The following is a 56,197-nucleotide window of genomic DNA, read 5'->3' as shown; positions in this document are numbered from 1 at the left end:
GATCTCGACGCCGCGGCGCGCGCACTGTGTCCGTGGCTGGCGCGACGACTCGACGCCGAGGGGGTATGCATGGACAACCTCCGATACCCCCTGGGCGCCGGCGTCTCCAACGAGACGATCCTCTTCGACGCGCACACCGCCGGACGCTCGTACGCACTCGTCCTGAGGGTGGCGCCCGCGCCCGAGCACCAGATGTTCTTCGAACCCCGCTTCAGGCTCCAGTACGACATGCTGCTCGCTCTGCGCCGCCTCGGCACGGTGCGGGTCCCCGAGGCGCTCTGGTACGAGGACGATCCCGCGCTGCTCGGGCAGCCGTTCTACGTCATGCGCCGGATGCGCGGCCGAGTTCCGGTCAGCATGCCGGTGTACAACGAGACGGGCTGGCTGACCGAGGCGACACCCGCAGAGCGCCGGACTCTGTGGGAGGGCGCGGTGCGGCAGCTGGCCGCCGTCCACGGCGCACCTACCGAGGACTTCGCCTTCCTCCACGGCCCCGACCAGGGTGCGCCAGGCGACGAGCAACAGCTCACGTACTGGCGGCAGTTCGCTGACTGGGCTCTGGAGGACACCATCCCTGACACCGTGCACGAACTCTTCGACTGGGTGAGTGCCACGCGGCCGAAGACATCAACTCCCGGCCTGTCATGGGGAGATGCCCGCATCGGCAACATGATGTTCGGCGACGACTTCGGGATCGTCGGGGTCATGGACTGGGAGCAGGCCTCGCTCGCCGGGCCGATGGCCGACCTCGGCTGGTGGCTGCTCTTCGACGACATCCACAGCGCCGAACAAGGCATCCCCCGCCTCGACGGACTCGGAACCCGACAGGAAACCCTCGACCTCTGGATGGAGTTGACGGGCCGCCCGGTGGAGCACCTGTACTGGCACGAGGTGTTCGCCGGCCTCAAGGCGGGCCTGCTCGCGCTGCACACACGCCGGTCGATGAAGCTGCCGGCGGCGGGGCGGCCCAATCCGTTCATCGCCCGCTCCCGCCGCCTGCTGGGTTGGCCCGCGGGCCGCCCGGAAGACTCCGTGGGGCCCTCATGAACCTTCCCGGCGGCCCCGCGCCCCATGACGAAGCGGTGGCACTCTCACCCGCCTGGCTCACGGCCGTGCTGCGGCAGCGGTACCCCGGTGCCGTGGTCACCGCGACAGAGGTGACCGAGCGGATCGAGACGGTGGCCACCAAGGTGCGCTTCGACGTCACGTACAAGAACGGGGCCGTGCCCAAAGGAGCCCCGCCGGCGCTGTGCGTGAAGGCCTACTTCAACCCGGCCACCAGGCAGCGCGGCGCCTCGCGCGCCGAGGTCGACTTCTACCGACTGCTCGCCGGATCGCTGCCCGTGCGCACGCCGCCGTGCGTGCACGCCGAGGTGGACGAGGAGACCGGGCATCCGCTGCTCCTGATGCACGACTTGGTGGCGACCGGCACCCGGTTCGGTGACCCCCTGATGGGCTTCGGCCGTGACCAGGCCGCGGGCACGCTCGACCAGTTGGCGGCGCTGCACGCCGCGACCTGGGACGGGACGAAGCCCCAGGACGGCCGGGCATCGAACGGCGGCCTCGCCGCCGCCTTCCCGCCCCGGCTCGCCCGCCTCACCGGCTACATGGCCCCCGGGCGGCTGCAGGCCCAGCTCGTCGACGGCCGGACCCCGAGCATCCCGGCCGGCGTGCGTCGCGCCGACCGGCTGCTCGCCGCAGTGAACGCGCTCGCCGAGCTGTCCGCCGCGCACCCGCGCTGCCTCGTCCACGGCGACGTACACACCGGGAACGTCTACGCCACGGCCGACGGTTCGCCCGGCCTTATCGACTGGCAGGTGGTGCAGTACGGAGTGTGGGCGCTCGACGTCGGATACCACCTCGCCGCCGTCCTCGACCCCGACGAACGCGTCCGCAGTGAACGGCAATTGCTCGACCACTACCTCGACCGGCTCGCCGCGCACGGCGGCACACCACCCGGACGGGACGAGGCCTGGTGGGCGTACCGGGCGCATCTGCCCTACGGCTTCTTCCTGTGGGGCATCACGCGGGCCGTCGATCGACCGATCACCGAACGGCACGCGGGGCGGCTCGCCCAGGCGGTCGCGTGGCACGACAGCTTCGGGCTGCTCGGCGTCTGACGCCGCGCCCCGTCCCCGAACGTCCCCTCGGCTTCTGTGGAGGAGTACGGCAATGGAAAACGGAACGGGCATCGCCCAACTGATCAGAAAACAGGCGGCGTCCTGCACGGGCGCCGAGGTACTGCGCCATGTCGCCGCGGACGGCAGCGAATCCTCGTACACCTGGCGGGAGTTGGACCGCCGCTCCGACCAGCTGGCCGGGGCGCTCGCCGCACGCGGCCTCGGCGAGGGCGACCGCCTGTCTCTGGCCCTGCGCAACTCACCGGAGTTGATCCTCGGTGTGTTCGCCGCGTGGAAGCTGGGGGCCGTGCCGGTCCCCGTGCGCTGGGATCTGCCCGGGTGGGAGCTGGCCCGGTTGCGCGAGGTCGTGCGGGCGCCCGTGCACCTGGGCGCCGAGGACCTGCCGTGGATCGACGCGACGGTGACCGCTCACGTGCCCATCCTGCCGTACGACATCATGTCCCCGTACGCACACGGGATTTGCAGCAGCGGCTCCACCGGAACGCCGAAGGTCATCCTCACCGCGCGGCCCGCCGTCCACGCCGCGGCGTTCAGCACACCGCTCATGCAGTCCTGGACGCCTGTGCCGCGCCCGCAGACGATCCTCGTGCTCGCGCCGATGTATCACGCCAACGGATTCACCACGCTGTTCGGCCTGTTCGACGGGGACCGGCTCGTGGTCATGGAGAAGTTCGACGCGGCACGTGTCATCGAGGCGATCGAGCACCACCGGGTGACGACCTTCACGGCCACACCCACCATGCTGCAACGCATCGCGGACCTGCCGGGCCTCGACGACCGTGACCTCACCAGCCTTGATTGGATCCTCCAAGGCGCCGCCCCCATGCCTCCGGCGCTGGTGCGCCGCTGGGCCGGCCTGATCGGCGCCGAGCGCATCGTCATGGCGTACGGCATGACCGAGGGCCTCGGCATCACCGCGCTGCGCGCCGACGAGTGGATGGCACACCCGGGCAGCGTCGGCCGCCCGCTGCGCGCCACCGAGCTGCGCATCCTCGACGCCGACGGCAAGGAGCTGCCCGTCGGCGAGACCGGCGACATCTATCTGCGCTCCCCCAGGTACCACGGCTACGAGTACCTGGGCGACGCCCCGGCTCTGAAGACGACACCGGACGGCTTCCAGACGGCCGGGGACGTCGGATACCTGGACGCGGACGGCTACCTCTACCTCCTGGACCGCCGCGTCGACATCATCATCAGCGGCGGCGCGAACGTCTTCCCCGCCGAGGTCGAGGCGGCTCTGATCGACCACCCGGCCATCGCCGATGTCGTCGTCATCGGCCTGCGCGACCCCGAGTGGGGTCGCCGGGTGCACGCGCTGATCGAGCCCGCCGACCCGGCCGCTCCGCCCTCCCACGACGAGGTCGTCGCGTACGCGCGCGGGCGCCTGGCCGCGTACAAGCTGCCCAAGACGACCGAGTTCGTGGAGGTCATGCCGCGCAGCGCGGCGACCAAGGTGAACCGCGGCGCGCTGGTGGCGGCACGCGGCGGCTGATCAGCAGGCACGCATCCTCGTCAACTCCCCTCCTCCGAAAGGCAGGACAGCCCGTGAGGCCCCAGAGGACCATCACCGCCCTGACGGTGGTCGCCGCGCTGTTCGCGGCCGGTTGTTCCACCCGTGGCGACAGTTCCGGCCGCGGCGGCTCCGAACCCGACGAGAAGGCCGCGGCCCAAGCATCCGCCGCTCCCGCGTCGGGTGACTTCGGTGACCTGAAAGGCGTGTGCGGCTCCGGAAACCCCAGTGGCTCCCCGGCTCAGGGTGTCACCGCGAAGGAGATCCACGTGGGAGTCATGTCGGACGTCGGCTTCACCAAGAACACCGAATTCGCCGACGCCGCCGAGGCGTTCACGTCCTGGTGCAACGCGGCCGGAGGCATCAACGGCCGCAAGCTCGTCCCGACGGTCCGTGACACCAAGATGCTGGAGGTGCGCCAGCGGGTCGACGAGGCGTGCCGCACCGACTTCGCGCTGGTCGGCGGGAGCGCGGCACTCGACGGGCTCGGAGTAAAAGACCGTCTGAAGTGCCTGCTGCCGGACTTCCCCGCGCAGACGGTGCAGCGCCAGAACGAGGGCGCGGAGCTCCAGCTGTCGATGCAGGCGGGCGGCCCCTCGTACTTCCGCTACGCGGGCTTCTACGACTGGCTGATCAAGAAGGCGTACCCGGACTCGGCGGACGCCGTCGGCATCATTTCCGGCGACTCCCCCGTCACCCGCGTCTCCCTGGAACAGCGCGTGGAGTTCTTCACAGCACGCGGCGCGAAGCCGTCGTACACGGACCTGTATCCGGCCTCCGGAGTCACGAACTGGACGCCCTACGCACAAGCGATCAAGGAGAAGAAGGTCAAGGGCCTCGTCTTCATGGGCGACTTCACGTCGCTCGCGAAACTGGAGCAGGAACTGACCGCAATGAACTACAAGCTCGACTGGATCGACGCCAACAGCAACGCCTACGGCACGGCGTTCACGAAGCTCGCGGGCCCGCAGGTGCTCGCGGCGCAGAACAACCTCGCCGACGTCAGCGGCATCCACCCCATGGAGAAGGCCTCGTCGAACCCGGCGACCAAGCAGGCGCTGGACCTGTTCGAGAAGTACGCGCCCGGGAAACAGGTGACCCTGCCCGCGATCAAGGCGATCTCCGCCTGGCTCCTGTTCGCGAAATCGGCGACGAGCTGCGACAACGACCTCACCCGCACGTGCCTCCACGACGCGGCCCGCAAAGAGACCTCGTGGACCGGCGGCGGCCTCCAGGCGCCGGTGAACCTCGCCGTCCAGGACGCCCCGGTGAAGTGCATGAACATCGAGAAGGCGACCGCCGGCGGCTGGGAGCCTGCCGACTTCTCCCCGAACAAAGGCGCCTACCGCTGCGACATCTCCTCGTACAAGACCAAGGGGGACTACGGGAGGCCGATGACACTGAAGGACGTCGGGAAGAGCATGAAGGACCTCAAGTAGAGGACCTCGAACAGGCGGGGGTCAGTCGCGCACCCCCGCCACCACATCCCGCAGCGCCTCGCCCAATGGCAGCTCCACCCGCACACCCCAGCGGTCGCCGCGGGTGGGCTGGTTGTTGACGATCAGGACCGGGGTTCCGGCGTCCGCGGCCTGGCGCACGAAGCGCAGGCCGGACATGACCGTCAGCGAGGAGCCCAGGACCAGCAGCGAGGTGGCCCCGGCGACGAGCTCCCGGCAGGCGGCGACCCGCTCCGGAGGAACGTTCTCGCCGAAGAAGACGACGTCCGGCTTGAGCACCCCGACACCGCAGGCCGCGCACGGCACCACCCGAAAGCCGCGCACGGCCTCTTCGGGGAGCTCCACGTCGCCGTCCGGATTGACCCGAGCGGACCGGTGCCGTTCAGCATCGGCCTCGAAGTGCGGGTTGGCCTCGCGCAGGCGCCGGTCGACTTCCGCGCGGGTGGTGAAGGCGCGGCAGTTGAGGCACACCACGCGGCTCAGGCTGCCGTGCAGTTCGATGACGTCCGGGGCGCCGGCGGTCTGCTGCAGGCCGTCGACGTTCTGCGTGATCACGCCGGTGACCAGGCCCGCCTCGGCCAGCTCAGCCACGGCGAGGTGACCGCCGTTGGGCCGCGCCCGGATCATGGCCCGCCAGCCCAGCTGACTGCGCGCCCAGTACCGCTGCCGGGCCTGCTCGCTGCCGGTGAACTCCTGGTACGTCATGGGGGTGTGCTGCCGCAACGATCCGTGCTCCCCGCGGTAGTCCGGGATGCCCGACTCGGTGGAGAGCCCGGCCCCGCTCAGCACGACGACCCCACCCGCCCGCACGGCCTCGACGACGGGCGCCAGGTCGGTCGTGGCGGGCGGTAGGTCGCCGGACGGTTCCCAGGTCAGAGTCGGTCGGGTACGCATGCGAGCCAGCTTACGTACGCGTCCGCCCGGATGCGGCCCGATCCCGGAGCGTCTCGCGGGGGACACGGCGCGGGGCGCGCCGCCCGGCCCCGCTATCGCCGTGCAATTGCCTTGAGCCAGTCCTCGACGGCGACGACGTACGCCCACTGCGGGAACAGCTTTTCGGTGAGGACGCGATGCACCTCGGCATCCGTGTCGAGGCAGGCGTCAGGCAGCACGGTGAGGCCGAGGTCTAGGTCGACGGCACGGCAGAGCGTGGACAGCACGACGCCGCTGGTGGCGATCCCGGTGAGGACCAGGCTGTCGATGCCGCGGGCCCGGAGCACCAGGTCGAAGTCGCTGCCCGAGAACGCGCTTCCGCGCCGCTTGGTGACCACGACGTCGCCGTGCCGGGGCGCCACGTCGGGGTGGATCTCGGTGCCGGGGGCGCCCTCGGTAAACAGGCCGGCCTCTACGGCGTTCGTGATCGGCTTGTTGCGGGCGCTGACCTCCGGGTCGCCCGGCCGGAGCCCGATGACCACGTAGATCACGGGGATGCCCGCGGCACGGGCGCCGTCGATCGCTCTGCGCAGCCGTCGAAGGTAGCCGGAACCGTCGTCGGCGATCGACACGATGTCGCGTTGGACGTCCATCACCAGAAGTGCGCTCTTCGCCATGCTTGCCGCCCCCTCGCTCCTGCCCGGCCGGGAAATTCGCCCGGAAGCTCGGACAAGTCTCCCTACGTATCGCGGGGAAAGGGAGCCTTCGTGAGTTCTTCGGAGACCCGCCAGACCCGCTGCGCCTCCTCCGTTCCGCGCAGGCGCGAGTAGAGCTTCTGTTCCGCGGGCGGGCCGCCCATGTGTCCGAGTCCGCGCGGCCCGTAGAACCGGCCGCGCTCGGCGCCCGGGGAGGTGGCGGCGTAGAGGGCGGGGAGCTGCGCCGTGTGCACCGTCCCGACGATGATGCCGCGGGCGGACAGCGTCCGGATCAGGCGTACGCCCCTGGTGTCCTTGGCGCGGCCGACCTCGGGGCGCGCGGCGAGCAGGTTCGTCGGGGCGATGCCGGGGTGGGAGAGGTTGCTGGTGATGCCCCAGCCGTGGGCCTGGCTGCGTCGGTCGAGTTCGAGGCCGAAGAGGCCGAACGCGATCTTCGACTGACTGTAGGCCTTCATGCCGTCGTAGGAGCGTTCCCAGTTCAGGTCGTCCCAGTTGATGGCGCCCTGGTTCGCCGCGACACTGACCTGCGACGTCACCCGTGCCCGGCCAGCGCTGAGCAGCGGTAGCAGGTGGGCCACCAGGGCGAAGTGGCCGAGGTGGTTGGTGCCGAACTGCAGCTCGAAACCATCGGCGGTGGTCTGCCGGTCGGGCGGGGTCATGACGCCGGCGTTGTTGATGAGCAGGTGGATCGGCCGGTCCTCCGCTCGCAAGGTGTCACCGAGGGCCGCGACGGAGTCGAGCGAGGACAGGTCGAGTGCGCGCAGCGACACGTCCGCGTGCGGGGCCTTCTCGCGGATCGTGGCGAGCGCGGCCTCGCCCTTGCGCGGATTGCGCACGGGCAGGAGCACTTCGGCCCCGGCCGCGGCGAGCCTCGTGGCGAGGCCGAGCCCGATGCCGTCGCTCGCTCCGGTGACGACAGCGCGCTTGCCGGACAGGTCGGGGACGTTGATGTCGATGGTTTTGCGTGACATGCCCAGAGCTTCGACCGCCGCCGTGGCCACGGCAACCGGCGAAGGGGGGATCGACAATCCGTGGTTACCGCGGCGCGCGGACGGTAGGCGGACGGTAGAAAGGGACGTCAGCAGAGGCGCGTACGGCGACGGAGGCACGGGTGATCGATCGGACCGGCCTCGCGGAGTTCCTCCGGCGCCGCCGCGAGTCGCTGCAGCCCGAGGACGTCGGCCTCCCGCGTGGGCGACGGCGCAGGACGACCGGCCTGCGGCGGGAGGAAGTGGCCGCACTGTGCCACATGTCGACCGACTACTACGCGCGGCTGGAGCGCGAACGCGGGCCCCACCCGTCCGAGCAGATGATCGCCTCCATCGCGCAAGGGCTCCACCTCTCCCTCGACGAGCGCGACCATCTGTTCCGGCTCGCCGGACACACCCCGCCCCCGCGCGGAGCGGACAACACACACGTCGGCCCCGGCCTGCTGCGCATCCTCGACCGCCTCCACGACACCCCCGCGGAGATCGTCACCGAGCTCGGCGAGACACTGCGCCAGACCCCGCTCGGCATCGCGCTCACCGGCGACCAGACCGTCCACACCGGCCCGGCCCGCAGCATCGGCTACCGCTGGTTCACCGACCCCGCCACGCGCCGCCTCTACGCCCCCGAGGACCACGCCTTCCTCACCCGCATGTTCGTCTCGGGCCTGCGGGGCGTGGCGACGCTCCGGGGGCCCGGTTCCCGCGCTGCCCACTACGTCGACCTGCTGCTCGCGCGGAGCGAGGAGTTCCGTCGGGTGTGGGACGACCACGAGGTCGGCATCCGCCCCCACGAGGTCAAGCACTTCGTCCACCCGGAGGTCGGCGCGCTGGAACTGACGTGCCAGACGCTCGTCGACCCTGGCCAGTCCCATCTGCTCCTCGTCTACACGGCCGTCCCCGGCAGCGAGAGCCACGAGAAGCTGCAACTGCTGTCCGTCATAGGGGCGCAGGCGCTGCACTGAGACGGCGGCCGCGCCTCAGCTGCCGGTCGACGCGCCGGCCGTGACGCGGGCGACGAAGTCCGCGAGTTGGGTCCGCATCCACTCGCGCTCCACGTGCTCCTGTCCGGCCAGGTGCTCGACGAGGTCGGCCCGCGTGGCGGCCAGCAGGGCGTGGGCGGTGAAGTCACCGGCCCCGGTCAGCCCCGGAATCTCCTCCAGCACGGCTTGGAGCAGGCCGTGCCACCGCTCGTAGTGCACTGCCCGGTACGGGCTGCCGCTTCCGCTTCCCTCCAGGGCCAGCGCGAGGCGCCGGTTGTCCAGCTTGAAGCACAGCACGGCGTCGAGCAGGGCAAGGGCCCGCTCCTGCGGCGGGGTGTCGGGGCCGAGGGGCGACGGGCCGGATTCGACGGCCTCGGTGACCGGTTCGAGCCGCGCCTCGTACAGCGCGCGGAGCAGCCCGGACCGGTCGCCGTAGGCCCGGAAGAGCGTGCCCTTGCCGACGCCGGCCTCCGCCGCGATGTCGGCCATGGTGACGTCCTCGGGACTCGTACCACGGGCGAACAGCGCGTCGGCGGCCGCGAGAACGGCCTCCCGGTTACGGGCGGCATCCTTGCGTGGCTTGCGCTCGGGCATGCGCGTCTCCCTCTCATTGCAAAACGGACCCACGGTCCGCTACGTTAAAAACGGACCCCCGGTCCGTATTCTACGAGCTTACGAGATGGAGACACCCATGTCCGCACCGACCGCTCCGGCGGAGCTCTTCCGCCACAGTCTGAAACTGCTCCTGGACAAGAACATCGCCGACTGGGTCGGCCTGTGGGCCGAGGGCGGCGTGATGGAGTTCCCCTTCGCTCCCCCGGGCTGGCCGCGGCGACTGGACGGTAGGGAGGCCGTCGCGTCGTACATGCGCCACTATCCCGACCACATCGACCTGCACGAGTTCCCCGAACTGCGCATCCTCCAGACCACCGACCCGCGGACGATCGTGGTCGAGATGCGCGGCGTCGGACGCCTGGTGGAGACGGACGTCCCCTTCGACATGACCTACATCGCCGTCGTCACGGTCGAGGACGGACACATCACGTCCTACCGCGACTACTGGAACCCTCTCGCCGTCCAACAAGACGGCGCCGACTTCGCCGGGAGCGCCCGATGACCACCACCACCGCCACCACACTGGTCATCGGCGCCACCGGCACGACCGGCAGCCGCGTCGCCGCACACCTCACAACTGCCGGCCACCGCACCAAAACCGCCAGCCGTCGCGCGACCCCGGTCCCCGGCACGGAACCGGTCGCCTTCGACTGGTACCGGCCCACCACCCACGACGCCGCCCTCGACGGAGTCGACCGTGTCTACCTCGTACCGCCCGTGGGCGAGACCGACCCGGCGGCGGTCATGCTGCCGTTCCTCCATCGGGCCCGCGCCGCCGGAGTCCACCGCGCGGTGCTGCTGAGCTCCTCGGCCATCCCCGAGGGCGGACCGGCGGTGGGCGCGGTCCACCAGGAACTGCCCAAGCTCTTCGAGCACTGGGCGGTGCTGCGACCCTCCTGGTTCATGCAGAACTTCACCGGCACGCACGCCCACGCCGTGAGCATCCGCGAGGAGGGCGTCATCCGGACCGCGACCGGGAGCGGCCGGGTCGGCTTCGTCGACGCCGAGGACATCGCGGCCGTCGCCGTCCGCGCCCTGACCGACGACGCCGCGCCCGACACCGATCTCGTACTCACCGGCCCCGAGTCCCTTGCCTACGGCGACATCGCCGCCCTCTTCACCGAGGTCACCGGCCACCCTGTGACCCACCGTCAACTCTCCTACGAGCAGCAGCGCGACCGCCTCGCGACGGAGATCCCGGAAGAGTTCGCCGCGATGCTGGCCGCCATGGACCGAGCCATCGCCGAAGGAGCGGAGGACCGCACCACCGACACCGTCCAGCGCATCACCGGACGTCCCCCGCGCAGCTTCCGCGCGCTTCTGGAACACGAGACCCGAGACATCAACTGACCCGCCACAACCCCGTGCCCGACACACCACCTCTGGCGGATGATCAGCACATGCGTCCGCTGAAACACGGCTACACCAACCGCACGCTGGCCGACGGCACGGTCGTGAAGAAGTCCTACGCCGGCCCCGACGCCGAACTCAGACTGCGTCGAGAACGCACACTTCTCCCCCACCTCAAGGGCCAGTTGCCCGTGCCTCCCGTACTCGGCACGACCGCGACGACCCTGAAACTCGGATTCCTGGCCGGTGTCCCGGGCCAGGAACTGCTGGACGCCGGGCACGCCGCAGAGGTCATGGCGAGCTGCGGGAGGCTCCTGCGCCGTATCCAGGACCTCACGCCGCCCGTAACGGACTTGGGCACCCGCAGAACGGGCGAGGTCCTCGTACACGGCGACTTCGGCCCCAACAACCTGCTCCTCGACCCCGCCACCTACGAGGTCACAGCCGTCGTCGACTGGGAGTTCGCCCACTTCGGGACTCCGGTGGAGGACCTGGCCTGGTGCGAGTGGATCGTACGGACCCACCACCCCGCGCACCGTGCCGCACTCGACCACTTCTTCCGCTCCTACGGCGGTGAGGTGCCGCCCTGGCCGGTGCGCAGGGCGGCCATGCTGGCCAGGTGCGAGGAGCTCCGCCGGTTCTGCGAGCGGTGGAAGGCGGACGGACCGGGTGCGCGGCAGTGGCGGGAGCGGGCTGCCGTGACGGCCGGGTGGCAGGAGTGATCCGGGGCCCGGCCCCTCAGTGCAAGTAGCCGAGCGCCGACGACACCTGGTCCGCGTACTCGATGGCCCTGCCCGCGAGTTCACGTTCCCGGGTGCCAAGGTCGAGGGCCGACAGGGAGCCGGAGACCGACAGCGCGGCCACGATGTCGCCGGAGCGGTCGCGGACCGGGACAGCGAGGCAGGCGCGCCCGAGTGCCAGCTCCTCGACCTCGGTCGCATAGCCACGGCCGCGCACCTCGTCGAGGTCCTTGAGGAGGTCCTTGAGGCTCGTGAAGGTGTGCGGGGTGTACGAGGGGTATTCGGGCCCGATCAGCGCCTCGACCTCGTCGCCCTTCAACCCGGACAGGAGCACCTTGCCCATGGCGGTGGCGTGCAGAGGTGCGAGTCGGCCGGTGAGCGTGAAGGAGCGCTGGGTGCGGGGGCCTTCGAAGTGGCAGAGGTAGAACATCTGGTCGCCTTGGCGCTCCGCGACGTTCGCGCCGAGGCCCGTCTCGTGCGCGAAGTTCTGCGCGACCTGGCGCGAGGCGCGGAACACCGGGGACTGGTTGAGGGCGATGCCGGCGAGGCCGACGAGGCGGGGGCCGAGCCGGTGCAGACCGGTGCGTTCGTCGCGGGCCAGGTAGCCGAGCGATTCGAGCGCGCCGACCAGGCGGGAGACCGTCGACTGGCCGAGTCCCGAGAGTTCGACGAGTTCCGCGATCCGGCGCTCGGGCTGCTCCTCGGTGAAGTAGGTGAGCAGCGAGAGGGCGCGTTCCACGCTCTGGGTCCCGACCCCAGCGGCACGAGATGTAGCATCCATATCGTGGATGCTACATCCTCACGCGTTGATCGACCCCCGGAATCCCAGGGGTGATCCGGTCTAGCGGGCGGCGGACGCTGCCGGCACGAAGGCGCCCCGGCGCGGCCACGCGATGTCCTCGAGGACTTCATCGAGCGCCCGGCGCGTGACCGCGTCCAGGGGCGCCGCGGGCAACCGGACCCGCGCGGACGCGATCACCCCGCGGCGCACCAGGACCTCCTTGTGGACCGCCCAGGCCTGGCCCGCGCGCACACCGAGGTGGACGAGCGGCCGAATGTTCGCGAACAGGGCCCGCGCCCGGCTCCGGTCACCCTGGCCCAGGGCGTCGAGGACGTCGCGCAACACGTCGGGGAACTCGCAGGCCGGCATGGTGCCGACCGCGCCGTTCGCGTGCTCGTCGAGGAGGAACTGGGCGTTCTGGCCGCCCAGTACGGCGAAGTCGGACCCGGTCGCGGCCGTGACGGCGGCCACCTTGGCCGGAGGGGAGGGCACTTCCACCTTCACCGACGTGATGTGCGGCTCGGCCGCCAGGGAGACGAGCTGCTCGACGCTCATCGACACCCCGGTCACCCCCGGCGCGTCCTGGATCATGACGGAGGCGTCGGTCGCGGCGGCAACCTCGGCGAAGAATTCGAGAACCTGCGGCGGCGAGGGCTTGGTCAGGAACGGGGGCAGGACCATGAGGTGGTCGGCGCCGCCGTCGACCGCCCGCAGCGCGAGCTCGCGCGAGGTGACGGTGCTCGTTCCGTTGACGCCGGCGACCAGCGGCAGTTCCGGTCCGGCCACGGCGCGGACCTCACGCAGGATCGTGGCGCGTTCGGCCTCCGTGAGGGCGAAGCCCTCGCTGGCCATGCCGAAGACGGCGAGAGCGTCGACGCCGCAGGCGAGTTCGAACTCGACGAGCGAGCGCAGCGAGGGCACGTCCAGCTCGCCGCCATCAGTAAAGGGGGTGGCGAGGATCGGCATCAGGCCTCGGGGCAGTGCGGGCATGGTTCAGCTCTCCTTGGCGAGTTCGGCGATCTTCTCGGCATCCACTTCGACGCCGAGTCCCGGCCCGGTGGGCAGCACGTAGCCGTCGGGGCGGGCGTCGATGGGGGTGCGCAGAATGCTCTGCGCGACGGACAGGGAGTCGGCCTGGAACTCGAAGAACGGCGAGTTCTCGACGGCCGCACTCAGCTGGATCCCGGCCGCCAGGGCCACGCCCAGGCCGACCGAGTGGTGGCAGGCCACCGGAAGGTGCGCCGCCGCGGCGACCTCGGCGATGGACTGGGCCTCGGTGATGCCGGTGCGGGCGACGTCGGGCTGGGCCAGGCGCAAGGCGCGGCGGCCGATCCAGTCGGCGAACTCGTAGCGGTTGCGCATCGCCTCGCCGACGGCGACCGGCGTGGTGATGCGGCCGGCCAGTTCCCGGTGCCCCTCGACGTCCTCGGGGGCCAGCGGCGCCTCGAGGAACAGCGCGCCGCGCCGGTCCAGCTCGTGGCCGAGGGTGAGTGCCTCGCCGATGGAGTACGCCCAGTGGGCGTCCACCGCGAGCCGCACGCCGGGGGCCGCCGCGGCCACGGCGTCATAGGTGGCCAGGTCCGTCTCGATGCCCTTGCCGAGCGCCAGCTTGATCATGGTGGTGCCCTGCTTCGCATACGAGGCGGCGAGCGCGGCGCGCTCCTCGTCGGTCGGCTCGGGCAGGCCGGAGACGTAGGCGGGAACGCGGTCGCGGTGGGCGCCGCCGAGCAGTTCGGCCACCGAAAGGCCGGTCAGCCTGCCGTGCAGGTCCCACAGGGCGATGTCGACGGCGGCCATGGCGTCGGCCTGGTGGCCGCTCAGGTGCCCGCGCTCCCGCATCAGCTCGCGCATCCGGTGCCACAGCGGGCGGACCCGCGTGGGGTCCTGCCCGATGAGCTGATCGGCCAGCAGCCGGTCCACGACGGCGGCCGGAATCTCCGGGCCGACCGGCGCGAGCGCCTCGCCCCAGCCCGTGCAGCCCTCGTCGGTACGGACCTCCACCAAGAGGGTCTCGTAGCGTCCCGAGTACAGGCTCCGCCAGGGTGCGCGTACGACGTAACCGCGCTCCGGCGTGAGGTCCTGCCCGTCCTCCAGGCGTCCCAGGTAGGCCCGTGGTCCCTCCAGCTTCAGTACGTGGGTGAGCACCTCGGTGATACGGGCCATGCCGCTTCCCTCCATCGTCCTGCTTAGGCAATCCACATTCTGCATAGCCCTTGTAAATAGAGCAAGCATGGTTAACATCGTGGCCACGAACGCTCAACGCTGAGGCAATGTGCCCGGCTCCCGCGTTATCCACCCCGCGTTGTCCGACTCATCCGTATGCGAGGTCCCCATGCCCGAGCAGACCGCCGCGCCCTCCGCCCCCGACACCGACCCCGCCGACGCGACGCCGTCGAAGCGGGTCCTCGTCGCGGGCAGCATCGGCAACTTCGTCGAGTGGTTCGACATCGGCATCTACGGCACGCTCTCGTCCGTCATCGCCGGGAACTTCTTCGCGCACGGCGACCAGACGGCGGCACTCCTGTCGACGTTCGCCATCTTCGCCGTCGGCTTCGCCATCAGACCGATCGGCGCGCTCTACTTCGGCCCGCTGGCCGACCGCGTCGGGCGCAACCGCGTTCTCGCCGTCACCGTGCTCATCACCTCGGTGTCGACGTTCGCCATCGGCGTGCTGCCCACGTACGCAAGCATCGGCGCCGCAGCTCCCCTTTTGCTCGTACTCGCCCGCCTGGTGCAGGGGTTCGCCGCGGGCGGCGAGACGTCCAGCGCGGTGAGCCTGCTGTTCGAGTACGCGCCGCGCAATCGCCGGGGCTACTACACCAGTTACGGCGCCGCCCTCGGCTTCGTCGCCTTTGTGTGCGGAGCCGGTGTGGCGCTCGTCCTCTCTCTCACGTTCGGCGCCGACCAGATGTCGTCGTATGCCTGGCGCATCCCGTTCCTCCTCGCGCTGCCCCTGGGCATCGCGGGCCTGTATCTGCGGCTCAAGCTGGACGACACCCCGGAGTTCCGGCGCCTGGAGGAGTCGGGTGAGGTCGCCGACTCACCCATCAAGGAGACGTTCCGCACCAGCCGCCGGCCGATGCTGATCCTCGCCGGTGTCATCGTCCTGAAGGGGGTAGCCCACTGGACGCTGCAGACCTTCATGGTCAGCTATCTGACGGACACCATGCACTTCAGCCAGGCCCAGTCCTTCGCCGCCTCGACAATCTGCATGGGCGCGGTGGCCGTCCTCATCCCGTGCGCCGGGCTGCTCTCCGACCGGGTCGGCCGCAAGCCTCTGCTCATCGCCGGCGCCCTCGGCCTGATCGTGCTCGCCTGGCCCTGCCTGCTCCTGATGTCCTACGAGAACGCAGTCCTCGCGATCGTCGCCATGGTGATCCTCGGCCTGCCCATCGCGGCCTACGACGGCGCGGTCAACGCCAGCATGGCCGAACTGTTCCCGGCCCGGATCCGCACCGGCGCCATCGCCATCCCGTACAACATCTCCGTCAGCCTCTTCGGCGGCACCGCGCCGTACATCGCCACCTGGCTGGTCACCTCCACCGGCTACAACCTGGCCCCCTCCTACTACCTGATGGCCGCGGGCCTCGTCACACTCGTCACGGTCGTGCTGGGCGTGCGCGAGACCGCGGGCCCGCGGGTTCAGATGTCGGTCGCCCGCTGAGCGACTCGCGTACCGGTGCCCACCGCAACCGCATTCGCCGCCACGATCGCGGCGATCGCCAACCAGGCGAGGTGGTCGAGGTGTTGGTGGAGGATCAGGAGGCCGACGAGTGCCGCGAAGACCGGGTTGACGCTCATGAAGACGCCGAAGAAGCGGGCGGGGACGCGGCGCAGTGCCAGGAGGTCGGAGAGGAACGGCACCGCCGATGACAGGACGCCCGCCGCCAGGGCGCACAGGAGTGCCGTGACGGTCGGTGGGTGCAGGTACAGGACCGTGATGCCGATCGGCAGGTAGAGCAGGCCGGAGACACCAGCCGCCGCGGCCGAGCCCTGGAGGCCCGGGAGGCGGTGGCCGACGGCCCGGTTGAGCAGGATGTAGCAGCCCCAGCACACCGCGGCGACCAGAGCGAGCGCGATGCCGACGTAGTCCGTGCTCGGCCGCGGGCGGGTGAGCACGACGACCGCAGCCGCCGCTGCCAGCGCGCAGAACAGGTCGAGGCGGCGCCGCGTTCCGGCGAGGGCGACGGTGAGCGGGCCGAGGAATTCCAGGGTGACCGCGAGGCCCAGGCCGATCCGGTCGATGGCCAGGTACAGCGTCAGGTTCATCGTGGCGAAGACGGCGGCCAGGGCGAGGACCAGGCGCCATTGGGTGGCGGTGAAGGAGCGTATGTGCGGGCGGCCTGCCGTCAACAGCACTACGGCGGCCACCCATTGACGTACGGCCACGACGCCTGCCGGGCCGAGCACGGGGAAGGCAAGCGCCCCCAGGGACGCGCCGACCTGGTTCGACAGGCCGCTGCCGAGCATCAGCGCGACACCACCGGCGCGGGAGGAGGGGCCGGTAGCCGCGGTGCGGGGCGGCTGCGTGGAGGGGTGGGATGTGGTCGCCATGGTGTGAGGTTCGACCCGGTCGGGGCATACGCAAAATGCATGCGCCGCGTCTTGTATACGCTGAACGTATGGATGAAGGAAGCGGTCTCGCCGGGCTCGAGCTGCGGCACCTGCGCTGTCTGCTCGCCATCGTCGACACAGGGAGCTTCACCGACGCCGCGATTCAGCTCGGCGTCTCCCAGGCCTCGGTGTCCCGCACCCTGCACGCCCTGGAGACCGTCCTCGGCGTACGCCTCCTGCACCGCACGAGCCGCACCGTCACGCCGACGACCACCGGAGTCCGGGTCGTCCACCACTCCCGGCAGCTCCTCACCGAGGCGGAGAACCTCGTGCGCGAGGCCACCACGGGCCACACGCGGCTGCGGATCGGGCACGCCTGGGGAGCGTTCGGGCGGCACACCACCGAGTTCCAACGCCGTTGGCACCAGCGGTATCCCGACGTCGAGTTGCTCCTGGTGCGGCACAACAGTCCCACCGGCGGACTCGCCGAGGGCGCCTGCGATCTGGCCGTCGTACGCCACCGGGCAGATCTGCGCAGGCGCTACGCCTCCGCCGTCGTCGGCCACGAGCCCCGCTACGTGGTCATGGCCGCCGACGACCCCTGGGCCAGGCGCCGCCGCGTCCCCCTCGCGGACATCCGCGAACGCACCGTCGTGGTGGACCGCCGCACCGGCACGACCACCGCCGACCTGTGGCCCGGCGACCCGCACGGCGACGTCGAGTACACGGCCGACGTCGACGACTGGCTCGCCGCCATCGCCACCGGCCGCTGCGTCGGTGTCACCCCGCAGGCCACGGTCGCCCAGTACCGGCGCGAGGGCGTCGTCTTCCGCCCGGTGTCGGGCGCGGATCCGGTGCCGGTGCGGGTGATATGGAACGAGCGGGATCCCCATCCCCGTACGCACGCGGCCATCGCGTTGCTGAGCGAGTTGTACGGAGACTGAAGCCGGTGCACCCGAGCGTCACTCCAGTCTCACTCCAGCCCCACTCCAGTCCCAGCCGACCCTCACTCCGGTCTCACTCCAGTCCCAACCGCCCCAGCACCCGCTCCATCGCCTCCCGCACCGCCTCCCGCGCGGCGTCGCTGTGGTCGAGGCCCTCGAAGGCGTGCGGCGCCTCCGGTACGTCGATCACCTCGACGGGGGCGCCGCCCGCCTCGGCCGCCGCGACGAACTCGGCCACCGTCGTCGCGACCGCCGGGGCCTCACGGCCGACCCGGATCAGGACGAACGGCGGCGTCCCCCCGTGCGCCACCACCTCCGCGGGCCGGAACCGTGGATCGTTCACGCCCCAGTTGGGCAGCGGCGCCATGATCGGATAACTCGCCGCCAGACAGCGCAGCCACGGCGGGGCCTCGCTCAGCCACGGCGCCGTCAGAGGCCCGCCGCCGGAGAAGAACCACAGCGCGATCCGGTCCGCGTCGACCCGCGGATCGGCGCGCACCTCGGCCACCGCGGCGGCCACGTCCTCGGCCGCCGTCGGATACGCCGTGACCGCGTGCAGCCGGTGATCGAGGGTCACGCCGATCGCGCCCCGCGACGCCGCGAGGCGGGCGTAGCCGACCAGGGTCGGCCACTCGCGCGGCGTCGGTCGTGCGTCTTCCGGCACGGGTCCGCCGTGCACGATCACGACCGCCGGGCGAGGCTCCGCCGACGCGCCCTCGGGAACGTACAGATCCACTGAGCCGCGCCGTTCGCGCGGGATCTCCGGTACGTCCAGGAGAAACGGCCGGAGGTATCCGGACTGCGCCGCTTCCTCGTCGCCGACGGGTTCGAGCCGGGTGCCCTCGTCGGCCGCCGCTCGCAGGAGTACGTCGGCGAGCTCGTCCGGGCAGGACAGCATCGGCCAGTGCCCGGTGGGCAGTTCGAAGAAGGTCACGTCCTGGCGGACGAGCGCCTTGATCGTCGGGTCGCCGAAGCGGAGCAGCATGCGGACGGTGTCGATGGTCGCGCCGCTCTCCGCGCAGAGCACTCCGGTTGTCGGCAGGCTGCCCCCCGCGCCGGTCAGACGCAGCGGTTGCAGCAGGGTGCCGAGCGGCTGGGGCGAGGCGTGCGCAGTCAGCCGGTCCAGTGCCTCGTCGGAGACGCCGACGGTGCTCCCCCAGCGCCGCCACTCCTCCCGGGTGGGGGCCGGCACCTCTCCCCCGGTGTCCCCGTCCTTGGCGAGGCGCTCGCGCAGTTCCTGGTCAAGGACCGCGGCGAGGGCAACGGCGCCGTCCTGCACAGGCCCCGTGTCGAGGTACACGACCCGTGCGACGCGGTGGGCCCGCCGGTCCGCCGCGCCCACCGCCGGGTACGCACCGTAGCCGTGCCCGACGAGGACGATGTCCTGTCCCTCGCCGATGGTGTCGATGGTGTCGATGGCCGCTACGACCCTTGCGATGTGCGCTTCCAGGTCTATGGCGGGACCGAGGTCCACCACGTGGGCCTTCGCGCCCTCGGCCGCCAGCTTTCCGGCCGTCTCCCGCCATGCGTCCGGGCCCGTGAACAGGCCAGGTACCAGCACGAACTCCGTCATCTCCACGTCCTCCATCTGTGGTTGTCAGCGGTGGGAGGTACGTTAGGAACTCCCCCTGAGGGAGGTTCAAGTGCCCGAGACAGCGCCATCCGACGGTCTGTGGAGCATCGGTGAGCTCGCCGAGCACGCGGGCACGACCGTCAAGACCGTCCGCTTCTACTCCGACAGCGGCCTGCTCCCGGAGCGCACCCGCAGCTCGGGTGGGCATCGCCGGTACGGATCCGACGCCCTGGACCGGCTCCGGATGATCCGCTCGCTGCGCGGTCTGGGCCTGCCCGTCCCCGAGGTGCGGCGCATCGTCGACGAGCGGGCGGGGGCGGACGGGGCGCTGGAGGACGCCGTCGCGGGGCAGCTGCGTACGCTCGGGTCCCGGCTCAGCGCGTTGCGTTGGCAGGAGGCGGCGCTGCGTCTGGTGCAGGAGTGTCCGCCGGACGAGCGCGCGGACCGGCTGCGGCTCGTCGGGGCGCTGGCTACGCCGCCGAGCACGGCGCCGCTGGCCAGGTTCTGGCGGGCCTGGTTGCCGCCGCGGATGCCGGCCGCGTCGCGAACTGCCTTCCTGGAGGCCGCCGTTCCGCAGCCGCCCGACGCACCGGCTCCGTCCCAGGTGCTCGCCTTCGCCCGGTTGTGCGCGCTGGTGTCACGCCCCTGCACGCCCGGCACGGGGCCCACCCAGCCCGCCGCGCACAGCACGGCTGGCGCGCGCGAATCCGCTGTCCTGTACGCCGGGTTGGCCGAGTCGTACGACCTGGCGGGCGAGCCGATGCGGGCGGGAGAGGCCCCCACGCCGGGCGAGGCACTCGACTGCTTCGTCACCACGTACGCGAGTGTGACCAGGTCCCGCGACACACCGGCCTTCCGCCGTGGCCTCTCCCGGCAGCTCGCCTCCGACCCGCGCCTCGACCGCTACTGGGACCTGGTGGCGGAGCTGACCACCCCGGACGGCGCCCGTCCGGAGCCGACTCCGGGCACGGCCCACGACTGGCTCCTCGCGGCGCTGGACTCGCAGTTGGCGAGCGCCTGACCTCACACCTCAGGTCCGGTCGGGTCAGGTCCGGTCGGGCTTTTCGGCTCCGGCGGAGGGGAACAGCGGCGAGGGCGTGTACCCGGAGTTCGGCGCACGGAGCGTGGGCAGGTCCGGAAGCTTCGGCTTGGTCGGCCACTTGTTGTCGTCACCCGACGGGTCGTCCGAGGGCGAAGGAGACGGTGAAGGTGTGGACGACGGTGGTTTCGACTCCTTGCCACCCTTGCCCTTTCCTTTGTCCTTGTCCTTGTCCTTCTCACTCTTCCCCTCCCCCTTTTCCCCCTTTTCGTCGTCGTGCTTCCCGGACTCCCCGGGCTTGTCCTGCGCTGCGCCGCTTCCCGGCGCACCCGCCGTCGGCACGGCCCCGTTCCCGTACACCCGCATCCAAGCCAGCACCAACTCCAGGTAGGAATCCGAGTGGTTGTACGCGAGCACCGCCCGGCGGATTCCGGCGCCCCCGGTCAGGTCGCCGCCCGCCGCGCACAGGTAGCGGCCCGCCGCGAGCCACGCGTCGTCGATCTGGTGCGGGTCGCGGGAGCCGTCGCGGTTGCCGTCGCTGCCCCAGCGCTGCCACGTGGAGGGGATGAACTGGGCGGGGCCCACGGCGCGGTCCCAGGTCCGGTCGCCGTCCCAGGCTCCGTTGTCCGAGTCGTGGATGGCGGCCACGCCCGGGCTGCCGTCGAGTCGCGGGCCGAGTATGGGACTTCGCGTCCGGCCGTTCCCGTCCAGGGCGCCGCCGCGCGCGTGCCCGGACTCCACCCGGCCGATCGCCGCCAGCAGCGGCATCCGTATCCCGCACTCCGGTGACTCGGCCGCGAGGTCCTTGACGGCACTGCGGTAGGCGGCGAGGACCCGGCCGGGAATCCCGTGCGTCGTCGGAAGCGCCGGGAGCGCCTTCGGGGCCTCGCCGCCCTCGCGCTTCTCGCTCTTCTCGCTCTTGAACGGCACCGGCCGCGTCCCCGGAATCTCCGTCGGCGTCTGCGGGTACAGCGGCGGGCTGCCGCCGCCCGCCTGCACGTCGGGTGACGGCGCGCTCGTGGCCGCCACCGGTGACATGTCCGCCAGCTGCCAGACCGTCGCCGTCGCCATGCCGCCCGTCGCCGCCACGGCGACCGCGCCCGTGAGGATCTGATGCCACAGCAGGGAGCGTCGCCCGCTGCGACTGCGGTCCGGTCGGCGGCTCACCAGCAGAACGCCTTTCCACCGGACATCGCCGTCCACTGGCCGCCCGAACCCCGCATCCCGAAGGCGCACTTGGTGTCGTTCGAGCCCTTGCTGGTGTACGTCAGCGGCACGGTCAGGCCGTCGAAGCGCTGTCCGCGGAAGGTGCGCAGCTCCTTGATCAGTCCGGCCCGCGTGATGTCACCCGCGCCGCGCGCCGCCTTCTCGAACACCTTCGCCGAGGCCCAGCCCTGGGCGGCCGAGGGGCCGGGCGCCTTGCCGCCGCCGTACTTGTTCCAGGCGGAGTTGAACTGTCCGAAGCCGGCCGCCGACGAGCCCTTGAAGGGGAACACCGGGGTCGCCGCCAGTACGTTCTTCAGGCCCGGCTTGGAGGCCGTGGTGCCGTCGACGGTGGCGCCCGGTTGCAGGAACTGCGGGTTGAAGTTCTGCCGGCTGCACGACGAGGCGACCCGGTTCACGGTGTTGGGGTCGCCGGTGACCAGCATCAGGTCGACGTCCGCGTTGCGGGCCTGGATGCACTCGGCCGTGAAGTCGGGCTGGGTGACGGAGATCTTCGCGTTGTAGACGGGGTCGAGGCCGTAGCGCTTGGCGGCGTTGCCGCTGCCGAAGAACCGCTCGTGCACATGGGTGCAGGCGTCGGAGTCGGTGCAGAACAGCGCGCCGAGCTTCTTGCCCTTGCCGTACTTCGCGCCGACCTGGGCGAGGCCGTCGAGCGCGGAGTTGGTGCCGGGGCACTCGCTGAACAGCATGGGGCTCGCGGTCCACGCGGTCGTCGAGCAGTCGCCGCCGATGACGGGGACCTGCTTCTTCTCCACGTAGCTCTTCCAGGCGTTCATGGTCTGCGTGGTGGTGAACGAGGCGACGATCGCGACGACCTTGCGCTGTTCGACGAGCTCCTGCATCTGGCTGCGCCCCTTGGAGGCGTCGGCGCCGTCGTCCATGACGATGACCTGGACCTTGCGGCCGTCGATGCCACCGCCCGCGTTGACGCTCGCCGCCCAGGCCTGGAGGGCACGCGGGCCCTGGGCGAAGGCGACGCCGCCGGGGCCCGATGTCGTCCCGACGCTGCCGATGACGATGGGGCCGCCGCCGGACTTGCCGCCGCCCTTTCCGCCACCGCCGCCGGAGGCGGAGCCGCCCCCACCACCGCCCCCGCTGGTCCCGCTCCCGGACTTCCCGTCCGTCTTCGAACCGTCGTCCGTCGTGGCGGTGTCGGAGGAGCCGTCGGCGCCGACTCCGGTGTCCGAGCCGGTGGCCCCGGTGGCGACCTTCCCGCCGCTGCCCACGGAACGTACGACGGTGTCATGGTCGACCCGGCTGCCGCAGGCGGCGAGCACCAGGCTCAGCGCCGCCACGGCCGCCAGGGTGGCGCGTGTACGGGTTGGGGTCATGGTTCTCCTCCGGAGCGGGTACGAAGCGGTGTGCAGGGGGTCAGGTGGAGCGGGGTCAGGTGTGCGCGGGGGTCAGGTGTGCGCGCCCAGGTACTGGGCGACGAGCCGGTCGCTGTCCAACTCACCTGGTTCACCGGCGAATTCGATGCGGCCGCGGTTCATCAGGTAGACGTAGTCGGCGAGTTCGAGGGCGCGGGAGACGTACTGCTCGACCAGGAGCAGGGCGCGGCCGTCCTCGGCCAGCCTGCCGAGGAACTCGAAGATCTCGTCGACGACGACGGGGGCGAGCCCCATCGACACCTCGTCGAGCAGTACGTAGTCGGCGTCGGTGACGTAGGCGCGGGCGAGGGCGAGCATCTGCTGCTGGCCGCCGCTGAGCGAGCCCGCGAGCTGGCCGAGCTTCTCCTTGAGGATCGGGAAGGCGGTGGCGGCGCGTTCGACGGCCTCGTCGAGGCTGCCGCCCGCCGCCTGGATGAGGATGTTCTCCTTGACCGTCAGGGTCGGGAACACCCCGCGTCCTTCGGGGACATGGCAGACACCTGCGCGGGCCAGGGTGTGCGGGCGTTTGCCCGTGAGGTCCTTGCCGTTGATGGTGAGGTGCCCGGAGGTGGGCGTGAGGAGCCCTGACGCGACTCTCAACAGGGTGGTCTTTCCGGCGCCGTTGGTGCCGAGGAGCGCCACGACGGACTGCGGCGGCAGCCACACACTCACTTCGCGCAGGACGCGGGCGCCGCCGTATCCGGCGTCGATGTCGTCGAGTTCCAGCACTACGCGGCCTCCGATCCCAGGTAGGCGGCGCGCACGGCGGGGCTCGCGCGCACCTCGGCCGGACTGCCCTCGAAGATCATCCGGCCGAAGTCGAGTACGTAGAGGTGGTCGCAGACCGACATGACGAGACCCATGTCGTGCTCGACGAGGAGCACACCGCAGCCGCGTTCGGCGACGACCCTGGTGACGATCGCGCCGAACTTCTCGGTCTCGGCGGTGTCGAGGCCCGACGACGGCTCGTCGAGCAGCAGGAGCTTGAAGTCTCCGGCGAGGACCCGGCCGAGGTCGACGAGGCGGCGCTGCCCGGTGGAGAGCGAGCCCGCGATCTCGTGGCGCAGGGCGCGCAGTCCGCACAGTTCGAGCACCTCCTCGGTGGCGGCCCGCACGGCCCTCGTCTCGGCGGGGGTGGACAGGAGCTGCTTGAGGGGGTTGCCGCGGGCGAGCCCGGCCTCGCGTCCGAGCGCGATGTTCTGCTCGACCGTGAGCGAGTCGAACAGGTCCATGCGCTGGAAGGTCCGGCCGAGGCCGAGTTGGGCGCGGGCGGCGGGCGGCCGCCCGGTGATGTCCTTGCCGAAGAGCCGGATCTCGCCCTGGGACGGCCGCAGCAGTCCTGAGCAGGCGTTGAAGGTGGTGGTCTTCCCCGCGCCGTTGGGCCCGATGAGCCCGGTGACGCGGCCGAGCGGGGCGGCGAAGGCGGCGGAGTCGACGGCGGTGTTGCCGCCGAAACGGATGGTGAGGTCGTCGATCTCCAGGCCGTCACCGCTCGGGCTCATCGCGCTCGGGCCCTGCGTGCTCGGGCTCAACGTGCTCGCGCTCTGCGTACTCGGGCTATGCGTGCTCGGGCTCTGCGTCTCCTTCTCGTTCATCGCGCCGTCTCCTTCCCCAGCCCCGCGCCGACCCGGACCCGCGCCGGTGCCGCCTGGGCGATGCGCGCCTTCTTCGCCGCCGTCAGGCGCTGTGCCGCCGGGCCCGGCATCCCGAGGCGTTCGTCGGCGCGTGAGGCGCCCGGCTCATCCGGCGCGGGCGCCCCCGTGCCCGTGCCGCGGCGCTTCGACGCCCCCGCCTCGTACAGGGCGACGAGGAGCGCGCCGAAGCCGAAGATCACGGGGAGGGCCTGGGAGAAGGTGTCGTTGGTGAGGTAGGCGGGGACGACGGCGACCAGGACCGCCGCCAGCGGTGGGCCGGCCGCGCGCAGCCCCGCGCACAGGACCAGGACGGTCAGCCAGGTCAGCGAGGTGTACGAGAGGAAGGGCGCGCCCGTGGCCGAGCGGCCCTGGGACGCGTAGAGGGCGCCCGCGACGCCGGCGACGAACGCCGAGATGGCGAAGACGGTGACGCGGGTGACGTTCACCCCGAGGCCGAGCGTGGAGAGCGTCGTGGGTGAGTCGGCCATCGCGCGCAACAGACGTCCGAGGCGGCTGCGGCCGACGAGCGCGATGAGCAGGGAGCCCGCGACGGCGAAGGCCAACAGGACGTAGTAGAAGGATTCGTCGTTCTCGAAGAGGCCGGGGCGGGGCGCGGGCAGGGTGTTGGTCTTGCCGAACATCCAGGACGTGCCGTAGATCGCCCGTTCCAGGAGCAGCCCCAACCCGAAGGTGGCCAGGGCGAGATAGAGGCCGGAGAGCCGGATCGCGGGGATCGCCACCAGCATGCCGACGGGCACGGCGACCACCCCGGCGAGGAGCACGGCGAGCAGCCACGGAAGCCCGGCGCCGACCGCGAGGTGCGAGAACGTGGACGAGCCCACCGCGACCAGCGCGGCGTGCGCCAGCGAGACCTGGCCCGAGGTGCGGACGAGGAGTTGCAGCGAGGCGAAGATCAGGACGTACACCAACGCCGAGGAGTAGACGGGGAGTTTGGAGGCCGCGACGAGCGGGACGCAGCCCGCGAGCACCACCGCGACCACGGCCACGATGCGTCCGGTCGCGCGGCTCACGAGCGGTTTCGAGGCAGGCGCCGGCCGGTGTCCGCCGATCTCGGCGAGTCTGCGGCGGCCGACCAGGAGCAGTACGGCGAACAGGACCACGAACGGCATCGCGGGCGGCAGGCCGGAAAGTGTCTCGGATGTGGAGACCCACTTGGTGGCGAGGGCGGAGAGTACGCCGATGAGCAGCCCGCCCGCGTAGGTGAGGGGGAGGCTGGAGAAGAGGCCGACGGCCGCGGCTCCGTAGGCCTGCACGACGAGGAGCGTCAACAGAAGGACGTCCAGGCCGAGTTGGGGTGCGAGCAGGACGCCGGACGCGGCGGCGACCCAGCAGCCGATGAGCCAGGCGCGGGTGCGTACCGCGAACGCGCTGGTCCCGGAGAGTTCCAGCAGGTCCGAATCGTCGACGACGGCCCGCATCCGTACGCCCATCGAGGACAGCCGGAAGAAGGCGAAGAACCCGAGCGCTCCGGCCGCCGCCACGATCGCCGAGGTCAGCTGGTCGATGCCGACGTGCACGCCGATCACCGTGACCGTGTCGGTGGGCAGGAAGCCGGGGAAGTCGAGGGCCGAGCTGCCGTATCCGGCGATCAGCGCGCTGGTGATGACGAGTTGGAGTCCGACGGTGGCGACGACCTTCGTGGCCACCGTGGCCGCGGCGAGCGTGCGCGTGACGCGTTCCATGAGCAGCGCGATGACCGGCGGCACGACGACGACGGCGACGGCGAGCGCCACGGGCCAGGGCAGTCCCCGCAGCGTCCGCAGGTCGTAGTACACGAACGCGGAGATCGCGGCGATGGCTCCGTGCGCGAAGTTGAAGATGCCCGAGGTCTTGTAGGTGAGGACGAGGCCCATGGCGGCGAGTCCGTACACGGATCCGGTGGTGACGCCGACGACCAGGAACGGCAGCAGTTCGTTCATGGCGCACACACCCCGCACGGTTCGCCCGCGCCGACCGGGGCCGGCGTCACCTCCTTGCCCGCGACCAGCGGGCAGTCCGGCTGGTGCGGACGGTCCATGCCCTCGGCGCGCACGAGCGGCAGGGCCAGCGTGTCGTCCGTGCTCCTGGTGCGACGGGTGGGCCTGGGCCGCGTGTCCTCGTCGTCGTCCGCGGGCGCGAGGGCGATCAGTGCGACGCGCCGCTCCCCCAGCGCCCGGCGCGCCCGCAGCAGCCAGAGGCAGAGCCCGCCCGCGCCGACCGCGAATCCGGCGGCGCCCAGGTTCAGCCAGGCCGCCTGCCGCGCGGTCGACACCGTGGCGCTCGCGCCGAACCACGCGGTCACGATCAGCGCGAGCCCGGCGAGGCTGGTGCCGCAGACGGTGACCACGTCGCGGTCGCGCCAGGGCACGGCGCGCGCGTCGACGCCGCTCATCGAAGGCTCCCTTCGGATGCGGAAGCCATGGGAGTCGGTGTCTCGTCGCCGCCGGGGGTCTCGACGGACGGCCGGGTGTCGGGGGCCGGCCCGGACGAAGAGGGTGTCGCCGAGGACGGAGGGGGTGTCGCCGCGGACGGAGGGGGTGTCGCCCCGCCGCCCGTCCGCAGCGCCTGTTCGATCCGGTCGAGCTTGCGCCACTCGTCGCGCAGGTCGGCCGAGAGCCACAGCGCGCTGGAGAGACCGAGCAGGAACAGGCTGCCGAGCCCGGCGCTGACCACGTACGGCAACTGCTCGGCGGGGTACGGCGTGCCGCTCACCCCGCGCCAGCCGAGGACGAGGGTCACGGCGCCCGCGAGCGCGGTGAGCGCGGCGGTCAGCCGGTCCCACTGACTGCGTATCCGGGTCACGAGGTCCATCGAGTCTTCACTCCCAACAGGCGCAGCAGGGTGCCGGCGGCGAACGTGGCCACGGCGCCGAACGCGAGCACGATGTAGAGGCCGGTGACGCCCATGTCGGTCGGATTGGTGGCGAGTTGGACGGGTCGGGTGTCCGTGGGCCCGGGCGACGATCCGCCGCCGTCGGACGGTGTCTTCGGGGTGTCGGCGCCGCCTCCGCCGGCGGGTGCGGGCGCGGCCGCACCGCCGCCTCCCGTCCCGGAGGGGGCCTGCGGGGCCGGGGCGGGTGGCATGGCGCCGCTGCCGGGAGGTGCCTCGACGCGGCCGGCGTCGGCGGAGGCGCGGCCGAACACGTAGGTGACGGTGTAGACGGACCCGGACGCGGTGTCCTGCTGGCGGGCCCGCACCTCAAGACCGGCGGACACGATGCCGTGCTTGGTGCGTTTCTCGTCCAGGTAGCGGATCTTGACGCCCGCCTTCGCGAGGGCCTGCGTCAGCGCCTCGGCTGGGTCGGCCCCGCCTCCGCCGGGCAGCTTCAGGGCCTGGCCCGCGACCTTGAGGCCGTCCGGTGTGATCTCCACGCCCTGGCCCGCGATCTCGGTGCGGCCGATGGTGAGTTCGGAGTCGCGCGCGACCTTGCCGGACCGGTCGACACCGGCGCTGGCGGAGCTGAGGATGCGGCCGATGTCGAGGACGCCGTTGACGGACCAGGGCCTGGTGTCGGCGCTCGCCTCCGCCTTGCCGGTGAGGGCATCGGGGTCGACGGAGGAGCCGGCGGTCGTCTTGGTGGAGGCCCCCGTCCCGTCCTGCCCCAGGACCGTCCTGGCCTCCGCCTCGGTGGATGTCTTGGTGCTGTGCGCGCGCATCGTGTGCGGGTCCTGGCCGGCCTTGGCGCTGTCCTCGGACGGGTACTTGGAGGTCGCGTACAGCGGGTAGTCGGGGAACTTCTGCCCGGTCTGGCTGCCGATGAGCGCGGGCGCGGAGATGACCGTCTCGCCGGGGTACGGGCTGCTCGCCCACCCCGAGGACTCGCCGACGGAGTAGTTCACGCAGGACTTGGCCACCGGGATGCCCGCCCCGGCGGGCGCCGACAGCAGTGTGTCGTTGCTGGCGCTCACGGTCACCTGTACGCCCTGCGCCATCGCGGTCACCGGGCAGTCCTCGCCCTCCGCTGCTTCCGGTTCGGCGGCGCCCGCCGGACCGGCCGCCGTGGGCAGCAGCACCAGAAGCGCGGCCGTGCCCGCCCCGCAGAGCGCGCGGGTCCGCCGGGGGACGGCGTGGGATCCTCGCACGGACATGGATGCCCTTCACGTAGACGTGGCCTTGGGACCCAGCCGGATTTGACAGACCGTCAGATCCGGCTGGCCTGCCGCACTCTGTGGGCGCACGGCGCCACCCGGAAGGGGCCCGGCGGCCGCATCCCGCTCACCGGGCCCGCCACTCCCGCTCAGTGGGACTCACCGACGGACGGCCGCGCCCTAGCGGGGCCTGTGAAGAAGTGAGGATTCTGTACATGCGTGGCAGGAGCCCGGCAAGGGACTCCCCCGCACACCCGCCTACGGTCGACACTTGGCGATCCCGGTCAGCACGCCCACCAGGGAGGCGACCATGACGACACCGGCGACGGCAGACACCAACACAGCAGAGCACCGCGGCACGTCCCACGCCCCGATCTCCATGATCGAGCGCATGACGGTCATCCTCGACGCGTTCGACCCGCACACCCCGAGCCTGTCCCTGCTCGACCTCGCCGACCGCACGGGGCTGCCGCGCTCGACGCTGCACCGCATCCTCGACCAGATGATCCGGCTGCGCTGGCTCACCCACTCCACCGGCGGCTACCGCCTCGGCATGCGCCCGCTGGAGCTCGGCGGGCGAGCCGCGGGGCACAGCGAGATCAGGGACATCGTCACGCCGCTGCTGCACGAGATGTGCCGGCGCACCGGACTCGCCGGACACCTCGCCGTCCTCGACGGCCGCGAGGTGGTCTTCCTCGACAAGGCGGGCGGCCGCCCGGCGGCCCGCCTTCCCACCCGGCTCGGCGCCCGGCTGCCCGCGCACACGACGGCCGTCGGCAAGGCCATCCTCGCCACCCTCGAACCCGGCCTCGTCGACTCGGCGTACCGCGGGGCGCTGCCCCTGAGCACCGCGCGCAGCCTGCGCACGGCGGCGGATCTGCGCCAGGAACTGGCCCGGATCCGGGGGCGTGAGGGCCTGGCCGTCGACAACGAGGAGACGCTGTCGGGCATCCGCTGCATCGCCGCGCCCCTGCGCGGCTGCGGCCCGGCCACGGCGGCGCTGTCCCTGTGCGGGGACCAGCAGGCGGTCGACTTCAAGGAGCTGGCGCCGCTCGTGCACGACCTCGCGGGCGAGGCGCGGCGGGCGCTGTTCCCCCGGCTTGGCGGGCAGCGGACGGGGTAGAGCCGATTCGGGACCCCGCTCTCCCCAGGAGGCCGCTGCCATGCCGGAAACCGTCACCGGGCTCGACGCCCTGTCGTACGAGCCGCTGACCCCCACCGCCCACCTGGACCGTGCCGCCTCGGCGCACGGCGACAGGATCGGTGTCATCGACGGTGAACGGCGGTGGACCTACGCGGAGTTGCACGAACGCTGCACCCGCCTGGCGGGAGCTCTCGCGCCGCTGGCCGACGGGCGCCCGGTGGCGGTACTGGCGCCGAACACCCACGTACTCCTCGAGGCGCACTACGGCGTGCCGTGGGCGGGCGTGCCGCTGGTGGCGGTGAACACGCGGCTCGCGGCGGCCGAGGTGGCGTACATCCTGAGCCATTCGAAGGCGGCCGTGCTGATCCACGACCCGTCGTTCGACGTCCTGGTGGACGACGCGCTGGCCCGCCTGGACACCCCGCCCCGCCGCATCAGGGCGGGCGAGGAGTACGAGTCACTGCTGGCCGGGGCCGAGCCGCTCCACCACACCCCCTCGGACGAACGCTCCCTTCTCGCCATCAACTACACATCGGGCACGACGGGCCGCCCCAAGGGCGTGATGTACCACCACCGGGGCGCGTACCTGCAATCGGTGGCGATGGTCGCCCACACCGGCCTCACCCCCTCCGCCGTGCACCTGTGGACGCTGCCGATGTTCCACTGCAACGGCTGGTGCTTCCCCTGGGCGGTGACCGCGGCGGCAGCCACGCACGTGTGCCTGCCGAAGCTCGACCCCGCCGAGGTGTGGCGGCTGATCCGCGAGGAGGGCGTGACCCACCTCAACGGCGCGCCCACGGTCCTCTCGATGATCGCCTACGCCCCGGAGGCGGCCCCGCTGCCGACGGGGCGCACCATCCGCATGGCGACGGGCGGCGCCCCGCCCTCCCCCGCGATCCTGCGCCGGATGGGCGAGTTGGGCTTCGACGTCACGCACCTGTACGGGCTCACGGAGACGTACGGGCCCGCGATGCTGTGCGACTGGCGCCCCGAGTGGGACTCCCTGGACGGCGCGGCGCAGGCCCGCCTCAAGGCGCGCCAGGGAGTGGGCAACATGATCTCGTGCACGGCCCGCGTGATCGCCGACGACGGCACGGACGTCCCGGCGGACGGCACGACCACCGGCCAGATCGCGCTGCGCGGCAACAACGTCATGCTCGGCTACTTGGACGACCCGGAGGCGACGGCGGCCGCCGCACCGGACAGCTGGTTCCGCACCGGCGACATCGGCGTCGTGCACCCCGACGGCTACGTGGAACTGCGGGACCGCTCCAAGGACGTCATCGTCTCGGGCGGCGAGAACATCGCCTCGGTCGAGGTCGAGCAGGCCATCATGGACCACCCGGCGGTCCTGGAGGCGGCGGTGATCGCGGTCCCCGACGAGCGCTGGGGCGAGGTCCCGGCCGCGTACGTCACCCTCCGGGACGGCACCTCGGCGACCGCGACGGAGATCATCGACCACGTCCGCACCCTCCTCGCCCGCTTCAAGGCCCCGAAGTCGGTGACCTTCTGCGAGCTGCCCAAGACGTCGACCGGGAAGATCCAGAAGTACGTGCTGCGGGAGAAGGCGTGGGCGGGAGCGGAACGGCGCATCAATTGACGGGCCCCTTCGGCACACGGCCGATCTGGTCTAGCCTCGCCCCGTGATCGGCAATCGGATACGTGAGCTGCGCAAGGCCCACAAGATGACCGTGCGGGAGTTGGCGTCGGCGGCCGGGGTGTCGACCGGGCTCGTGAGTCAGGTCGAGCGCGGGCTCACCGACCCCAGCCTGGAGACGCTGCGCCGGCTCTCCGCCGCGCTCGGGCTCCCGCTGTTCGACCTGTTCCGGCAGGACGAGGCGGAGGAGATCGCACTGGTGCGGCGCGAGCGCCGGATTCAGGTGCGCTCGCCGCAGGGCGGGATCGAGTACACGCGGGTGTCGGCCGGGTCGGCGCGGCTCGAGGTCCTGGAGGGCACGCTGGAGCCGGGCGGCGCGTCCTCCGACGAGCGGTACAGCCATCCGTCCGAGGAGTGCGTGCTACTCGTGAACGGCAGCCTCGTCGTCGAAGCGGGCGACGGGCGCTACGAGTTGGGGCCGGGCGACAGCTGCACGTTCGACTCCCGTGTCCCGCACCGCTACGTCAACGAGGGCGGGGAGACCGCACGGTTCCTGGTGAGCGTGACGCCGCCGAGCCGGTGACCCCACGGGCCAGGTGGCCACAAGTACCCGCGCCCGCACACCCATTGACGCGGCACGCACCGGACTGGTTCGATCACCCGCACTGAACAAGTTCACCGGGATTGAATGCGAGTCGCCCCGTGCCGATCGACACCTTGGACACCCCCGAACGCTTCCGCGCCCGGTTCCCCTCCCTCAAGGACACCGTGCACCTGGCCAGTTGCAGCCAGGGAGCGGCGTCCGAGCACATGCTGGCGGCGCTCCAGGAGTTCCAGTGGTCCATGCGCAGCCACGGCGCGCCGTGGGGCGAGTGGATGGTGCAGGTCGACGCCGCGCGGGCCGCGTTCGCCGCGCACATCGGTGCCACCACGGACGAGATCGCGGTGGTGAGCTGCGCCTCCGAAGGGGCGTACCAGGTGGCCTCCACGCTGGACTGGTCGCGTCGTCCGGGCCTGGTCACGACGGACATGGAGTTTCCGTCCATCGCGCATGTGTGGCTGGCGCAGGGCGGGCGGGGCGCGCAGGTCCGGCACGTGCCGGACCAGGACGGGATCGTCCCCGCCGCCGGGTACACGTCCGCGATCGACGACACCACGAACCTCGTCTCCATCCCCCTGGTGTCGTACCGCAACGGCGTCCGGCTGCCGGTGACCGAGACCGTCCGGGCGGCGCGGGCCGCGGGCGCGCGGGTGTTCATCGACGCGTATCAGGGCCTCGGTGTACTCCCCGTCGACGTACGGGAGTTGGACTGCGACTACCTGGTGTGCGGCGCGCTGAAGTATCTGCTGGGCGTTCCCGGCATCGCCTTCCTGTACGTGCGGGACGGCGTGCGCGACGAGGTGGCGCCGCAGCTCACCGGGTGGTTCGGGCGGGTGGATCCCTTCGGTTTCGATCCTCGTTCGCTCGACTTCCCCGACACCGCGCGGCGCTTCGAGACCGGCACGCCGTCGATCCCGTCCGCGTACGCCGCCGCGGCCGGACTGCGCACGCTGGCGGAGGTCGACGCCAAGGACGTCGAGGCACACATCCGCGAGCTCACCGCGTACGCACACCGGCGCCTCACCGAGGCCGGCGAGACCCTGGCCTCACCGGCCGATCCCGAACTGCGCGGTCCGCAGGTGGCGATCACCGACGCGGCCCCGGACGCGCTGGCCGCCGCGCTCGGCGAGCGCCGCATCGTCACCAGTCCGCGCGGCACCCTGCTCCGCGTCTCGTTCCACTACTACAACACCCTCTCCGACGTCGACGCGCTGATCGCCGCGCTCGGCGAGATCCGCGACAAGTAGCAGCACGTCCAGGAACACCGCACCCACCACGGAGCGAGTGACATGCCCGACGACGCCGGCACCAGCAGCGCAGCGGTATCGCCGCCACCTCAAGACCACGGCCTGAAACGGTCCCTGACCGGGCGTCAGCTCAGCATGATGGGGCTTGGCGGCGCCATCGGCACCGGCCTGTTCCTCGGTTCGAGTCTCGCCATCTCGGCCGCGGGACCGGCCACGGTGATCGCCTACGTGGTGTGTGCGCTGATCGCCCTGGTGATCGGCTGGGCGCTCGCCGAGATGACATCCGTGCACCCGGCGGCCGGCTCCTTCGGCAGCATCGCGCGGCACTATCTGGGGCCGCTCGCGGGCTTCGTGATCCGCTGGACGTACTGGACGATCCAGGTGATCGCGATCGGCGGCGAGGTGATCGCGGCCGGTATCTACGTGCGCTTCTGGTGGCCCGAACTCCCGCTCTGGCTCCCGGTGGTGGCGTTCTCGCTGCTGCTCCTGGCGGCGAACGCGCTGAGCGTCGGGGTGTTCGGCCGCCTGGAGTACTGGTTCTCCACCATCAAGATCACCGCGATCGGTGTGTTCGTCCTGCTGGGCTGCGCCTACGTGTTCCTCGGCCTCCCGGGACACCCCGCGGTCGGCACCTCGAACCTCTCCGGCCACGGCGGACTGCTGCCGCACGGCATGAGCGGCCTCGCCACGGCCTTCGTCTTCGTCATCTTCAGCTACATCGGCACCGAGATCATCGCGGTGACCGCGGCCGAGTCCGAGAACCCGGTGCGGGACATCCCCCGCGCGGCCCGGCGGATGGTCGTCCGCCTCGCGCTCTTCTACGTCCTGGCCATGGCCGTCGTCGTCACCGTCGTGCCGTGGACGCGCACCGCGAAGGGCGGCGACGTCACGGCGAGCCCCTTCGTCCAGCTCTTCGACGTCGCCGGCATCCCGGCGGCGGCCGGCGTCATGAACTTCGTCGTCCTCACCGCGGCCCTCTCCAGCGCCAACGCCAACACCTACCTGGCCACCCGCATGATCCACTCCCTTGCGGTGGACCGGCACGCACCGCGCCTGTTCGCACGGGTCAGCGCGCGCGGCGTTCCGCACCGGGCGCTCGCCGTGTCCGGCATCGGCCTGGGCGCGGCCGCGCTCCTCTCGGTCCACTCCGAGGACACGGCGTACATCCTGCTCTTCGGCATCTCGGTGTTCGGCGCGCTGGTGGTGTGGATCCTCATCCTGGCCACACACCTGGCCTTCCGCCGCCACCGCACCCGGCACGCCCTCCCCGCCTCACCGGCCCGGCTGCGCGGCGCGCCCTTCACCACCGTCACGGCGGCCCTCATCCTCGCGGCGATCCTGGTCTCCACCCTGTTCATCGAGGGCCTGGACGACTCCTGGAAGGCGGGCCTGCCGTTCTTCGCGGTGCTGGTGGTGGTGTACCGCTTCGGGGCCCGGCGGTACGAGACGGCGGGGGCATTGCCGGACAGTACGCTGCCGGAGGGGTCGGTCCCGGCCGCTCGCGCGCCGGGTGAACTCGCCGACGAGCCGGATCACTCCAGGTAGTGGGCGCGCCCGTCGTCGTCCATTTCCACGGACCCGTCGGGCAGGATGCAGAACTCGTTGCCCTCCGGGTCCGCCATCACCAGGAACCCGCCCTCGTCGTACTCCTCCAGTCGCCGCCCACCGAGCGCCTCGACCCGCTGCTGTTCGGCGGCCAGGTCGGGTGAGGTGAGGTCGATGTGCATGCGGTCCTTGCCGGGCGTGGGCCGCGGATTCCGCTGGAACCCGAACACCAGGCCGCCCTCCCGGCGCAGCCAGATGTACGGTCCCGTACGGCTCTCGACCGGCCGCCCGAGCAGCTCCGCCCAGAAGGCGGCGAGCCGCTCGGGGTCCTCGGCGTCGACGACAAGGGCCGCGATCTGCAGGGGTTTCGCTGTCATGCGGTGACCTCCAATGGGGTGCCCGTGCGCACATCTGGGGTGCCCGTGCGCGCATCACTCCCCGTTCATCGTCGTGCCCAAGCCTCGCCGCGCAACCCGCCGCGGGCTTCGCGCCGCGGTCAGGCGGCCCGGTGCGGTCAGGCGGCCCGGTGCGCGGTGGCGTCCGTCGGCCGCGGCGCGCTCAGCCAGGTGCGGTAGCGGCGCAGGGCCGGTCGCTGGCGGCCTTGTTCGCAGAGCAGGGCGCGCGCCGGGTGGGTGCCGGGCCTGGGGTCCCGGCCGTGGGCGATGCGGCGCATCTGGTGGCGGACCTGGGCCATGGTGGCGGCCGATGCGAGGGCCTTGTCGGACCAGGTCACCGGACGCAGCTGCCGGTCGGCCTCGCGCTCGTCGCGCCAGCGGTCGGGCAGGTCGGGAGTGACGGAGAGGGCGGTGCCCATCCCGACGACGGCCACCCCGCTGTCGAGGACCCGCTCCGCGGTCTCACGGCGGGTGATGCCGCCGGTGAGCATCAGCGGCATCGGGCTCTCCTTGACGAGGTCCTTGGCCAGGTCGAGGAAGTAGGCCTCGCGGGCCTGCGTGCGGTCGTCGGCGGGGCGGCCGGTCATGGCCGGGCTCTCGTAGCTGCCGCCGGACAGTTCGACGAGGTCGACGCCGAGCGGTTCGAGCATCTCGATGACCTGGCGCGCGTCGTCGGCGTCGAACCCACCGCGCTGGAAGTCGGCGGAGTTGAGCTTCACGCCGACCCCGAAGGAGGACGGGACGGCGGCGCGCACCGCGCGGACGATGTCGAGGAGCAGCCGGGCCCGGTTCTCCAGCGAGCCGCCCCATGCGTCGGTCCGCTTGTTGACCAGCGGAGACAGGAACTGGGACAGCAGATAGCCGTGCGCGGCATGGATCTCCACGCCGTCGAAGCCCGCCTCCTCGGCGCGCCGGGCCGTCACCGCGAAGCGGTCCACGGTGGCGGCGATCTGCTCGGGAGTCATGGCGGTGGGGCTGCCGAACCGGCCGCTGTGCCGCCCCAGGTCGACGCCCACGGCGGAGGGGCCCCACACCACGCCGGGCATTCCGGACTGCACTTGGCGGCCGGGGTGGTTGATCTGCATCCACAGGGCGCCGCCGCCCGATTTCCCGGCTTCGGCCCACGCGGCGAACGGCTTCAGCGGCGCGGCCTCGTCGAGCACGACGCCCGCGGGGCCGGTCAGCGCCTCGGCGTGCACCATGACGTTGCCGGTGATCAGCAGTCCGGTACCGCCCGCGGCCCAGCGCCGGTACAGCGCCAGAAGGTGCGGCCCTGGCAGCTGTCCCTCGTCGGCCAGGTTCTCCTCCATGGCCGCCTTCGCGATCCGGTTGCCCAGTACCTGTCCGGATCGCAGGGCCAACGGCGAGAACAACTCGCTGGTCATCCGAATCCCTCTTCTCTGTCCGTGCCTGTCGGCGCGACCGCGCGGGGCGATCACCTAGAATGTATGCAGCGCCCACATTAGCCAGAGAATGTAAGCGGTGCATACATGAGAGGGTGTGTCCTGTGCCACAAGCGACCGCGTACCACCACGGCGACCTGCGCGCCGCCTGCCTGCGCGCGGCGCGCGAGCTGCTGGAGGAGGACGGCAGCGCCGCGCTGTCGATGCGGGCCGTCGCACGGCGCGCGGGGGTGTCACCGACCGCGCCCTACCGGCACTTCCCGGACCGCGAAGCGCTCGTTTCCGCGGTCGCGGCCGAGGGCTACCGCGAGCTCGCCGAGCACCTGGTCGCCGCCCACCCCACCCCCGTGACCCCGGACGAGCTCGCGGAGGTCGCCGTCGCCTACGTCCGCTTCGCGCTCGACCACCCCGCGCTGTTCCGGGCGATGTTCGCCGAGCCCTGCGACCCGGACAACGAGGAGCGCGTCGCGGCCACCGCCGCCATCGAGGACTACGTACGGGACACCGTGCGCCGGGCCGTCCCCGGCGCCGACCCGGACACCCTGTGGACCCCGGTGTGGGCACTCGTCCACGGCCTGGCGTTCCTGCACCTCGACGGCAAGTTCGACGCCTCCACCCCGGACGCGGTCGCCGACCAGGTCAGCACCGCGTTCCTCGCCCTGTTCACCGCCGCCCCCGCCCTCGCACAGGCGGCCGCCGCACAGCACTGACGCGCAAGGCGGCGACTGTCAGTGCTGCCTGTGATGATGAATCCATGCCGAACGCACCGTCCGCGCGCCCCGCGAAGGGCCGCACCCGATGATCGTCGAACGCGCCCATGTGCCGGTCGTCCCGACCGGCCGGGCGGCCGGTCAGTGGCCGTGGTCCGTGCCGTGCATACAGACCCTGACCGCCGAGGGGCTGCGCTTCACGGCGCCGGTGACGTTCCTCGTCGGTGAGAACGGTTCGGGGAAGTCGACGCTGGTCGAGGCGCTCGCGGAAGGGTTCGGCCTGGACTCGTGGGGCGGCTCGCACGACTGGCGCTACGCGTCGCACCGGCAGAAGTCGGTGCTCGGCGAGCACATACGGTTCGACGCCGCGCCCCGCGGCCGGCGCATGCTGGGCAGCTGGTCGGCCCGCAAGGGTTTCTTCCTGCGCGCCGAGACGGCGATCGACGCGCTGGACCGGGAGGGCTTCGAGCCGGACTCGGTCAGCCACGGCGAGGGCTTCCTCGCCGCGTTCCGCGGCAAGTTCCTGCAGCCGGGCCTGTACGTGCTCGACGAGCCGGAGGCCGCGCTCTCCTTCACGTCCTGCCTGGAGTTGCTGGGCCACATCTCCGAGCTCACGAAGGTGGGTGGCCAGGTCGTCTGCGCCACCCACTCCCCGCTTCTGACGGCACTGCCCGGCGCCGACATCCTCGAACTCGGCGAGCACGGGATGCGGCGCAGCACCTGGCAGGAGCTGACGCTGGTCGACCACTGGCGCCGCTATCTGGCCGACCCGCACAGCTATCTACGTCACGTACTCGACTGACCGTCCCCCTCGATGGCGGCGGGCCGCACCTGCGCCGCGCGCACCCGCGCCACGTCCAGCTTCTCGGAGCGGTCGAAGCGGTAGATGCCGTTCTGCTCCTGGAAGACGTCGGTGAGCTGCGTGTAGCAGTAGCCGAACATGTCCGGGTCGGTCAGGAGTACACCGGTGAGTCCGGCGAAGCGGTGGTGGAACTCCTCCTCGTCGCGCGGGCGTTGTCCGTATCCCCACGAGACCTCGCGGTCCTCGCCCGCGGCCTGCGCCTCGTCGGGGTTCCACCAGATGCCGCCGAACTCGCTGCAGAAGTACGGCTGTCCGCGGTACGGGACGGACCAGGTGGCGTCCGGCGTCTCGTCCTGCGGGTTGATGAACGGCTCGCCCTTGGCGAGGCCGCTCATCAGCTTGCCGAAGACCTCCGGGTTCTGCTCGTAGCAGTGGGAGTCGTAGATGTCCGTCTCCGGTACGCGGTGTGCGTAGCCGGAGGCGTCGAGTACGGGGCGGGTGGTGTCGGCGGCCTTGGTGGCGAGGAACATCGCGCGGGTGACGTCGTCGAGGACACTTCGCCGGTCCGAGAGCCGCTGGCGTGTCTCGTTGAGCGGGCACCAGCCGATGATCGACGGGTGGTTGTAGTCGCGCTCGACGGCCTCCAGCCACTGCGCCACGAAGCCGCTGGTGGGCTGCTGGTTGTCGGTGCTCACGGGGCCCGTGTTCGCCCCCCAGTCCCCGAACTCGCCCCACACCAGGTAGCCGAGCCGGTCGGCGTGGTGCAGGAAGCGCTCCTCGAACACCTTCTGGTGCAGGCGGGCCCCGTTGAAGCCGGCGGCGAGGGAGAGCTCGATGTCGCGGACGAGCGCCGCGTCGTCGGGGGCCGTCATCAGGCCGTCGGGGTAGTAGCCCTGGTCGAGGACGAGGCGCTGGAAGACCGGTTCGCCGTTGAGCAGTACCCGCTTGCCGTCGACGGTGACGGAGCGCAGGCCCGCCGTGCACACCGCCGAGTCCACGACCGCGCCGGACGCGTCGACGACGTCGAGGTGGATCTCGTACAGGTGCGGGTCCTCGGGCGACCAACTCCTGCGCCGCTCCTCGGGGATGGCGAGGACGAGGCGCGGCGCGAGGTCGAGGTGTGCGGCGACCGAGGCCTCGGACACCGTGCCCTGCGCGTCGGTGAGGCGGGCGCGGACGTGGTGGCCCGCGCGGCTCCCGGCCAGCGGGAGGTCGAGGTGGAAGCAGCCCGCGGCCAGGTCGGGGGTGATGCGGGGGCGGCCGAGGTGGGTGTCGGCGACCGGTTCCATCCACACCGTCTGCCAGATCCCGGTCGTACGGGTGTAGAGGCAGCTGTAGTTGGCGTAGCGGTCGGACTGCTTGCCGCGCGCCTGGGGGCCCTTGGCGTCGTCCCTGGCCCGCACGACGATCGTGGCGTCCTCGCCGGGCCGCACCGCATCGCCCAGGTCGGCGCTGAACGAGGTGAACCCGCCGCTGTGCCGGGCCACTTCCCGCCCGTTCACCCAGACCGTCGCGTCGTGGTCGACGGCTCCGAAGTGCAGCACCGCCCTGCGCCCGGCCCACTCGGCGGGCACCCGCACGGTACGCCGGTACCAGACGACGGCGTGGAAGTCGGTGTCACCGATGCCGGACAGCTCCGACTCCGGGCAGAACGGGACGGTGATCCGCTCGGGCAACTCGGCGTCGACCAGGCCGCGTTCGAGGCCGCTGTCGCCGGGGTCCCGGGCGAACTGCCACGGGCCGTTGAGGTTGAGCCAGTCCGTCCGGACGAAGCCGGGGCGCGGGTACTCCGGGCGGGGCAGGTCCTGGGCCATGCACTCTCCTGGGTCGTCGTGACGGGCGCGTTCGAGGTGCACCGTGCGGCGCGCTGCACGCACCGCCGAACCGGCTGCCCTCGACACTCATCTCAGCATCGTTTTACATCGCTGTAAATGAGAACCGGAGATCTCCCGGGCCACCGAGCTCCCGCACCGTTCAGACAGCCGGCCGCGGCGCGCTCTCCCGGACCACCAGCGAGTGCGCGACGAACTCGTGCCGGCCGAGCCCGTCGAAGCCCTCGATGCGCTCGATCAGCAAGTCGAGCGCGCGCCGGGCCAGTTCGGCCTCGTCGGCCCGTACGCAGGTCAGGCTCGGCCGCACCGCCGACGCGAGCGTGCTGTCGTCCCAGCCGGTGACGGCGACGTCCTCCGGCACCCGAAGACCCCGCTCCCCGAGCGCCCGCAGCGCGCCCAGCGCGACCAGGTCGTCGCGGCAGAAGACGGCGTCCGGCGCCATGCCGTCGTCGAGCGCGGCCCCGAGGGCCCGCGCGGCGGAGTGCGCGTCGGCCACCCGCCCGGTGACGATCAGGGACGCGTCGACCGGAAGTCCGCAGTGTTCCAGGCCCTGTTGGTAGCCGATGAGGCGCTGGCGCGACGTCTCGCTCGGCGCCGACTCCTCGGCGCACAGGAACGCGATACGGCGGCGCCCGAGTGCGGCGAGGTGCTCGACGACCTGCGCCGCCGCGGCGATGTTGTCGATCCGCACGTGGTCGAGGGTGAGCGGCGCGGCGCTCTCGCCCAGGAGCACGACGGGAACTCCCCTGCGGTGCTGGGCGATCTCCGTGGAATTCAGCCAGGACGGCTGGAGGAGCACGCCGTCGACGACGCCCGCCTCCTGCGCGGACAGCATCGCGCGCTCGACGTCTGGGGCGTCGCCCGACTCCTCGAGGAGCAGCCGGTATCCGCGCTCGCCGGCCGCCCGCGACAGGACGTGGGCGAGTTCGGCGAAGTACGGGATGCGCAGGTCGGGGAAGGCGAGCGCGATCATTCCGGTGCGGCCGGTGGCGAGGTTGCGGCCGCGCAGGTTGGGCCGGTAGCCCAGTTCGTCGATGGCGCGCTGGACCTTGGCGCGGGTGCTCTCGCGGACGTGCACATAGCCGTGGACGACGTTCGAGACCGTCTTCGTCGAGACGCCGGCGTGCTGGGCGACATCGCTCAGGCGGACGTTGGGCACTTCGCCTCCTGGTGGGCCGACGCGGGGACCGCGTGGACTGACGCGGGGACCACGCCTGGTGGGACGCTCCGCCGACTGCGCGCCGAACCCTACCTGTTGACACCCAAATTTACAGCGCTGTAAGTTCGCCGCGCTCTGCTCGTAACGGAACTCACACACCTCCGGGCCCGCACGCCCCGAGGTCGCGTGACACCACTCCCAGGAGGCGACGAGGTGACGATCGGACCAGAGCGAGCCGCGATCCGGGGTGCCCGCGGCCCGAGCCGGCGCGGCTTCGTCGCCGCGACCGGGGCCGGAGCCGCGCTCGGCGCCCTCGGCCTCACCGGCTGCGGCGGCGACGCGTCCGGGCAGTCGCGGACCACCATGCGCTTCTATCTGCAGAAGCGGGAGGTCATCGCCTACTTCGACAAGGTGCTGGGGAAGTTCGAGCGAAGCCGGCCCGGGGTGCGGGTGGTGCACGACACGACGGATGCCATCGCGCCGCAGTTCGTCCGCGCCCAGCCCGCCGACGTGGGCTGCTTCAACAACAACCTGGAGCTGGCCCGCTACATCGAGCGCGGCGTGCTCTCCGACGTGTCGGACCGGCCCGCGGCCCGCCGCATCACCGGGAGCGTCGCCCAGCTCGCCAAGCAGTACGCGACGTATCCGGGCCGCACCAGCGTCCTGCCGTACTCGCTGGCCGCCGCCGGAGTCATCTACAACAAGAAGATCTTCGCGAAGTACCGCCTTCCGGTGCCGACGACGTGGTCCGAATTCGTCGACGTCTGCAAGGAGTTGCAGGCCGCGAAGGTCACACCGATCTACGCCACCAGCAAGGAGGAGTGGACGGTCTGGCAGGGCCTGTTCGACTACTGCGCCGGTGGGCTCGTCGACACCGCGTCCTTCTTCCGCAAGCTGCGCGAGCAGGGCACGGACGTCGGCCCGTCCTCGCCCGTCTCGTTCCAGAAGGACTTCGCCGAGGCCATGGAACGGGCCCGTACGCTCACGAAGTTCTACAACCGGGACGCCGCCACCCGCTCCTACCCGGACGGGAATCTCGCCTTCGGCAAGGGCCGCGCGGCCATGTATCTGCAAGGGCCCTGGGCGCTGACGCAGATCGCCGCGGTCGATCCGCACCTGGACATCGGCACCTTCCCGCTGCCCGTCACGGAACGGGCCGCCGACCGCAAGGCGCGCGTGAACATCGACCTCGCGCTGTGGATCCCGACCGGGGCCGACCACCCCGACGAGGCCGAGGAGCTGGTCGACTTCCTGATGCGGCCCGAGATCATCGACGCCTACAACCGGGACAACCTCGCGTACGGAGTCACCAAGGACGCGCCGGCGGCGAAGGACCCGCGGCTGTCCGGGCTTCAGCCCTACGTCGACTCGGCTGCCTTCTACCTCGGTGCGGGCACCTTCATCCCGCCGTCGATCCCCGTGGGCAACTACCTCCAGACCGCGATCGCGACCGGCGACTTCGACGCGACGCTCCGCCAACTGGACGCCGACTGGCGGCGGATGGCGATCCGCTCCTCCACGAAGTAGGAGACCTCATGGCTGTGCCTCCACCCCTCCCAAGAGGTGCGTCCGTCGCGCCGTCCGCCCGACGGCGGCGCCGGGTCGAACCCGTCTACTACTGGTTCCTGCTGCCGACGCTCCTGCTCTTCACCGGCCTGGTCCTCGGCCCGGCCCTGGTCGGCATCTTCTACAGCTTCACCGACTACGTGGGCTTCGGTGACTGGCAGTTCACGGGCCTCACGAACTACGTGGCACTCTTCTCCGACCCGGCGATCTGGGACTCGTACAAATTCACCCTCGGCCTCGCCCTCGTGACCGTGGTGCTCGCACAGAGCGTCGCGCTGGCGCTCGCGCTCGGCCTGACGAGCCGCGTGCGGTTCCTGACGGCGCTGCGGAGCGTCTTCGTCATCCCGATGGTGATATCCGGGATCGTCGCCGCGTACGTCTTCAACTACCTCTTCGCCAACTCCCTTCCCTCGCTGGCCACTTCGGTCGGTTTCGGTCCGCTGGAGGAGAGCATCCTCGGCAATCCCGACCTGGCCTGGATCTCCATCATGGTCGTCTCCGCGTGGCAGACGATCCCGGGCGCGCTGCTCATCTACATCGCCGGCCTGCTGTCGATCCCCGGCGAGCTGTACGAGGCGGCCTCCATCGACGGCGCCTCGGCCTGGCGCAGATTCCGGTCCATCACGCTGCCCCTGGTCTCCGGCTACCTCGTCATCAACACGATCCTCGGCGTCAAGGGCTATCTGAACGCCTACGACATCATCAAGGGCCTCACCGACGGCGGGCCCGGCACCGCGACCCACAGCGTCGCCATGAAGATCTTCACCGGCTACTCGGACGGCGACTACGCCTACCAGATGTCCAACGCCACCATCTTCTTCGTGCTCACGGTCGCGGTGTCCCTGCTGCAACTCCTGGCCACCCGCGGAAGGGGGCTCCGGCTGTCATGACCACCACTCTCCCGCCGTCCGAGCACACCACACGGCACGAGCCACCGCTGCGGCAGGCCGTCGCCCGCGCCCGCCGCCGCGGCAAGGACGCCACCAACCGGCCGGTCACCCTGCTGCTCGTGGTGGCCTCGCTGACGGTCCTGGTCCCGCTGTACGTCACCGTCGCCATGGCCCTCAAGTCCTCCTCGCAGGCCGCCGAGGGCGATGCCTTCGCGCTGCCGTGGCCGATCGACCTGAGCGGCTTCGCCGACGCCTGGCGCATCACGAACTTCCCCGTGTCGTTCACGATCTCCGTGGCGGTGGCCGCGGCCTCGGTCCTCGGCACGCTGGCGCTCAGCTCGCTCGCCGCGTACGCGATCGCCCGCAACTGGGACCGGCGGGTCTTCCGCTGGTCGTTCTTCTATCTGCTGGGCGCGATGTTCCTGCCGTTCCCGGTGGTGGCGCTGCCGCAGATCAAGCTGACCGCGCTGCTGGGCATCGACAGCCCGGTGGGTGTGACCCTGTTGCACATCGTCTTCCAGCTGTCGTTCAGCGTGCTGCTGTACACCGCGTATCTGCGCTCGATCCCGATGGAGTTGGAGGAGAGCGCGCGCATGGACGGGGCCACGACGTGGCAGATCTTCCGGCGCATCATCCTGCCGCTGCTCGGGCCGATGAACGCGACCGTCGGCATCTTCGCGTTCCTCGCCTCGTGGAACGACTTCATGCTGCCCTCGCTGATCACGTCCGATCCGGGGCTGCAGACGCTGCCGGTCCTCCAGAACATCTTCCAGAGCAAGTTCGACACCAACTACAACGTCGCCTTCGCCTCCTACCTCATGGCGATGGCACCGACCGTACTCGTCTACCTGTTCTCCCAGCGCTGGGTGATCAGCGGCGTGACCCAAGGGGCAGTGAAGGCATGACAACGGCAGCACTCAGCAGGATCCCGGCCCACCCCCGCGCCCAGGACGCGTCGGTCCTGCGCGGCGACCACTGGCGTGTCACCGTGCTCACCGAGGGGCTGCTACGCCTGGAGTGGTCCGAGGACGGCGGGTTCGAGGACCGCGCGTCGAGCTTCGCGCTCCACCGCGACCGCCCCACACCCGAGTTCACGGTCCGCGAGAGCGACGACGCGCTGGAGGTGTCCACGGGCCGCCTCCATCTCCTCTACGACCGGCGGGAGTTCAGCGCGAACGGCCTGGTCGTCACGGCCCCGGCCGGTGGCCGGTGGCGGTTCGGCGAGCGGCGCCCGGACAACCTGGGCGGCACGGCTCGCACCCTCGACGACGCGGACGGCCGCATCCCGCTGGAGGACGGTGTCGCCGCCCGCGACGGGATCGCCGTCATCGACGACTCGGCGTCCTTCCTCTTCGACGAGGAGGGGTGGGTGGCATCGCGCGAGCCCGGCCGCCTCGACCTGTACGTCTTCGCGTACGGCCACGACTACGGCGAGGCGGTGCAGGCCCTGTACGCGCTGTCGGGGCGCCCGCCGGTGCTGCCGCGCTGGGCGCTGGGCAACTGGTGGAGCCGCTACCACGCGTACACCACCGACACGTACCTCGATCTGTTCGACCGCTTCGACGCGGAGAAGCTGCCGTTCTCCGTCGCCGTGATCGACATGGACTGGCACCGCGTCGACTCGGTGCCACCCCGGTACGGGACCGGCTGGACCGGCTACTCGTGGGAGCGCGAGCTCATCCCCGACCCGGCGGCCTTCCTGGGCGAGCTGCACCGCCGTGGCCTGCGGACCACCCTGAACCTGCACCCCGCCGACGGGGTCCGGCCCTTCGAGGACGCGTACCCGGAAGTGGCGCGGGCGGTGGGCGTGGATCCCGCATCCGACGCGACGATCCCGTTCGACCTCACCGACCGGGCGTTCCTCGACGCCTACTTCCGTCTCCTGCACCACCCGCTTGAGGACCAGGGCGTCGACTTCTGGTGGGTCGACTGGCAGCAGGGCAGCACGTCACGGATCCCCGACGTGGACCCCCTCTGGCTGCTGAACCACTTCCATTTCCTCGACTCCGGACGTGAGGGCCGCCGCCCCATGGCGTTCTCCCGCTACGCCGGTCCCGGCAGCCAGCGCTACGGTGTCGGCTTCTCCGGCGACACGGTGGTGTCCTGGGAATCCCTCGCCTTCCAGCCCGAGTTCACGGCGTCGTCGGCCAACATCGGCTACGGCTGGTGGAGTCACGACATCGGCGGCCACACCCGCGGCGTCCGCGACGACGAACTGGCCACCCGGTGGATCCAGTTGGGTGTCTTCTCCCCCATCCTCCGGCTGCACTCGGCGAACAACCCGTTCATCCGCAAGGAGCCGTGGCAGTTCCCTTCCGAGCCCCGGCAGGCGATGGGCGATGCCCTGCGCTTCCGGCACCGGCTCGTGCCGTACCTGCACACCATGAACCACGTCGCGGCGACCGGCACACCTCTGGTGCGCCCGATGTACCACGTGGCGCCGGAGCGTCACGAGGCGTACGACGTGCCCAACCAGTTCACCTTCGGCAGTGAGCTGATCGTGGCCCCCGTCACCACGCGCCGGGACGAGGTGACACTGCTCTCCTCGACACCGGCCTGGCTGCCGCCCGGCACCTGGACCGACATCTTCACCGGCACGGTGTACGACGGCGACCGCCACATCGAGCTGCACCGGGGCCTCGACGGGGTGCCGGCCCTGCTGCGCGGCGGCGGCATCCTCCCGCTCACCGGCCCTGACGACCTGGACGCCACCCGCAACCCCGACCACCTGGAACTGCTCGTCGCGCCCTCGGACAGCGGCACGTTCACCCTGGTCGAGGACGACGGCCAGGGCGACGGCACGAACCTGCGCACGGTCACCACGCGCCTGGAGTGGAACGCCGAGTCCGGCGCCCTGCGCATCGGCCCGGCGGACGGCCCCGACGGCATCGTCCCCGCCGCCCGCACCTGGACGGTCACCTTCCTGGCGGACCTGCCCACGGGCACGGCCCTCGTCGACGGCGAACCCTCTGAAATCACCGGCAGGCCGGGCCGGTTCAGCGTCACGGTCGAGGCCGCGGACACCTCGGGCGTCACGAGGGTCGAGGTGAAGCTGGGCTCGCCGCTCCACCCGGACCGCACGCGGGACACCATCCAAGGCATCCTCGCGGCGGCCCAGTTCGACAACCCCACGAAGCTGGAGATGTGGCGCATCGTGACCTCCCCCGGCCCATTGACGTCGAAGATCTCGGCGCTGCACGCGCTGCGGGTTCCGGCGGGGCTGCTGGGCGCGGTGGTGGAGCAGTTGACGGCTCGGGAGGGGTGAACCGGCCGCCCGGACCGCGCATGCCGACGATGCGTTGGCGTCGCGCGGTCCGGCTACTACGCTGGATGCGCCTATCGGCGACGGTGCGAGGGGGCAGCAGATGAGTTCCGGGATCACGCCATACCGTGTCGACATCGCGCAGTCCGAACTGGACGACCTCAGCGCCCGGCTGCACAAGACCCGCTGGCCCCGTCAGGTGCCGGACGCGGGATGGAGCCGTGGCATGCCGACCGCCCAGGCCAAGGAACTGGTCGACCGCTGGCTCAGCGCGTACGACTGGCGGGTCTGGGAGGAGCGGCTGAACCGGCACCCGCAGTTCACGACCGAGATCGACGGGCACGGCATTCACTTCCTGCACCTGCGGTCACCTCATGCCGATGCCTTCCCGCTGCTTCTCCTGCACGGCTGGCCGGGATCCGTGTTCGAGTTCCTGGACGTCATCGAGCCGCTGACCGAGTACGGCCATCACCTGGTGATTCCCTCGCACCCGAACTTCGGCTTCAGCGGCCCGGCGGGCGCGGGCTGGGACTCCCACCGGGTCGCCCGCGCGTACAAGGAGCTCATGGCCCGCCTCGGCTATACGCGATACGGCGCCCAGGGCGGCGACTTCGGCGCGTTCTTCGCCCCGGACCTGGGGCGCGTGGACCCGTCGCACGTGGCGAGCGTGCATGTGAACGCGGCGACGGTCGGGTTCATCCCCTTCGGAGGGGCGGAGGAGGGCGCGGAACTCACCGAAGGGGAGAGCGTCCGTCTCGCACGCATGAAGAACTTCCTCGACGACGGCTCCGGCTACTTCCAGATCCAGGCCACCCGGCCGCACACTCTGGGCTTCGGTCTCGCGGACTCACCGGCCGGTCAACTCGCCTGGATCGGCGAGAAGTTCCACGACTGGGCACACCCGGCCGGCTCGATCGACCCCGACGTGGTCCTCACCCACGCGGCGCTCTACTGGCTCACCAACACCGGCGCCCCTTCCGCGCAGATGTACTACGAGACCATGCACACCACGAGCCGTCCGACCCCCTCGACGACCCCGACCGGGGTGGCCAACTTCGCCGAGGACGTCGCAATCCAGCGGTTCGCCGAACCTCTCAACAACATCGTCCACTGGGCCGAGTACGACCGGGGCGGTCACTTCGCCGCCCTTGAGGTCCCCGAGCTGTTCACCGAGGAAGTCAGCGGATTCTTCGCGAAGCACCGCTGATCCGTTCCCGGCATACCGCCCGGTGGGTCCTCACCCCCGGTCCAGATACGCCAGCACCGCGAGCACCCGCCGGTTGTCGTCGTCCGACGGGGTCAGTTCCAGCCTCTGGAAGATGTTGGCGGTGTGCTTGGTCACCGCGCGTTCCGTGACGACGAGTTTCTCGGCGATGGCCGCGTTGGAGCGGCCCTGGGCCATCAGTTCCAGGACCTCGGTCTCCCGGGGCGTGAGGCGGTTCACGGCCCGGTCGCGGGTGGAGTTGCGGGCCAGGAGCTGGGAGATGACCTCGGGGTCCATCGCGGTGCCGCCCCCGGCGACGCGGCGCACGGCGTCGACGAACTGCGCGGCGTCGAACACCCGGTCCTTGAGCAGGTAGCCGGTGCCACCCTTGCCGTCGGCCAGGAGTTCACGCGCGTACAACTGCTCGACGTGCTGCGAGAGGACCAGGATCGGCAGGCCGGGGCGGGCGCGGCGGGCGGCGAGGGCGCAGCGCAGGCCCTCGTCGGTCTGGGTCGGCGGGAGCCTGACGTCGACGACGGCGACCTCCAGGCTCGGCTCCTGGAGCGCGCGGGCGAGGTCGGGCCCGTTGTCCACCGCGGCGAGCACCTCGAAGCCGAACGCCTCCAGCATGCGGACGAGTCCGTCGCGCAGCAGGAAGAGGTCCTCGGCGATCACTACGCGCACGCTGGCTCCCGTGGGGATCTGGGCAATCGGCTCACGCCACGCTACCGGGCGGGAGGAGTCTGCACGGGATCTCCATCGTGACGCTGGTGGGGCCGCCCTCGGGGCTGTGCACGGTGAGGGTGCCGTCGAAGGCGTCGAGGCGGCGTGCGATGCCGCGCAGGCCGGAGCCCTCGGGGTCGGCGCCGCCGCGCCCGTCGTCGGTGACGTCGATGTGCAACACGCCGTCGTGGTGGGCGAGTTCGAGGTGGACGCAGGTGGCCGCGGCGTGCTTGGCGGCGTTCGTCAGCGCCTCGCTCGTCGCGAAGTAGGCGGCGGATTCGACGGCGGCCTCGGGGCGGCCCGGCAGCTGGGTCCGGGGCTCCACGGGGACGGGCATCCGCAGGGCCAGCGCGCGGACGGCGTCGGCGAGGCCGCGTTCGGCGAGGACGGGCGGGTAGATGCCGCGGACGAGCTCGCGCAGCTCCTCCAGCGCCTGGACGGAATCGGCGCGGGCCCGGGCGAGCAGCGCACGGGCGGTCGCCGGGTCGCTCTCCATGAGCGCGTCGACGGTGCCGAGGTGCATGCCCATGGCGACGAGCCGGGCCTGCGCGCCGTCGTGCAGATCGCGCTCGATGCGGCGCAGTTCCGCGGCGGAGGCGTCGACGGCGTCGTGCCGGGTCCGGGCGAGTTCCTCGACGCGGTGCCGCAGCTCGGCGCCGCGCGGGGCGAGCAGCCATCGGGTGAGAGTGAAGTGGACGCGGAGCATCGGCTCCGCCGCGTAGTACCCGGCGACGGCGATGAGGGTGGCGAGTACGGCGGCGGCAAGGGCGGTGGCCTGGCCGCTGACCGGGACGAAGCCGTACCACCACGCTCCCCCGCCGAGGACGCGCCAGAGTCCTGCCGCGACCACGTAGCCCTCGATCGGGTACACGACGAGCGCGGCGGGCAGCAGCGCGGTGGCGAATCCGGCGGTCATGTCGGCGGCCAGCCAGCGCAGGTCCCGCCAGGTCGCCGGGTCGCGCAGCAGCCGCAGACACGCGTCCGGCTGGCCGAGCAGGCCGGGCAGCCGGTCGCCGGGCCGGGGCCGGTACGCGCCCCGCGGGATCGTCACGCCGCACCAGCGCGCCGCGAGCGTGCGCCGTACGTCGACGTGGGAGCGGACGAGCCGCAGCAGCGGCGGGGTGGTGAACAGGCCGACGCCGACCACGGTGCAGGCGATCGAGACGATGCACGCCACCAACAGGGTGAGGGAGCCGGCGAGCGACAGCAGGGACAGCGCGAGGCCGCGGGCCCCGGCCAGCGCCGCTGCCTTGATCCGTGCGATCCGCTCGATCCGTTCGATCCGTGTGACGTGCATGTCGGTGATCCGTCCGCCGCCCCGTAGGCCCGTTCCGCTCCGATTATGCCGGGCCCGCTCCGGCGCCTCAGGCGGCAACCGCCACCGCCTCCACCGCCGGGGCTCGCAGCACCCGCCGTGTCGTGGCGAGGCCGGTGCCGAACGTCGCCGCGACGGCGACGGCCACCGTGGCCAGCCAGATCCACGGCCCCTGCCCCGGCAGCACGCCGTCGGAGCGCACCACGGTGAACGGCACGAGCCCGGCGATCGCCGCGATCGTCCCCGCCACCACGCCGGTGATCGTCAGGACCGCGCTCTCCGCGCCGACCATCGTGAGGACCTGGCCCGGGGTCGCGCCCGCGAGCCGCTGCCCGCCGAACTCGCGGCGCCGGTGGACGGTCGCCGCGTACAGGCTGTTGATCAGCATGATGCAGGCGAAGACGACGATGATGCCGACGACGATCAGGTTGAGCGACGCGAGGTTCTTGTCGTCGACGCTGCGCGCGAGGCCGGAGGCCGCGACCGCGTCGTTCTCCACGGCCTGCATGGAGAGCGTCGCCGTCGCCACGCCGATGAACAGGATCAACGGCATCAGCACGGCGGAGAGGTCCTTGGCACGCTGTCGCAGGTTGTGGACCGTCAAGTACCCGCCGGCGCCGGTCAACGAGGTCAGCGGCCAGGTGAGCGCCGCGAGCACGGTGCGCAGCAGCGCGGGGGCGAACGCGGCGAAACCGATGGAGAGCAGGATCGCGCCGTAGGCAGGGGCCGCCATCAGCGCCGGATCAGTCGTGTCGAACGCGAAGGTGGCGCTCGCCGAGCAGACACCGAGCACGAGCGCCGCCGTCCCGCCGACGGTCCGCAGCCGTCCGCGCGGCTTTCGCTCGCCGGCCTGCTGCCGGGTGGCGCGGCGCACCGCGAGGAACGCGGCACCGGCCGACGCCAGCACCGTCACCGCGGCGCCGCTGCCCGCCGCGACCGCCCCGAACACCGGGTCGACACCGTGCGCGACCTGTCCGGTGTCCTGGAAGGCACCCACCAGCGCGCGCCCGCCGAGCACCGCGGGACCGATGGCGAGCAGCGACGCGACGACCCCGATCAGGGCCGCCTCGCCGACGACCATGCGCTTGATCTGCGCGGGCGTCGCTCCACAGCTGCGCAGCAGGGACAGTTCCGCGGCGCGCTGGCGTACGTTCACGGTCAGCGTGGAGGCGATCGCGAAGAACACCAGGAGCGTGCCGTACCCGCCGACCACGCTGGCGGACGTGGTCAGGGTCGAGGCGCTGGTGTCGTCGACGCCTGCCTGGGCGGCGGTGTCGTAGAGCGAGTCGAAGGACATCACGATGACCGCGCCGAGGAACGCGGACAGTAGTGTCGCGGCGAACCGTCCGGGGCGGTGCCGCACGGACCGCAGGGCCAGGGAGAACATGCGCTCACACCTCCATCACGGTGTGCGGCGCGGCGTTGGCCGCGGTGGTCGTACGGTCCCCGAGGTGCGCGAGCCGTTCGGCGACGGCGTCCACGCTCGGGGCGTCCAGGCGCCCGACGAGCCGACCGTCCGCGAGGAACAGCACCGTGTCGGCGTACGAGGCGGCCACCGGGTCGTGCGTGACCATCACGACGGTGCGGCCGTGCAGCCGCGCCGCCTCCCGCAGCAGGGTGAGGACCTCCCGCGCGCTGCGGGTGTCGAGCGCGCCGGTCGGCTCGTCGGCGAAGACCACGGCCGGTTCGGCGACCAGCGCGCGGGCGATCGCGACGCGCTGCCGCTGCCCGCCGGACAGTTCGGCGGGCCGATGCGCGAGACGCTCCGCGAGCCCCACCTGCCGCAGCATCTCGTGCACCCGCGCGCGGTCGACGCGCCGCCCGGCGAGTCGCAGCGGCAGGGTGGTGTTCTGCTCCGCGGTGAGGGTGTCCAGAAGGTTGTACTGCTGGAACACGAAACCGATCCGTGTGCGCCGGAACTTGGTGAGTGCCGCTTCGGTGCCGCCGGTCAGCTCTTCCCCGTCGACCGTGACGGTCCCGCCGTCCGGCCGGTCGAGCCCGGCCGCGCACTGCAGCAGGGTCGACTTGCCGGAGCCGGACGGCCCCATGACCGCGGTGAAACTCCCGGCGGGCAGGCTCAGCGACACCTCGTCCAGCGCGGTCACCGCGGCCTCGTCCGTCCCGTACACCTTGCGCACCCGGTCGAGCCTCAGTGCCTCAGCGCTACGTGCTGGTCGAGCCTTCCTGCGCGCACGACTCGTACGACCGAACATCGTCGGCACCTCCACGTCATCACGTGGGGCACCTCTTGTGCCCCGGTTACGACGCTATGGAGTGACTGGCGCGGACACATGGGGCGCAGTGCCCGTCCGTGGGGTGGAGTTTCCTACACCTGGGGGCGGGGGTTTCCCACTGAGCTACACACCAGGGCTGCCGGGCGGCGTCGGTGTACGTGTGAAGTGCCGCGCCGTCGGGGCGAGGGCGGCCGCCGCCGGGGCCAGGAAGCAGATCAACGCGCAGGTGAGCAGGACCGGTTGGGCGCCGAAGGTGGTGATGGCGGGTGCGATGAGGGCGAGGCCGAGCGGGGCCAGGCCGTAGGAGAGCAGGAAGTCGAGGGAGGAGACGCGGGCGAGTTTGTCGGGGGCGATCTCGCGCTGCGTGGCCGTGAACCAGGGGACATTGAACAGTTCGATGCCCAGTCCGGCCACCGTGTAGGCGGCGACGATCACCGCGGGGTGCACCGGCAGTGTCAGGCTGAGCGGGGCGAGACCGTAGACCGCCAGCCCCGCGAGCGCCGACCAGCCCTGGGAGCGCGGGCGCCAGCGGGCGATGACCAGGGCGCCGGCGAGGGCGCCGACGGCGTACGCGGTGGTGGCCGCGGCGAGCACCGCCTCGGTGTCGTAGCGGTCGCGGCTGATCAACGGCAGGGCCACCCCCGTGGCGGAGTAGCCGGTGGCGATGACGGCGGTGAGGGCGCCGAGGCCGGCGACGAACCACGGGTGGCGGCGGGCCTCCTGCACGCCCTCCATGAACTCGCGGCGGAACGAAGCCCGTTGGGGTGTCCGCGACTCGGCATCGGCTCCTGCCGGGAGTGTCTTCGCGCCACGGCCCGGTACGAGCGCGGCCACCAGCCAGAGCGCTCCGATGCCCAGGAGCAGGGCCTTGATGTCGAGCACGGCGGCGAGCAGCGCGGCGAGCGACGGGCCCATCAGCGTGCTCGCGCGGACCGCCAACGTCATGGCGGCATTGGCCTGTTGGCGTCGTGCGGGCTCGACGACCTCCGCCGCGAGCGCCTGGAACGCCGGACGGCACGCCCCCTGTCCGGCGCCCGCGAGCAGCGCGGCACCGGCCATCAGGAGCAGGGAGCGCCCCAGGCCCGCGGCCAGCAGGGGCGCGGACACGGCCGCGGCCAGGGCGGACCACAGCACCACGGCGCGGCGCGAGTGGCGGTCGGCCAGGACTCCGCCGATGGCGACCGCGCCGAGGAAACCGGCGGTGCGGGCCGCCAGGGCGAGGCCGAGGCCCGCCGCCGTGAGGTCGCGTTCGAGTACGGCGAGCCCGAGGACGAACGGCAGGGCCCAGGTGGCGAGCCCGGACGCGGTGGTGCCGGTCCACAGGCGCAGGAAGGCGGGGTCGAGCAGGACGGGGCGCGGGCTCGGCGGCCCGGTGGTGGCGGGGTCCTGAGTTGGCGAGATGGTCACGGTTGGCGACTCCTACGGGTCGGCGATCAGTGGGGATCGGCGGGAAACGTCGGGTGTTTTCGTCCAACAGGCGGGCGATCGAGCGGCATTGACCCGCCTCGCGCAGGTCTGGTGCCGGGCCGGATGCAGGCCGGATGTCGGACCCGGACTAGCTTAGTGAAAACGATTGTCGTTACAGTACCTCTCGGATGCCACCGCCCCACACCGGGGTGTCGGCTCCCGTGCTTCCCCCTGCCCGCCACCGCGAACACCCCTGAGGAGCAAGCCCCTTGCGCCGCACCGCCACCGGAGCCGCACTGCTCGACCAGCTGCCGCCCCCGCTCCCCGCCGAGCAGATCATCGCCCTAAATCAACCCAAAGCGGACCTGCACACCTCCCGTACGTACGAGTGGAACGGCTGGACCTTCGATGTGCCGCCGGGTGTCTTCCTGCCGGGCTGGACGAGCCGCATGATCCACGAGTGGCTGCTCGACGGCCGCATCGAGGTCAAGGGCCGCCGCTACGCCGCCATGGGCGCGGGACTCGGCGTCGAGACCGTCACCGCCGGGGTGCGCGGCGCCGACGCGATCTACGCCATCGATGTGCACGAGGAGAGCGTCGTCGCCGCCGCACGGCACTACGAACGGCTGGCGGGCCGGAGCGCGGACAGCGCGTTCATCCCGGTCGTCGGCGACCTCTTCGACGGTCTGCCCGCCGGAGTGCGGCTGGACGTCGTCACGTTCAATCCGCCCGCCGTCAGCCAGGCCGTCAGTGACGATCCCCACGTCGTACGGAACACGTGCGTCGGCGCTCCCCTGCTCGAGCGGTTCTTCGCCCAGCTCGCCGACCGTGACCTGCTCGCGCCCGGAGGCGAGGTGTTCGTCATCGCCTCCAACACCGCGGATCTGCACACCATCGTGCGGCACGCCCTGGACCACGGGTTCGAGCCTGAGATCGCCCATCTGCACGACTGGCAGGACGGCGTCCTCACCTTCCTGTTCCGCCTGACCCGCACCACCGAATCGACCCGGACCACCGAAGGGGCCCCCGCGTGAAGCACACCGACGAGCTGTTCGCCGCGGCACTCGGCGGCGAACTCGGCCCCGCCCCCTCGACGTTGACGGCCACCAGCGTGTTCTGGATCCACCACGGCACCCGGCTCGCGGGTGGCGACGTGACGTATCTCAACCAGTACGTACTCGTCCGGCTCGGCGGCTCCTTCGGCGGCTGCGCCTTCGAGGCGGGCGAGATCGGGCCCGAGCTGTGCCGGGAGGCCTCCGGCAGCCCCCTCGACACCCTGCTCCGGGAGGGGCCGCGCCCGCTGCGGATCGCCGCCCTCGACGCGTATCTCGCCGAGCTGCGACCGCATCGCGAGGCGACCGACGCCGAGCCCGTGACACTTCCCGCGGGCCCGCCCGAAGTGCGCGCCGTCGCCCGGGACACCGCCATCGCCGGCCTCCTCGACCTCCCGGCGGGCGCCCGCGTCGGTCTCGTCGGGGTCGTCAACCCGCTGGTCGCGGCGATCCGGGAGCGCGGTGGCGTACCGCTCCCCTGCGATTTCAACCTGCGCACCACCCAGTGGGGCGACGAGGTCACCGACGACATGCACCAGGTCCTCGACACCGCCGACGCGGTGGTCGCCACCGGCATGACACTCGGTAACGGCAGCTTCGACACCATCCTGGAGCGCTGCCGCGCCCGCGCCGTCCCGCTGATCGTCTACGCGCAGTCCGGCAGCGCCGTCGCCCGCGCCTTCCTCGGGGACGGGGTGACGGCGCTGTCCGCGGAGCCCTTCCCGTTCTCGCAGTTCAGCGCCGACCCGAGCACCCTGTACCGCTACCGTGCCGCGAGCGGCTCGTGACGGCTGGAACCCGCCGGGCCGCCCCCGGTGCCGTCCGCACCGGCACCGGGTACGCGCCGTGTCACCACGGTGAGATCCTCCAAGGTGTCTTCCGCGACGAACACGGGCGATGTCGCCCGGGCCTCGTCACACTCCCGATGAACGAGCCCGGCACCCATGCCCGGTTCACCCCCGGGCCCGGCGCGCTCACCGTCGTCCCCGCCGACCGCACGAAGGCGCTGCGCGCCGCCACCCTCACCGTCGAGGAGTGTGCCGCGCGGTGTGAACGGGAGCCGTGCGGCGGCGCGTTGACACTTGTCGGCGACATTCCCGTCGGTCTCGGCATGGGCAGTTCGACCAGCGACGTGCTCGCCGCGGTACGGGCCGTGGCCGACGCCTTCGGACTGTGCCTCGCCCCCTCCGTGGTGACCCGGATCGCCCTGAGCGCCGAGCTGGCCTGCGACCCACTGATGCTCGACGGCCGCCCACGCCTGTTCGCCCAGCGGCACGGCCGGGTCCTCGAAGTGCTCGGCGACGCGCTGCCCCCGGTGGTCGTCGTGGGCTGCACGCTGGCCGGCGGCACCCCGGTCGACACCCTCGGTCTGCCCGCACCCACCTGCGCCGACAGCGACGTCGACGCCTACGAGACACTGCGCGCCCGGCTGCGCCGCGCCGTGCGTGAACGCGACCCCGCCCTGCTCGGAAGCGTCGCCACGGCCAGCGCCCGCCGCGGCCAACTGCGCCTCGGGCACGCCGGGTTCGAC

52 protein-coding genes (2 of these 52 only partly in view) are annotated in these 56,197 nt (G+C 71.7%); 26 read left to right on the top strand and 26 right to left on the bottom strand.

Annotated features, from left to right (window positions below):
• The 4 genes in view from OKJ99_RS01265 to OKJ99_RS01250 are tightly spaced (at most 53 nt apart) and all read left to right on the top strand, a layout consistent with a single transcriptional unit that may run on beyond the window.
• A protein-coding gene (locus OKJ99_RS01265) for a phosphotransferase family protein (RefSeq protein WP_326013731.1) crosses the window boundary here: on the top strand, positions 1 to 1,047 show its 3' portion. The gene continues 33 nt to the left of window position 1, outside the view; 1,047 of the gene's 1,080 nt are visible here — the last part of the coding sequence; its start codon lies beyond the left edge, outside the window; it ends in the stop codon at positions 1,045 to 1,047.
• Positions 1,048 to 1,082: 35 nt separating this feature from the next.
• A complete protein-coding gene (locus OKJ99_RS01260; RefSeq protein ID WP_326013730.1) occupies positions 1,083 to 2,120 on the top strand; it encodes a phosphotransferase family protein in 1,038 nt (345 codons plus the stop codon).
• Positions 2,121 to 2,172: 52 nt separating this feature from the next.
• Entirely contained in the window at positions 2,173 to 3,633 is a 1,461-nt protein-coding gene (locus tag OKJ99_RS01255; protein WP_326013729.1) for a class I adenylate-forming enzyme family protein, read from the top strand.
• Positions 3,634 to 3,686: 53 nt separating this feature from the next.
• The gene (locus OKJ99_RS01250; protein ID WP_326013728.1) at positions 3,687 to 5,090 is read left to right on the top strand and encodes an ABC transporter substrate-binding protein; all 1,404 of its coding nucleotides are present in this window, start codon (positions 3,687 to 3,689) and stop codon (positions 5,088 to 5,090) included.
• Positions 5,091 to 5,111: 21 nt separating this feature from the next.
• Here OKJ99_RS01250 and OKJ99_RS01245 read toward each other — a convergent pair whose 3' ends face one another.
• The 3 genes from OKJ99_RS01245 to OKJ99_RS01235 form a co-directional block, all read right to left on the bottom strand.
• Positions 5,112 to 6,002, bottom strand: a complete 891-nt coding sequence (locus OKJ99_RS01245; RefSeq protein ID WP_326013727.1) for a Sir2 family NAD-dependent protein deacetylase — start codon at positions 6,000 to 6,002, stop codon at positions 5,112 to 5,114.
• Positions 6,003 to 6,094: 92 nt separating this feature from the next.
• Positions 6,095 to 6,658, bottom strand: coding sequence for a cysteine hydrolase family protein (locus OKJ99_RS01240; protein ID WP_326013726.1), 564 nt, complete (start codon positions 6,656 to 6,658; stop codon positions 6,095 to 6,097).
• A gap of 62 nt (positions 6,659 to 6,720) precedes the next feature.
• Complete coding sequence (locus tag OKJ99_RS01235; protein WP_326013725.1) at positions 6,721 to 7,668, bottom strand: SDR family oxidoreductase; 948 nt, start codon at positions 7,666 to 7,668, stop codon at positions 6,721 to 6,723.
• Positions 7,669 to 7,808: 140 nt separating this feature from the next.
• On the opposite strand from OKJ99_RS01235, the gene OKJ99_RS01230 reads away from it, so the two are divergent.
• Positions 7,809 to 8,648: a helix-turn-helix transcriptional regulator gene (locus OKJ99_RS01230; RefSeq protein WP_326013724.1), complete on the top strand. Its 840-nt coding sequence runs from the start codon at positions 7,809 to 7,811 to the stop codon at positions 8,646 to 8,648.
• 15 nt (positions 8,649 to 8,663) lie between these two features.
• On the opposite strand, the gene OKJ99_RS01225 is transcribed toward OKJ99_RS01230, so the two are convergent.
• Positions 8,664 to 9,260: a TetR/AcrR family transcriptional regulator gene (locus OKJ99_RS01225; protein ID WP_326013723.1), complete on the bottom strand. Its 597-nt coding sequence runs from the start codon at positions 9,258 to 9,260 to the stop codon at positions 8,664 to 8,666.
• A 97-nt stretch (positions 9,261 to 9,357) separates the two neighbouring features.
• On the opposite strand from OKJ99_RS01225, the gene OKJ99_RS01220 reads away from it, so the two are divergent.
• Genes OKJ99_RS01220 through OKJ99_RS01210 form a run of 3 tightly spaced genes read left to right on the top strand, consistent with a single transcriptional unit; the run spans position 9,358 to position 11,353 of the window.
• A complete protein-coding gene (locus tag OKJ99_RS01220; protein ID WP_326013722.1) occupies positions 9,358 to 9,783 on the top strand; it encodes a nuclear transport factor 2 family protein in 426 nt (141 codons plus the stop codon).
• Positions 9,780 to 10,631, top strand: coding sequence for an NmrA family NAD(P)-binding protein (locus tag OKJ99_RS01215; protein WP_326013720.1), 852 nt, complete (start codon positions 9,780 to 9,782; stop codon positions 10,629 to 10,631). Before OKJ99_RS01220 ends, OKJ99_RS01215 begins: the two co-directional genes overlap by 4 nt.
• Positions 10,632 to 10,681: 50 nt before the next feature.
• Positions 10,682 to 11,353: a phosphotransferase family protein gene (locus tag OKJ99_RS01210; protein WP_326013718.1), complete on the top strand. Its 672-nt coding sequence runs from the start codon at positions 10,682 to 10,684 to the stop codon at positions 11,351 to 11,353.
• Between the two features lie 16 nt (positions 11,354 to 11,369).
• Here the strand turns inward: OKJ99_RS01210 and OKJ99_RS01205 are convergent, their stop codons facing one another.
• The 3 genes from OKJ99_RS01205 to OKJ99_RS01195 form a co-directional block, all read right to left on the bottom strand.
• Positions 11,370 to 12,110 (bottom strand): IclR family transcriptional regulator, encoded by a 741-nt coding sequence (locus OKJ99_RS01205; protein ID WP_326013717.1) that lies wholly within the window; start codon positions 12,108 to 12,110, stop codon positions 11,370 to 11,372.
• A gap of 102 nt (positions 12,111 to 12,212) precedes the next feature.
• Positions 12,213 to 13,142 carry a dihydrodipicolinate synthase family protein gene (locus OKJ99_RS01200; protein WP_326013716.1) on the bottom strand — a complete coding sequence of 310 codons (930 nt, stop codon included), beginning with the start codon at positions 13,140 to 13,142 and terminating at the stop codon, positions 12,213 to 12,215.
• Positions 13,143 to 13,145: 3 nt separating this feature from the next.
• Positions 13,146 to 14,315, bottom strand: a complete 1,170-nt coding sequence (locus OKJ99_RS01195) for a mandelate racemase/muconate lactonizing enzyme family protein (RefSeq protein WP_326013715.1) — start codon at positions 14,313 to 14,315, stop codon at positions 13,146 to 13,148.
• A 169-nt stretch (positions 14,316 to 14,484) separates the two neighbouring features.
• On the opposite strand from OKJ99_RS01195, the gene OKJ99_RS01190 reads away from it, so the two are divergent.
• On the top strand, positions 14,485 to 15,816 hold the full coding sequence (locus OKJ99_RS01190; protein ID WP_326013713.1) for an MFS transporter: 1,332 nt from the start codon (positions 14,485 to 14,487) through the stop codon (positions 15,814 to 15,816).
• On the opposite strand, the gene OKJ99_RS01185 is transcribed toward OKJ99_RS01190, so the two are convergent.
• Complete coding sequence (locus tag OKJ99_RS01185) at positions 15,795 to 16,706, bottom strand: EamA family transporter (RefSeq protein WP_326013712.1); 912 nt, start codon at positions 16,704 to 16,706, stop codon at positions 15,795 to 15,797. The two genes, OKJ99_RS01190 and OKJ99_RS01185, sit on opposite strands and share 22 nt — an antisense overlap.
• 68 nt (positions 16,707 to 16,774) lie before the next feature.
• Here OKJ99_RS01185 and OKJ99_RS01180 point away from each other — a divergent pair, with 68 nt between their 5' ends.
• Positions 16,775 to 17,650 (top strand): LysR family transcriptional regulator, encoded by an 876-nt coding sequence (locus OKJ99_RS01180; protein ID WP_326013710.1) that lies wholly within the window; start codon positions 16,775 to 16,777, stop codon positions 17,648 to 17,650.
• 73 nt (positions 17,651 to 17,723) lie between these two features.
• Here OKJ99_RS01180 and OKJ99_RS01175 read toward each other — a convergent pair whose 3' ends face one another.
• Positions 17,724 to 19,223, bottom strand: a complete 1,500-nt coding sequence (locus tag OKJ99_RS01175; protein WP_326013709.1) for an alpha/beta fold hydrolase — start codon at positions 19,221 to 19,223, stop codon at positions 17,724 to 17,726.
• A 70-nt stretch (positions 19,224 to 19,293) separates the two neighbouring features.
• On the opposite strand from OKJ99_RS01175, the gene OKJ99_RS01170 reads away from it, so the two are divergent.
• The gene (locus OKJ99_RS01170; RefSeq protein ID WP_326013708.1) at positions 19,294 to 20,244 is read left to right on the top strand and encodes a helix-turn-helix domain-containing protein; all 951 of its coding nucleotides are present in this window, start codon (positions 19,294 to 19,296) and stop codon (positions 20,242 to 20,244) included.
• Between the two features lie 24 nt (positions 20,245 to 20,268).
• Here the strand turns inward: OKJ99_RS01170 and OKJ99_RS01165 are convergent, their stop codons facing one another.
• The 8 genes from OKJ99_RS01165 to OKJ99_RS01130 form a co-directional block, all read right to left on the bottom strand.
• Positions 20,269 to 21,429, bottom strand: a complete 1,161-nt coding sequence (locus tag OKJ99_RS01165) for a lytic transglycosylase domain-containing protein (RefSeq protein WP_326013707.1) — start codon at positions 21,427 to 21,429, stop codon at positions 20,269 to 20,271.
• Positions 21,426 to 22,817, bottom strand: a complete 1,392-nt coding sequence (locus OKJ99_RS01160) for an ABC transporter substrate-binding protein (RefSeq protein ID WP_326013706.1) — start codon at positions 22,815 to 22,817, stop codon at positions 21,426 to 21,428. The genes OKJ99_RS01165 and OKJ99_RS01160 overlap by 4 nt, the downstream gene beginning before the upstream one ends.
• A gap of 72 nt (positions 22,818 to 22,889) precedes the next feature.
• On the bottom strand, positions 22,890 to 23,585 hold the full coding sequence (locus OKJ99_RS01155; protein WP_326013704.1) for an ABC transporter ATP-binding protein: 696 nt from the start codon (positions 23,583 to 23,585) through the stop codon (positions 22,890 to 22,892).
• Positions 23,585 to 24,451 carry an ABC transporter ATP-binding protein gene (locus tag OKJ99_RS01150; RefSeq protein ID WP_326013703.1) on the bottom strand — a complete coding sequence of 289 codons (867 nt, stop codon included), beginning with the start codon at positions 24,449 to 24,451 and terminating at the stop codon, positions 23,585 to 23,587. The genes OKJ99_RS01155 and OKJ99_RS01150 overlap by 1 nt, the downstream gene beginning before the upstream one ends.
• Positions 24,448 to 26,430, bottom strand: a complete 1,983-nt coding sequence (locus OKJ99_RS01145) for a branched-chain amino acid ABC transporter permease (protein WP_326013701.1) — start codon at positions 26,428 to 26,430, stop codon at positions 24,448 to 24,450. Before OKJ99_RS01145 ends, OKJ99_RS01150 begins: the two co-directional genes overlap by 4 nt.
• Entirely contained in the window at positions 26,427 to 26,882 is a 456-nt protein-coding gene (locus OKJ99_RS01140) for a hypothetical protein (RefSeq protein ID WP_326013700.1), read from the bottom strand. Before OKJ99_RS01140 ends, OKJ99_RS01145 begins: the two co-directional genes overlap by 4 nt.
• Positions 26,879 to 27,301 carry a hypothetical protein gene (locus OKJ99_RS01135; RefSeq protein ID WP_326013699.1) on the bottom strand — a complete coding sequence of 141 codons (423 nt, stop codon included), beginning with the start codon at positions 27,299 to 27,301 and terminating at the stop codon, positions 26,879 to 26,881. Before OKJ99_RS01135 ends, OKJ99_RS01140 begins: the two co-directional genes overlap by 4 nt.
• Positions 27,289 to 28,578 (bottom strand): hypothetical protein, encoded by a 1,290-nt coding sequence (locus OKJ99_RS01130; protein ID WP_326013698.1) that lies wholly within the window; start codon positions 28,576 to 28,578, stop codon positions 27,289 to 27,291. Before OKJ99_RS01130 ends, OKJ99_RS01135 begins: the two co-directional genes overlap by 13 nt.
• A 310-nt stretch (positions 28,579 to 28,888) precedes the next feature.
• Here OKJ99_RS01130 and OKJ99_RS01125 point away from each other — a divergent pair, with 310 nt between their 5' ends.
• The 5 genes from OKJ99_RS01125 (at position 28,889) to OKJ99_RS01105 (ending at position 34,712) form a co-directional block, all read left to right on the top strand.
• Positions 28,889 to 29,701: an IclR family transcriptional regulator gene (locus tag OKJ99_RS01125; protein ID WP_326013697.1), complete on the top strand. Its 813-nt coding sequence runs from the start codon at positions 28,889 to 28,891 to the stop codon at positions 29,699 to 29,701.
• Between the two features lie 40 nt (positions 29,702 to 29,741).
• Entirely contained in the window at positions 29,742 to 31,322 is a 1,581-nt protein-coding gene (locus OKJ99_RS01120; protein WP_326013696.1) for an AMP-binding protein, read from the top strand.
• A 43-nt stretch (positions 31,323 to 31,365) separates the two neighbouring features.
• The gene (locus OKJ99_RS01115) at positions 31,366 to 31,902 is read left to right on the top strand and encodes a helix-turn-helix domain-containing protein (RefSeq protein ID WP_326013694.1); all 537 of its coding nucleotides are present in this window, start codon (positions 31,366 to 31,368) and stop codon (positions 31,900 to 31,902) included.
• A 119-nt stretch (positions 31,903 to 32,021) separates the two neighbouring features.
• Complete coding sequence (locus OKJ99_RS01110; RefSeq protein ID WP_326013693.1) at positions 32,022 to 33,167, top strand: aminotransferase class V-fold PLP-dependent enzyme; 1,146 nt, start codon at positions 32,022 to 32,024, stop codon at positions 33,165 to 33,167.
• A 42-nt stretch (positions 33,168 to 33,209) separates the two neighbouring features.
• Positions 33,210 to 34,712 carry an amino acid permease gene (locus OKJ99_RS01105; protein ID WP_326013691.1) on the top strand — a complete coding sequence of 501 codons (1,503 nt, stop codon included), beginning with the start codon at positions 33,210 to 33,212 and terminating at the stop codon, positions 34,710 to 34,712.
• Here OKJ99_RS01105 and OKJ99_RS01100 read toward each other — a convergent pair.
• Together OKJ99_RS01100 and OKJ99_RS01095 are read right to left on the bottom strand one after the other, a co-directional pair.
• A complete protein-coding gene (locus OKJ99_RS01100) occupies positions 34,700 to 35,089 on the bottom strand; it encodes a VOC family protein (RefSeq protein ID WP_326013690.1) in 390 nt (129 codons plus the stop codon). The two genes, OKJ99_RS01105 and OKJ99_RS01100, sit on opposite strands and share 13 nt — an antisense overlap.
• Before the next feature lie 137 nt (positions 35,090 to 35,226).
• Positions 35,227 to 36,492 carry an NADH:flavin oxidoreductase/NADH oxidase family protein gene (locus OKJ99_RS01095; RefSeq protein ID WP_326013689.1) on the bottom strand — a complete coding sequence of 422 codons (1,266 nt, stop codon included), beginning with the start codon at positions 36,490 to 36,492 and terminating at the stop codon, positions 35,227 to 35,229.
• A gap of 122 nt (positions 36,493 to 36,614) precedes the next feature.
• Between OKJ99_RS01095 and OKJ99_RS01090 the strand changes: the two genes are divergently transcribed.
• A complete protein-coding gene (locus tag OKJ99_RS01090; RefSeq protein ID WP_326013687.1) occupies positions 36,615 to 37,220 on the top strand; it encodes a TetR/AcrR family transcriptional regulator in 606 nt (201 codons plus the stop codon).
• A gap of 88 nt (positions 37,221 to 37,308) precedes the next feature.
• Positions 37,309 to 38,022: an AAA family ATPase gene (locus OKJ99_RS01085; RefSeq protein ID WP_326013686.1), complete on the top strand. Its 714-nt coding sequence runs from the start codon at positions 37,309 to 37,311 to the stop codon at positions 38,020 to 38,022.
• Here the strand turns inward: OKJ99_RS01085 and OKJ99_RS01080 are convergent.
• A complete protein-coding gene (locus OKJ99_RS01080; RefSeq protein WP_326013685.1) occupies positions 38,007 to 39,836 on the bottom strand; it encodes a glycoside hydrolase family 2 protein in 1,830 nt (609 codons plus the stop codon). The two genes, OKJ99_RS01085 and OKJ99_RS01080, sit on opposite strands and share 16 nt — an antisense overlap.
• 160 nt (positions 39,837 to 39,996) lie before the next feature.
• The gene (locus tag OKJ99_RS01075) at positions 39,997 to 41,013 is read right to left on the bottom strand and encodes a LacI family DNA-binding transcriptional regulator (RefSeq protein ID WP_326013684.1); all 1,017 of its coding nucleotides are present in this window, start codon (positions 41,011 to 41,013) and stop codon (positions 39,997 to 39,999) included.
• Between the two features lie 213 nt (positions 41,014 to 41,226).
• Here OKJ99_RS01075 and OKJ99_RS01070 point away from each other — a divergent pair, with 213 nt between their 5' ends.
• The 5 genes from OKJ99_RS01070 to OKJ99_RS01050 all read left to right on the top strand — a co-directional run bounded on the left by OKJ99_RS01070 (position 41,227) and on the right by OKJ99_RS01050 (position 47,938).
• Positions 41,227 to 42,540 carry an ABC transporter substrate-binding protein gene (locus tag OKJ99_RS01070; RefSeq protein ID WP_326013682.1) on the top strand — a complete coding sequence of 438 codons (1,314 nt, stop codon included), beginning with the start codon at positions 41,227 to 41,229 and terminating at the stop codon, positions 42,538 to 42,540.
• 8 nt (positions 42,541 to 42,548) lie between these two features.
• Positions 42,549 to 43,469, top strand: a complete 921-nt coding sequence (locus OKJ99_RS01065; RefSeq protein WP_326013681.1) for a carbohydrate ABC transporter permease — start codon at positions 42,549 to 42,551, stop codon at positions 43,467 to 43,469.
• The gene (locus tag OKJ99_RS01060) at positions 43,466 to 44,374 is read left to right on the top strand and encodes a carbohydrate ABC transporter permease (RefSeq protein WP_326013679.1); all 909 of its coding nucleotides are present in this window, start codon (positions 43,466 to 43,468) and stop codon (positions 44,372 to 44,374) included. The genes OKJ99_RS01065 and OKJ99_RS01060 overlap by 4 nt, the downstream gene beginning before the upstream one ends.
• Positions 44,371 to 46,734, top strand: a complete 2,364-nt coding sequence (locus OKJ99_RS01055; protein WP_326013677.1) for a glycoside hydrolase family 31 protein — start codon at positions 44,371 to 44,373, stop codon at positions 46,732 to 46,734. The genes OKJ99_RS01060 and OKJ99_RS01055 overlap by 4 nt, the downstream gene beginning before the upstream one ends.
• A 100-nt stretch (positions 46,735 to 46,834) precedes the next feature.
• Positions 46,835 to 47,938: an epoxide hydrolase family protein gene (locus tag OKJ99_RS01050; protein WP_326013676.1), complete on the top strand. Its 1,104-nt coding sequence runs from the start codon at positions 46,835 to 46,837 to the stop codon at positions 47,936 to 47,938.
• Between the two features lie 30 nt (positions 47,939 to 47,968).
• Here the strand turns inward: OKJ99_RS01050 and OKJ99_RS01045 are convergent, their stop codons facing one another.
• The 5 genes from OKJ99_RS01045 to OKJ99_RS01025 form a co-directional block, all read right to left on the bottom strand.
• The gene (locus OKJ99_RS01045) at positions 47,969 to 48,619 is read right to left on the bottom strand and encodes a response regulator transcription factor (protein WP_326013675.1); all 651 of its coding nucleotides are present in this window, start codon (positions 48,617 to 48,619) and stop codon (positions 47,969 to 47,971) included.
• A gap of 31 nt (positions 48,620 to 48,650) precedes the next feature.
• The gene (locus OKJ99_RS01040; protein WP_326013674.1) at positions 48,651 to 49,955 is read right to left on the bottom strand and encodes a sensor histidine kinase; all 1,305 of its coding nucleotides are present in this window, start codon (positions 49,953 to 49,955) and stop codon (positions 48,651 to 48,653) included.
• Positions 49,956 to 50,022: 67 nt separating this feature from the next.
• The gene (locus tag OKJ99_RS01035) at positions 50,023 to 51,360 is read right to left on the bottom strand and encodes an ABC transporter permease (RefSeq protein WP_326013673.1); all 1,338 of its coding nucleotides are present in this window, start codon (positions 51,358 to 51,360) and stop codon (positions 50,023 to 50,025) included.
• A gap of 4 nt (positions 51,361 to 51,364) precedes the next feature.
• On the bottom strand, positions 51,365 to 52,186 hold the full coding sequence (locus OKJ99_RS01030; RefSeq protein ID WP_326013672.1) for an ABC transporter ATP-binding protein: 822 nt from the start codon (positions 52,184 to 52,186) through the stop codon (positions 51,365 to 51,367).
• 144 nt (positions 52,187 to 52,330) lie between these two features.
• The gene (locus OKJ99_RS01025) at positions 52,331 to 53,536 is read right to left on the bottom strand and encodes an MFS transporter (RefSeq protein ID WP_326013832.1); all 1,206 of its coding nucleotides are present in this window, start codon (positions 53,534 to 53,536) and stop codon (positions 52,331 to 52,333) included.
• A gap of 347 nt (positions 53,537 to 53,883) precedes the next feature.
• Here OKJ99_RS01025 and OKJ99_RS01020 point away from each other — a divergent pair, with 347 nt between their 5' ends.
• The 3 genes from OKJ99_RS01020 to OKJ99_RS01010 form a co-directional block, all read left to right on the top strand.
• Positions 53,884 to 54,648 carry a class I SAM-dependent methyltransferase gene (locus OKJ99_RS01020; RefSeq protein ID WP_326013670.1) on the top strand — a complete coding sequence of 255 codons (765 nt, stop codon included), beginning with the start codon at positions 53,884 to 53,886 and terminating at the stop codon, positions 54,646 to 54,648.
• Entirely contained in the window at positions 54,645 to 55,454 is an 810-nt protein-coding gene (locus tag OKJ99_RS01015; protein ID WP_326013669.1) for a Rossmann-like domain-containing protein, read from the top strand. Before OKJ99_RS01020 ends, OKJ99_RS01015 begins: the two co-directional genes overlap by 4 nt.
• 137 nt (positions 55,455 to 55,591) lie before the next feature.
• Positions 55,592 to 56,197, top strand: partial view of a GHMP family kinase ATP-binding protein gene (locus tag OKJ99_RS01010; RefSeq protein WP_326013668.1) — the 5' portion only. Its footprint extends 279 nt past the window's final position; only the first 606 of its 885 coding nucleotides appear in the window; its start codon is at positions 55,592 to 55,594; the stop codon falls past the right edge of the window.

This window comes from Streptomyces endophyticus, from assembly GCF_035798155.1.
GTDB lineage: Bacteria > Actinomycetota > Actinomycetes > Streptomycetales > Streptomycetaceae > Streptomyces > Streptomyces endophyticus.
The sequence above is the reverse complement of the archived record's forward strand: the minus strand, read 5'-3'. Positions and strand labels throughout refer to the sequence as shown.

Excerpts from the sequence above, each read along its gene's own strand:
- OKJ99_RS01220 (WP_326013722.1), top strand. The coding sequence starts at position 9,358 with ATGTCCGCACCGACCGCTCCGGCGGAGCTCTTCCGCCACAGTCTGAAA.
- OKJ99_RS01030 (WP_326013672.1), bottom strand. The coding sequence starts at position 52,186 with ATGTTCGGTCGTACGAGTCGTGCGCGCAGGAAGGCTCGACCAGCACGT.
- OKJ99_RS01240 (WP_326013726.1), bottom strand. The coding sequence starts at position 6,658 with ATGGCGAAGAGCGCACTTCTGGTGATGGACGTCCAACGCGACATCGTG.
- OKJ99_RS01085 (WP_326013686.1), top strand. The coding sequence starts at position 37,309 with ATGATCGTCGAACGCGCCCATGTGCCGGTCGTCCCGACCGGCCGGGCG.
- OKJ99_RS01120 (WP_326013696.1), top strand. The coding sequence starts at position 29,742 with ATGCCGGAAACCGTCACCGGGCTCGACGCCCTGTCGTACGAGCCGCTG.
- OKJ99_RS01200 (WP_326013716.1), bottom strand. The coding sequence starts at position 13,142 with ATGCCCGCACTGCCCCGAGGCCTGATGCCGATCCTCGCCACCCCCTTT.
- OKJ99_RS01105 (WP_326013691.1), top strand. The coding sequence starts at position 33,210 with ATGCCCGACGACGCCGGCACCAGCAGCGCAGCGGTATCGCCGCCACCT.
- OKJ99_RS01050 (WP_326013676.1), top strand. The coding sequence starts at position 46,835 with ATGAGTTCCGGGATCACGCCATACCGTGTCGACATCGCGCAGTCCGAA.
- OKJ99_RS01175 (WP_326013709.1), bottom strand. The coding sequence starts at position 19,223 with ATGACGGAGTTCGTGCTGGTACCTGGCCTGTTCACGGGCCCGGACGCA.
- OKJ99_RS01135 (WP_326013699.1), bottom strand. The coding sequence starts at position 27,301 with ATGGACCTCGTGACCCGGATACGCAGTCAGTGGGACCGGCTGACCGCC.
- OKJ99_RS01245 (WP_326013727.1), bottom strand. The coding sequence starts at position 6,002 with ATGCGTACCCGACCGACTCTGACCTGGGAACCGTCCGGCGACCTACCG.
- OKJ99_RS01130 (WP_326013698.1), bottom strand. The coding sequence starts at position 28,578 with ATGTCCGTGCGAGGATCCCACGCCGTCCCCCGGCGGACCCGCGCGCTC.
- OKJ99_RS01040 (WP_326013674.1), bottom strand. The coding sequence starts at position 49,955 with ATGCACGTCACACGGATCGAACGGATCGAGCGGATCGCACGGATCAAG.
- OKJ99_RS01060 (WP_326013679.1), top strand. The coding sequence starts at position 43,466 with ATGACCACCACTCTCCCGCCGTCCGAGCACACCACACGGCACGAGCCA.
- OKJ99_RS01140 (WP_326013700.1), bottom strand. The coding sequence starts at position 26,882 with ATGAGCGGCGTCGACGCGCGCGCCGTGCCCTGGCGCGACCGCGACGTG.
- OKJ99_RS01180 (WP_326013710.1), top strand. The coding sequence starts at position 16,775 with ATGGATGAAGGAAGCGGTCTCGCCGGGCTCGAGCTGCGGCACCTGCGC.
- OKJ99_RS01150 (WP_326013703.1), bottom strand. The coding sequence starts at position 24,451 with ATGAACGAGAAGGAGACGCAGAGCCCGAGCACGCATAGCCCGAGTACG.
- OKJ99_RS01125 (WP_326013697.1), top strand. The coding sequence starts at position 28,889 with ATGACGACACCGGCGACGGCAGACACCAACACAGCAGAGCACCGCGGC.
- OKJ99_RS01065 (WP_326013681.1), top strand. The coding sequence starts at position 42,549 with ATGGCTGTGCCTCCACCCCTCCCAAGAGGTGCGTCCGTCGCGCCGTCC.
- OKJ99_RS01055 (WP_326013677.1), top strand. The coding sequence starts at position 44,371 with ATGACAACGGCAGCACTCAGCAGGATCCCGGCCCACCCCCGCGCCCAG.
- OKJ99_RS01035 (WP_326013673.1), bottom strand. The coding sequence starts at position 51,360 with ATGTTCTCCCTGGCCCTGCGGTCCGTGCGGCACCGCCCCGGACGGTTC.
- OKJ99_RS01095 (WP_326013689.1), bottom strand. The coding sequence starts at position 36,492 with ATGACCAGCGAGTTGTTCTCGCCGTTGGCCCTGCGATCCGGACAGGTA.
- OKJ99_RS01190 (WP_326013713.1), top strand. The coding sequence starts at position 14,485 with ATGCCCGAGCAGACCGCCGCGCCCTCCGCCCCCGACACCGACCCCGCC.
- OKJ99_RS01145 (WP_326013701.1), bottom strand. The coding sequence starts at position 26,430 with ATGAACGAACTGCTGCCGTTCCTGGTCGTCGGCGTCACCACCGGATCC.
- OKJ99_RS01225 (WP_326013723.1), bottom strand. The coding sequence starts at position 9,260 with ATGCCCGAGCGCAAGCCACGCAAGGATGCCGCCCGTAACCGGGAGGCC.
- OKJ99_RS01235 (WP_326013725.1), bottom strand. The coding sequence starts at position 7,668 with ATGTCACGCAAAACCATCGACATCAACGTCCCCGACCTGTCCGGCAAG.
- OKJ99_RS01215 (WP_326013720.1), top strand. The coding sequence starts at position 9,780 with ATGACCACCACCACCGCCACCACACTGGTCATCGGCGCCACCGGCACG.
- OKJ99_RS01195 (WP_326013715.1), bottom strand. The coding sequence starts at position 14,315 with ATGGCCCGTATCACCGAGGTGCTCACCCACGTACTGAAGCTGGAGGGA.
- OKJ99_RS01210 (WP_326013718.1), top strand. The coding sequence starts at position 10,682 with ATGCGTCCGCTGAAACACGGCTACACCAACCGCACGCTGGCCGACGGC.
- OKJ99_RS01100 (WP_326013690.1), bottom strand. The coding sequence starts at position 35,089 with ATGACAGCGAAACCCCTGCAGATCGCGGCCCTTGTCGTCGACGCCGAG.
- OKJ99_RS01185 (WP_326013712.1), bottom strand. The coding sequence starts at position 16,706 with ATGGCGACCACATCCCACCCCTCCACGCAGCCGCCCCGCACCGCGGCT.
- OKJ99_RS01255 (WP_326013729.1), top strand. The coding sequence starts at position 2,173 with ATGGAAAACGGAACGGGCATCGCCCAACTGATCAGAAAACAGGCGGCG.
- OKJ99_RS01160 (WP_326013706.1), bottom strand. The coding sequence starts at position 22,817 with ATGACCCCAACCCGTACACGCGCCACCCTGGCGGCCGTGGCGGCGCTG.
- OKJ99_RS01080 (WP_326013685.1), bottom strand. The coding sequence starts at position 39,836 with ATGGCCCAGGACCTGCCCCGCCCGGAGTACCCGCGCCCCGGCTTCGTC.